This window comes from Burkholderia sp. Bp9031 (assembly GCF_003857965.1).
GTDB lineage: Bacteria > Pseudomonadota > Gammaproteobacteria > Burkholderiales > Burkholderiaceae > Burkholderia > Burkholderia ambifaria_A.
In genome coordinates this window covers 1-57,196 of the sequence record NZ_QTPW01000006.1, presented here as the reverse complement: position 1 = coordinate 57,196, position 57,196 = coordinate 1, and the positions used below count along the sequence as shown (strand labels likewise).

The following is a 57,196-nucleotide window of genomic DNA, read 5'->3' as shown; positions in this document are numbered from 1 at the left end:
TTCAGCAACGCGGCTTCCAGCGTGACTGTGCCGCTCTTCACGAGGATTGCGTCGGCGGCCGTCATCGCGACCTGCGAGCGGCCGTCCGTGATCGTCAGCGCGAGCTGCGGATGCGCGTCGACGAGCGGCTGCAGCAGCTCGCGCAGCGCAGGCGTCGCCGCCGGCATCACGAACCGCACGCCGGGCTCGCGTTGCTGCATCAGCGCCATCGCCGCGAAGAACGTCGGGCCGATCAGCCCGATCTCCGAGCGGCGGCTGCCCGGCAGCACCGCGATCACCGGGCCGTCTGCGGCCAAGCCGAGCGCGATGCGCGCGCCGTGCGTGTCGGGTTCGAGCGGAATCTCGTCGGCCAGCGGATGACCGACATACGTCGATGCGACACCCGCCTTGTCGAGGATCGCCGGTTCGAACGGGAACAGACACAGCATGTGGTCGACGGACTTCGCGATCTTCTTGATCCGCCCGCCGCGCCACGCCCAGATCGACGGACACACGAAATGGATCGACGGGATGCCCGCGTCGCGCGCGGCCTGCTCCACGTTGAAATTGAAGTCGGGCGCGTCGACGCCGATGAACGCGTCGGGCCGCTCCGCGAGCAGCTGGCGCTTCAGCTCGCCGCGAATCCGCAGGATCTCCGGAATCTGGCCCAGCGCCTCGACGTAGCCGCGCACCGTGAGCTTATCCATCTGCCAGTGCGAATCGAAGCCGTGCGCGAGCATCCGCTGTCCGCCGATCCCGTAGTACCGGGTCGACGCGGGCAGCCGCTCTTGAAGTCCGCCGAGCAGCGACGCCGCGAGCAAATCGCCCGACGGCTCGCCGGCCACCATCGCGAGCCGGAGCTGATTGGTCGGGAGCGACATCGCTTAGCGGATGATGCCGCGTTGGGACGCGTCGATGAACTCGACGAGCGCGGTGACCGCTGCATCGCCTTCGCCGCCCGCGGCCGCCAGCTCACGCAACTGCACCTTCGCTTCCTCGAGCGACAGGCCGTTCTTGTACAGCAGGCGGTACGCGCTGCGCAGCGCCGAGATCGCGTCGGGCGAGAAACCGCGCCGGCGCAGGCCTTCGACGTTGACGCCGTGCGGCTCGGCCTTGTTGCCGGCCGCGATCACGAACGGCGGCACGTCCTGCACGAGCGCCGAGGCGCCGCCCAGCATCGAGTGCGCGCCGATGCGCACGAACTGGTGCACACCCGACATCCCGCCGACGATCGCCCAGTCGCCGATCTCGACGTGGCCGGCCATCTGCGCGTTGCTCGACAGGACCACGTTGTTGCCGACGCGGCAGTCATGACCGATATGCACATAGGCCATGATCCAGTTGTCGTCGCCGAGCGTCGTCACGCCGATATCCTGCACGGTACCCGTGTGGATCGTCGTGAATTCGCGGATCGTGTTGCGATTGCCGATCACGAGCTTCGTCGGCTCGTCCTTGTACTTCATGTCCTGCGGACGACCGCCGACCGACGCGTAATGGCCGATGCGGTTGTCCTCGCCGAGCGTCGTGTGACCTTCGATCACGCTGTGCGAGCCGACCGTCGTGCGTGCACCGATCGTGACGTGCGGCCCGACGATCGCATACGGCCCGATCTCGACGGACTCGTCGATCTGCGCGCCCGGTTCGACGATCGCGGTGGGATGAATCCTGGTCATGCGCCGTTGCCTCTCGATGTGATGTGTCGCGTTGCTCGCGTTACGTTGCCCATGCGTGCCGCGTCGCTCAGGGCGCCGCGTCGGCCGTCTTGACCGTGCACATCAGTTCGGCTTCCGCCGCCACCTTGCCGTCCACTTCCGCCACCGCCTTGAACTTCCAGATGCCGCGGATGTAGCGTTCGAACGTCACGTTCAGAATCAGTTGATCGCCCGGTTCGACCACGCGCTTGAAGCGCGCGCCGTCGATGCCGACGAAGTAGTACAGCGTGTTTTCCGGATCCTTCGGCTGCTCTTCCGCGAACGTCAGCAGCGCGGCCGCCTGAGCGAGCGCCTCGAGGATCAGCACGCCCGGCATCACCGGCCGCTTCGGGAAGTGCCCCTGGAAGAACGGCTCGTTGATCGACACGTTCTTCAGCGCTTTGATCCCCTTGTGCGGCTCGAGTTCGAGCACGCGGTCGACGAGCAGAATCGGGTAGCGATGCGGCAGCAGCGTGAGGATCTTGTGGATGTCGAGATTGATTTTTTCAGTGCTCATGATGGTTCGTCTCACGCAGAGGCTGCGCGGTGGTGATGCAAAGGCTGAAGCGGGCCGCCGCGCGGCCCAGTCTGGCAAACCGGGCCGGATGCGCTGGCCGTGCCCGGTTCGTGGTCTCGCATGATGCGCTCAGGCGTCCGTGCCGCCCTGGGCGGCCAGCGCGGTCTCGAGCGCCTTGATGCGCTCGCGCAGCTTATCGAGGTTGCGCACGAGCGCGGCGCTCCGGTTCCATTCGCCGTGATCGACGGCCGGGAATGCGCTCGTGTAGATGCCGGCCTTCGGCAGCGACTTCGACACGCCCGACTTCGCGGTGATGATGACATAGTCGCCGAGCGTCACGTGGCCGGCGATGCCCGCCGCGCCGCCGATCATGCAGTGACGGCCGATCGTCGTGCTGCCCGCGATGCCCGCGCTGCCGGCGATCACCGTGTAGGCGCCGATCCGGCAGTTGTGGCCGATCTGGACCTGGTTGTCGATCTTCACGCATTCCTCGATGACGGTGTCCGCCATCGCGCCGCGATCGATCGTCGTGTTCGCGCCGATCTCGACGTCCGGGCCGACCGATACGCCACCGACCTGCGGGATCTTGACCCAGCTGCCGGTACGCGCATCGCCGTCACCGACGAAATCGGGCGCGAAGCCGAACCCGTCGGAACCGATCACGGCACCCGAATGGATGATCGCGCGCGGGCCGATCTTGCAGCCGTGGTACACCGATGCGTTCGGATAGAGATGCGAACCGGCGCCGATCGTCGTGCCGCGGCCAACGAACACGTTCGCGTCGAGTTGCACGCCGTCCTCGATGACCGCACCGGCCTCGACCGTCACGTGCGGGCCGATCACCGCGCTCGCGGCAACCTGCGCGGCCGGATCGATCGTCGCGCTCGGATGCACGCCGGCCGCGCGCGGCGGCGTGGCGAGATCGATGAACATCTGCGCGACGCGCGCGAAGTACGCGTACGGATTCGGCGTCACGATGAAATTGCGGGGGCCGGCGTCCCGGGGGCCGGCCGGCCGGCCTTCAGCGGCCGCACCCAGCTTTTCGAAATCCTTCGGCGCGATCAGCACCGCGCCGGCGCGGGTCGTCTCGACCTGCGACAGATACTTCGGATTCGCGAGAAACGCGAGTTGCTGAGGGCCTGCCTGGTCGAGCGGCGCGAGGCCGCCCACCTTGCACTGGGCGTCGCCGGCGATCTCGCCGCCGAACCGCTTTACGAGTTCCTCGAGCGTCAATGCCATTCGTCGTCTGCTCCGTTCAGTTCGTCGAGCCGGACGCGAGCGCCTTGAGCACCTTGTCGGTGATGTCGATGCGCGGGCTGACGTACACGGCTTCCTGCACGATCAGGTCGTAATTCTGCTGCTCGGCGATCTGCTTGATGACCTTGTTCGCGCGCTCCAGCACCGCCGCGAGCTCCTCGTTGCGGCGCTGGTTCAGGTCTTCGCGAAACTCGCGCTGCTTGCGCTGGAAGTCGGTGTCGAGCTGCGCGAGATCGCGCTGCTTCTGCGCACGATCGGCCGCCGACATCGACGCGCTGTTCTTGTCCAGCGAGTCGGACATCGACTTCAGACGCGCCGCGAGATCCTGCAGATCCTTGTCGCGCTTCGCGAACTCGGCTTCGAGCTTCGTCTGCGCCGCCTTGGCGGGCGCCGACTCGCGCAGGATCCGATCCGAATTGACCGCCGCGATGCGGGCGACGTCCTGAGCATGTGCCGTCGCCGCGCCCAAGGCCAGCGCAACGGTCAGCGCACACATCACTCGTTTCGAAAACTTACCGGTTGGCAAAATTACCCTCTCGTTACTGTTGTCATGCGTTCGATCAGAACGCCGTCCCGATCTGGAACTGGAATTTCTGGTACTGGTCGCCTTCGTGCTTCTGCAGCGGGAAGCCGAGACTCAGCTTCAGCGGACCGATCGGCGAGATCCACGCAAGACCCACACCGTAGCCGTAACGCAGGCCGTTCGCGCCGGTACTCGTGCCGCCCGGCGCGTTGCCCCACACGTTACCGCCGTCGAGGAACGTGAACACGCGCAGCGTGCGGTCGTAGCCGGTGCCCGGCAGCGGGAACGTCAGCTCGATGTTGCCGACCACCATCTTCGAGCCGCCGATCGGGTCGTTCGTCTTCGTGTCGCGCGGGCCCAGCGAGCTCGGCTCGTAGCCACGCACGGAGCCGATACCGCCCGCGTAGTAGTTCTTGAAGATCGGGTACGGGTTGCCGATGCCGTTACCGTAACCGCCCTGCAGGTTCAGGCCCAGGATGAAGCCGCGCGAGAACGAATAGTAGTACTGCGCCTGCAGGTCGGCCTTGTAGTACTGGATCTTGCCGACCGGCACGCCGTATTCGACGTTCGCCTGCGTGAAGTAGCCGCGGCTCGGGATCAGCGCGCTGTCACGCGCATCGCGCGACCACGCGACGGTCAGCGGCACCGTGTTCGACACGCGGCCGAACTCGTTCACGTAATCCTGGTAGCTCTGTGGCGTGTTCGAGTCGACGTCGAGACGGTTCTGCTCGAAGCCTGCGCCGAAGTACACGGTGTCGACTTCCGAGAACGGGATGCCGAACTTGAGGTTGCCGCCCGCGCTAATGATCCGAAAGCTCGAGCTCGTCGAATAGTAGAGCGGCTGGTACGTGCGGTAGTAGACGTCCGTGATCCGCTTGATGCCGTCGACCGTGAAGTACGGATCGACCTGCGTGACCGTCAGCGTGCGGTAGCTCTTCGCGGTGTTGACGTTCACCGACAGGCTCGTGCCCGAACCGAACACGTTGTCCTGCGACACGCCGGCCGACAGCACCACCTTGTCCGTCGACGAGAAGCCCGCGCCCAGCGTGATCGCGCCGGTCGGCTTTTCATCGACCTTCACGTTCACGTCGACCTGGTCGTTCGTGCCCTCGACCGGCACCGTCGTCACGTCGACGTTGGTGAAGTAGCCGAGACGGTTCACGCGGTCCTTCGACAGCGCAAGGCGGTTCGAATCGAACCACGAGCTTTCGAGCTGGCGCATTTCGCGGCGCACGACTTCGTCGCGCGTGCGCGTGTTGCCGACCACGTTGATGCGGCGCACGTACACGCGGCGGCTCGGATCGACGACAAGGTTCAGGTTCACCTTGTGGTTTGCCTGGTCGATGTCCGGCTGCGCGTTGACGGTCGCGAATGCGTAGCCGTATTCGCCGAGCTTGTCGACGATCGACTTCGTCGTTTGCTGCAGCTTTTCGGCCGAGAAGCGATCGCCCGGCTTGATCTTGATCAGCTTGTTCAGTTCAGCTTGGCGATCGAGCAGGTTGCCCGACAGCTTGATGCCCGACACCGTGTACGGCTCGCCTTCGTGCAGCGTGACCGTCAGGTACATGTCCTTCTTGTCGGGCGAGATCGACACCTGGGTCGACTCGATGTTGAACTCGAGGTAGCCGCGGTTCAGGTAGTACGAGCGCACGGCCTCGAGGTCGCCCGTCAGCTTTTCCTTCGAGTACAGGTCGTTCTTCGTGTACCAGGAGAACCAGTTCGGCGTCGACAGCTGCATTTCGTCGCGCAGCGTGCTGGTGCTGAACGCCTTGTTGCCGATGAAGTTGATCTGGCGGATCTTCGCGCTCGGGCCTTCGGCGACCGCGAACAGGATCGACACGCGGTTCGCGTCGACCGGCGTGACCGTCGTCTTGACCTCGGCTGCGTAGAAGCCGCGCGTGAGGTACTGGCGCTTGAGCTCCTGCTCCGCCTTGTCGACGAGTGCCTTGTCGTAGTAGCGGCCGTCGGCCAGGCCGACCGCGCGCAGCGCCTTCGTCAGGTTGTCCTTGTCGAATTCCTTCGTGCCGGTGAAATCGATCGACGCGATGGCCGGACGCTCCTGCACCTGCACGATCACGACGTTGCCCTGGGTGGCGATGCGCACGTCGTTGAAGAAGCCCGTCGCGTACAGCGCGCGGATTGCTTCGGATGCCTTGTCGTCGGTGAAGGTATCGCCCTGCTTGATCGGCAGGTAGGCGAACACCGAACCCGCTTCGACGCGCTGCAACCCCTCGATCTTGATGTCTTGCACCACGAACGGTGCCGCTGCATGCGCCGCGAGGCCGTGCGCGGCGAGCGCGGCCGCTGCAACTGTCTTAGGTACAAAGCGATGAGGTTTGAACAACGTGCATCCCCAATATTTAGCTGCATCAAATCAGGCGGCGGCCGACTGGCCGCCACCTGACGCTTCAGAAATGGATTAACCGAGCCAGGTCGTTGAACAGCGCGATCGCCGACAACGCGACGATGCAGATCAGCCCGGCTCTTTGCAGAATCAGCTGCCAGCGCTCCGAAACGGCTTTCCCGGTCGCGGCTTCAACCAGATAATATAACAGATGACCCCCGTCCAAAACGGGAATCGGCAGCAAGTTCAGCACCCCGAGGCTAATGCTGACAAGGGCGAGGAACGACAGGAAGGCCGACGGACCGAGCCGCGCGCTCTTGCCCGCGTAGTCGGCAATCGTCACCGGGCCGGACAGATTCTTCAGCGACGCGTTGCCCGTGATCATCCGCCCGAACATCTTCAGCGAATAAACGGAGATGTCCCACGTGCGACGCGCGCCGAGCTGCAGGCTCTCGATCGGCCCGTAGCGCACGTCGACCGACGGCGTGTGCATCGACAACGCCGCGCCGATGCGGCCGACCTGCTGCCCCGTTTCGTCGTCGCGCTGCGCCTGCGGCACGATCGACACCGTCCGTATGGCGCCGCCGCGCTCGACCCGCAGATCGACCGTCTGGCCCGCGTGGTGCTTCACCGCGTCGATGAAGCGCGACGCGCCGCCGATCGGCTTGCCGTCGAGCGCGAGCAGCTTGTCACCGGCCTTCAGGCCCGCCTGCTCGGCGGCGCTGCCGGGCTGTACCGACGCCACCGACAACGTGCCGCCGCCGGCCTCGAAGCCCAGGTGCATCATGAAATCGTCGTCGAGCTCGCTTTCGGGCACGTTGCGCAGGTCGACGCGGAAGTCGAACGTCGACGCGCCGCCGTCGCGCGCGCCGAGCACGACCTCGCGATGATCGAACGCGGCGGCCAGCAGCTTCCAGCGCAGGTCCGACCACGAGCGCACCGGCACGGCCTCGCCGCCCTCGGCGTCGCGGATCGATACGATCGTCTCGCTGCCGTCGAAGCCCGCGCGCGCCGCCGCCGTACCGGCGGCCGGCGGCGCGAGCACTGCGGCCAGCTCGGTCACGCCGGTTGCGAATACGGCGGAAAAGAGGACGATTGCCAACAGGAAGTTCGCGATCGGGCCGGCGGCGACGATCGCGATGCGCTTGAACACCGATTGCCGGTTGAACGCCTGGCCGAGCTCCTCGGGCTTCACGCCCGGCCCCGGCTCGCGCTCGTCGAGCATCTTCACGTAACCGCCGAGCGGCAGCGCGGAGAGCGTCCACTCGGTGCCGGTCCTGCGGCTGACCCAGCGCGCGACGGGTTGGCCGAATCCGATCGAGAAACGCAACACCTTAACGCCGCACCAGCGCGCGACGCGATAGTGTCCGTACTCATGCACGACGACCAGCACCCCGATCGCCACCGCAAACGCGATCAGTTCGACCAGCACGTTCATGAGCACCTCATTCAGACAGTGCGCTCCACGCGTGGCGCAGGCGCTTTCGCAATAATCTCGGCGGCGAGGCGGCGTGCCTCGGCGTCCGCCGCAAGGACGTCGTCGAGCCCGTTCGGGTTGCGGTTCGGCAGTGCGTTGAGCACCGCATCGACCGTCGCCGCGATCGCCATGAAGCCGATCCGACGCTCGAGAAACGCTTCGACCGCGATTTCGTTCGCCGCGTTCAACGCCGCACTCGCGATGCCGCCCTCTTCAAGCGCCTTCAGCGCGAGCGCGAGGCACGGGAAGCGCGTGTAATCGGGTTTCTCGAACGACAACTGCGCGATCTGCGCGAGGTCGAGCTGGTCGACACCCGCGTCGACACGCTCCGGGAATGCCAGCGCGTGCGCGATCGGCGTGCGCATGTCGGGGTTGCCGAGCTGCGCGAGCACCGAGCCGTCGCGATACGACACGAGCGAATGGATCACGCTCTGCGGGTGGATCAGCACGTCGATCCGGTCGCCGGCCAAGCCGAAGATCCAGTGTGCCTCGATCACCTCGAGGCCCTTGTTCATCATCGTCGCGGAATCGACGGAAATCTTGCGGCCCATCACCCAGTTCGGGTGCTTGCAGGCCTCGTCCGGCGTCACGTCGACGAGCGTGGCCGGCTCGCGCGTGCGGAACGGGCCGCCCGATGCGGTCAGGATGATCTTCGAGATCCCGCCGTGCTCGTTCGCGTCACGCGGCATGCACTGGAAGATCGCGTTGTGTTCGCTGTCGACCGGCAGCAGGATCGCGCCATGGTCACGCACGGCGTCCATGAAGATCGCGCCCGACATCACGAGCGATTCCTTGTTCGCGAGCAGGATGCGCTTGCCGGCGCACGCGGCCGCCAGGCTCGGCGCGAGGCCGGCTGCGCCGACGATCGCAGCGACGACCGTGTCGCAGCCGTCGCTCTTCGACACATCGACGAGCGCCTGCGGCCCGTACAGCACCGTGGTCTTGCTGCCCGCTGCGCGCAGCTTTGCCTCGACGTGCGCAGCCGTGTTGGCATCGCCGACCACCGCGACTTCGGGCGCGAAGCGCAGGCACTGCTCGACGAGCTTGTCGCCGTTGCGGTGCGCGGTCAACGCGTAGATCGAGAAACGCTCGGGATGGCGGGCAACCACGTCGAGCGTGCTGTCTCCGATCGAGCCCGTGGAACCGAGCAGTGTCAGACGTTTTTGCATAACAGAAATAGTGGTTTAACCAAGCAGCAGCATTGCGAGCGGCAGCACGGGCAACAGCGCGTCGACGCGGTCGAGCACGCCGCCGTGACCGGGCAGCAGGCCGCTGGAATCCTTCACGCCCGCCTGACGCTTGAGCAGCGACTCGAACAGGTCGCCGATCACGCTGTAGGCGACCAGCAGCGTCAGCGCAGCCCACGCGCCGGGCATCCCGTAGCGCGTCGCGAATGCGGAAAACAGGGTCGGCTCGAACCAGTGCGCGGCCATCGCGACACCCGCGACGACCATCACGGCGAGCCAGCCGCCGATCGCGCCTTCCCAGCTCTTCCCGGGACTGATCGTAATGGCGAGTTTACGCCTTCCGAAGGCCTTGCCCGCGAAGTATGCGCCGATATCGGCCAGCCAGACGACCAGAAGCAGCGACAGCACGAACGGAACGCCCTGCGCACGCGCCGCGACGAGCGCGTGCCAGCAGGCCGCGAACACGACGAGCCCGGCCGCGAGCAGGAACGGCCGCCATACGCCGCCCGCGAGTTCCGGCTTGCGCCGCAGCGAGAACGGGCCGACCAGCAGCCAGAACACGCCGGCTGCCATGAAAAGGGGACGGGATGAAGCGGCATCGATGCCGAGCGGCGCGGTCGCCGCCAGCGCCAGCGCCGCGACAATCGCATAGACGACGGAACCGGCCGCGCCGAGCTTCAGCAAGCGCGCCCATTCCCACGCGGCGAACACGAGCACGACACCGATCAGTGCACCGAACGCTGCGAGCGGCGCGAACAGCGTCACCGGCAGCAGCACCGCCAGCATCACGACCGCCGTGATCACACGGGTCTTCAGCATGAAAGGGAATCGGCGTTCTGCGATTGCGGTTCGAGCTGCGCGCTGGTGCGCCCGAAACGGCGCTCGCGCTCGGTATACGACGCGATCGCGTCGGCCAGCGCCGCACCGTCGAAGTCCGGCCAGTATTTGTCGGTGAAATAGAATTCCGCGTACGCGAGCTGCCACAGCAGGAAATTGCTGACGCGCTGCTCGCCGCCGGTGCGGATGAAGAGATCGGGCTCCGGCGCGTAGGCCATGGCCAGGTGCGGCGCGAACGCATCTTCGGTCACGTCGACCTCGCGGCCCTCGCGCACGGCCTGCTCGACGAGCTTCTTCGTCGCCTGCAGGATGTCCCAGCGGCCGCCGTAGTTCGCGGCGATCGTCAGGGTCAGGCGGGTGTTGCGCGCCGTCTTGGTCTCGGCGCGGCGGATCAGTTCGCGGATGCGCGGCTCGAAGCGATCGAGATCGCCGACCACCCGCAGGCGGATCCCGTTCGCATGCAGCTTGCCGATCTCGCGCTCGAGCGCGGTGATGAACAGCCGCATCAGGAACGACACTTCGTCGTTCGGCCGGCGCCAGTTTTCCGAACTGAACGCGAACAGCGTCAGGTATTCGACGCCGGCGCGCGCGCAGCCTTCGACCACCGCCCGCACGGCATCCACGCCGCGGGTGTGCCCCGCGACACGCGGCAAGCGGCGTTCGGTCGCCCAACGGCCGTTGCCGTCCATGATGATCGCGATATGACGCGGCACGGCGCCGACGTCAGGCACGCGAACGGTAGAGCTGGTATAGGTCATGGCCGTTGAGACAGTAATGCGGGAAGAAGGCGGCGCGCGAGGACGGTCGTCAGACCGTCATGATCTCGGCTTCCTTGGTCTGCACGAGCTTGTCGACTTCGGCAACGTGCTTGTCCGTCAGCTTCTGCACGTCGTCGCTCGCACGGCGCTCGTCGTCTTCCGAGATTTCCTTGTCCTTCACGAGCTTCTTGAGCGCTTCGTTCGCGTCGCGGCGCAGGTTGCGGATCGCGACCTTGGCCGTTTCGCCTTCGCCCTTGACCACCTTGGTCAGCTCGCGGCGGCGCTCTTCCGTCAGCGCCGGCATCGGCACGCGGATCAGGTCGCCGGCCGTCGCCGGGTTCAGGCCGAGATCGGCTTCGCGGATGGCCTTCTCGACCTTCGCGACCATGTTCTTTTCCCACGGCTGCACGCCGATCGTGCGCGCGTCGACGAGCGTCAGGTTCGCAACCTGCGAGATCGGCACCATCGAGCCGTAATAGTCGACCTGCACGTGATCGAGCAGACCGGTATGCGCACGGCCCGTGCGGATCTTCGCCAGATCGTTCTTGAACGCTTCGATCGAGCGCTGCATCTTCTGCTCTACGCCCTTCTTGACATCAGCGACACTCATTTCAACCTCCGAACCTTCAAACCTTCAAAGAACGCGGGCCCCGCCCGGCGCGCCACGCGCCGCGGCCGGCGACCCACGCCGCTTGCCCGCATCCGCGGGAGTTTACACGTGGACGAGCGTACCTTCGTCCTCGCCCAGCACGATACGCTTGAGCGCGCCCGGCTTGTTGATCGAAAACACACGAATCGGCAGCTTCTGGTCGCGGCACAGCGCGAAGGCCGTCGCGTCCATCACCTGCAGATTGCGGCTGATCGCCTCGTCGAAGCTGATCGTCGTGTAGCGCGTGGCCGACGGATCCTTCTTCGGATCGGCAGAATATACGCCATCGACCTTGGTCGCCTTCAGTACGACCTCGGCGCCCACTTCCGAACCGCGCAGCGCGGCGGCCGTGTCCGTCGTGAAGAACGGGTTGCCCGTACCGGCCGCGAAGATCACGACCTTGCCTTCCTCGAGCTGGCGGATCGCGCGGGGCCGGATGTACGGCTCGACGACCTGGTCCATGCGCAGCGCGGACTGCACGCGCGCGACGATGCCGGCGTGGCGCATCGCGTCCTGCAGCGCCAGCGCGTTCATCATCGTCGCCAGCATCCCCATGTAGTCGGCCGTCGCGCGGTCCATGCCGGCCGCGCCGCCCGCTACACCGCGGAAAATGTTACCGCCGCCGATCACGACCGCGAGCTGCGTACCGAGACCCACGACTTCGGCGATATCCGCCACCATCCGTTCGATCGTCGCGCGATTGATGCCGAAGGCATCGTCGCCCATCAGCGCTTCGCCGGAGAGTTTGAGGAGGACGCGTTTATAGGCATTGGACATAGGGGCTTCCGAGCGACGAGAGGATGACAACCACGAACTGTAGGGGCGAAATACTGATTCGGGCAAGCGCCGACGGTCGGGCCGGGGTTCCCGGCCGGCCGGCGGCGCCGCCGGCCGCAGCGGGGCGGACGCCCGCCGCGGATACTGCCTGACTGCTTACTGCTGCTTTGCTGCTGCGACTTGCGCGGCCACTTCGGCGGCGAAGTCGTCCTGGCGCTTCTCGATGCCTTCGCCGACGACGAACAGCGCGAACTTCTGCACTGCCGAATCCGCCGCCTTCAACATCTGCTCGATCGTCTGCTTGTCGTTCTTCACGAACGTCTGGTTCAGCAGCGACACTTCCTTCAGGTACTTCTGGACGCTGCCGTCGACCATCTTCGCGACGATTTCAGCCGGCTTGCCCGATTCGGCAGCCTTCTGCTCGGCCACGCGGCGTTCCGTCTCGATCAGTTCCGCCGGCACGTCGGCCGACGACAGCGCGACCGGCTTCATCGCGGCGATGTGCATCGCGACGTCCTTGCCGACCTGCTCTTCAGCACCCGTGTACTCGACGATCACGCCGATACGCGCGCCGTGCAGGTACGTCGCGATCTTGTTCGCGGTTTCGAAACGGACGAAACGGCGGATCGACACGTTCTCGCCGATCTTGCCGATCAGAGCCAGACGGACTGCGTCGACGGTCGAGCCTTCGAGCGGCAGTGCCGACAGTGCTGCCACGTCAGCCGGGTTTTGCGTCGCGACGAGTTCTGCAACCGTCTTCGAGAACGCGAGGAAGTCGTCGTTCTTCGCGACGAAGTCGGTTTCGCAGTTCAGCTCGACCAGCGCGCCCGCGTTGCCGCCGACGAACGATGCGACGACGCCTTCGGCCGTCACGCGCGATGCCGCCTTGCTCGCCTTGTTGCCGAGCTTGACGCGCAGCAGCTCTTCAGCCTTGGCCAGGTCGCCGTCGGCTTCCGTCAGCGCCTTCTTGCACTCCATCATCGGTGCGTCGGTCTTTGCGCGCAGTTCTGCCACCATGCTTGCGGTAATTGCCGCCATCATTCGCTCCTTGAGTCTGTATTCACAACGCCGCCCGCTTGGACGCGAACGGCCGAAAATCGTTTCCGGACCCGCACCGATTCGGCGCGATCAGGTCCGGCGCACAAGCTTAAAAAAAGGGGGCCTGTTGAGAGCCCCCTTTTTGCGCCGGCTCGGGGCCAGTTACGCGTTTTCCTCGACGTACTCGTCGTCGCCACGCGCTGCCTGGACCACTTCGTTGACCGCGTTCGCACGGCCTTCCAGGATCGCATCGGCCACGCCTTCGGCGTACAGCGCGACTGCCTTGCTCGAGTCGTCGTTACCCGGGATCACGTAGTCCACACCTTCCGGCGAGTGGTTCGTGTCGACCACGGCGATGACCGGCACGCCCAGCTTGTTCGCTTCCGTGACGGCGATCTTGTGGTAGCCGACGTCGACGACGAAGATTGCGTCCGGAATGCCGCCCATGTCCTTCACGCCGCCGATCGACTTCTGCAGCTTGGCGATTTCGCGTTCGAACAGCAGCGCTTCCTTCTTGCTCATCTTCTCGAGCTCGCCTGCCTCGACTGCCGCTTCCATGTCCTTCAGGCGCTTGATCGAAACCTTCAGCGTCTTGAAGTTGGTCATCATGCCGCCGAGCCAGCGTGCGTTGACGAACGGCATGCCCGCGCGCTGCGCTTCCTGGGCGATCGTGTCACGCGACTGGCGCTTCGTGCCGACGAACAGGATCGTGCCGCGGTTCGCTGCCAGCTGGCGCACGTACTTCTGTGCGTCCGTGAACATCGGCAGCGTCTTTTCGAGGTTGATGATGTGAATCTTGTTGCGGTGACCGAAAATGAACGGAGCCATCTTCGGGTTCCAGAAGCGCGTCTGGTGACCGAAGTGGACACCCGCTTCCAGCATTTGGCGCATCGTGACTGCCATGTAAATTCTCCACGAGGGTTGGGTCTTAAGCCGGCTGCCGTACCGCCGCGCGAACGTGCCCGAAGGGCCCTCGTTCCGCGCGGCCGGCACCCTGGTTGCGCCGGCTTGCGATTCGGCACGTGCGGAAATGCCCGTGCCGCAAGCCTTTCATCGCCATGCCGCCCCAAAACGGGGCATGTTCGGCATTTGGATGTCGACTTAGCCAAAGAGTATAGCATGCCGATTTGTCGGCTCTCAAGTCGCCCACCACTTTCGCTTGCCGCGCGGCAGCCGGCCGGACAATCCGCGAAAACCCGCATCGGCACCGCCGGCAGGGGCTGCGAGGCCCGCCATAAGGTGCGATAATCCGTCAATTCACCGCATTCCAGGCATACCTCGATGGCTATTACGCTCAAAAACGAACACGACATCGCCGAGATGCGCGTCGCCTGCCGTCTCGCGAGCGAAGTGCTCGACTTCATCACGCCGCACGTCGTCGCGGGCGTCACGACCGCCGAACTCGACCGGCTCTGTCACGAATTCATGCTCAACGAGCAGGGCACGATCCCCGCGCCGCTGAATTATCAGCCGCCCGGCTATCCGCCGTACCCGAAAGCGACCTGCATCTCGGTCAACGACGTGATCTGCCACGGCATCCCGGGCGAGAAGGTGATCAAGAACGGCGACGCGCTGAACATCGACATCACCGTGATCAAGAACGGCTACTTCGGCGACACCAGCCGGATGTTCATCGTCGGCGAAGGCTCGATCCTCGCGAAACGCCTCGTGCAGACCACCTACGAGTGCATGTGGCTCGGCATTGACCAGGTCAAGCCCGGTGCACACCTCGGCGACATCGGCTACGCGATCCAGAAGCACGCGGAAGCACAGGGCTACAGCGTCGTGCGCGAATACTGCGGCCACGGCATCGGCACGGTGTTCCATGAAGATCCGCAGGTCGTCCACTACGGCCGTCCGGGCACCGGCATCGAGCTGAAGGCCGGGATGATCTTCACGATCGAGCCGATGATCAACGCCGGCAAGCGCGACATCCGCACGATGCCCGACCAGTGGACGGTCAAGACGCGCGACCGCAGCCTGTCCGCGCAATGGGAGCACACGGTACTCGTCACCGAGACGGGCTACGAGGTGCTGACCGTGTCGGCAGGCACGCCGGCACGCCCGGTGTTCGCACAACCGGCCGCCGCGGTTTGAGCGCCGTCGCGCCAGCCCGCCCTGCCCGCCCCCTGACCTGAACCGCCACCCATGAGCGCTCACGCCGCCCCCTCGCCCGACGCGCTGTCGCGGCGCGCCGAATTCAAGGCCGCCAAGGTCGACATGCTCGAGCGCTTTCGCAGCGCGACGAACGTCGCGTCGCTGATGCATGCGTTGTCGAAACTCACCGACGATGCGCTCAAGCGCGTATGGGACGACTGCGGGCTGCCCGCGACGCTCACGCTCGTCGCCGTCGGCGGCTACGGGCGCGGCGAGCTCGCACCCCACTCCGACGTCGACATCCTCGTGCTGCTGCCCGATGCGCACGACCCGGCGCTCGACGCGCGCATCGAGCGCTTCATCGGGATGGCATGGGATCTCGGCCTCGAGATCGGCAGCAGCGTGCGCACGGTCGCGCAATGCATCGAGGAAGCGTCGCAGGACGTCACCGTGCAGACCTCGCTGCTCGAAGCGCGCCGCATCGTCGGCAGCACCGCGCTGTTCGAGCGCTTCACCGTGCGGTATCACGAGGCACTCGACGCGCGCGCGTTCTTCACCGCAAAGGTGCTCGAGATGCGCCAGCGCCACGCGAAGTTCCAGGACACGCCCTACAGCCTCGAGCCGAACGTGAAGGAAAGCCCGGGCGGCCTGCGCGACCTGCAGACGATCCTGTGGATCGCGCGCGCGGCCGGCTTCGGCAGCAGCTGGCGCGAGCTGGACACGCGCGGGCTCATCACCGAGCGCGAGGCGCGCGAGCTGCGCCGCAACGAAGGATTCCTGAAGACGCTGCGCGCGCGGCTGCACGTGATCGCCGGCCGCCGCCAGGACATGCTCGTGTTCGACCTGCAGACGCAGGCCGCCGAGAGTTTCGGCTACCGGCCGACGCAAGCCAAGCGCGCGAGCGAGCAGCTGATGCGCCGCTACTACTGGGCCGCGAAGGCAGTCACGCAGCTCGCGACGATCCTGATCCAGAACATCGAGGCGCAACTGTTCCCCGCGACGAGCGGCATCACGCGCGTGCTGTCGCCCGATCGCTTCGTCGAGAAGCAGGGCATGCTCGAGATCGTCGACGACGGCGTATTCGAACGTCATCCCGATGCGATCCTCGAAGCGTTCCTGCTGTACGAAGCGACCCGCGGCGTGAAGGGCCTGTCCGCCCGTACGCTGCGCGCGCTGTACAACTCGCGCGAGATCATGAACAACACGTGGCGGCGCGATCCGCAGAACCGCCGCACGTTCATGCAGATCCTGCAGCAGCCCGAAGGCATCACGCATGCATTCCGGCTGATGAACCAGACGAGCGTGCTCGGCCGCTACCTGTTGAATTTCCGCCGCATCGTCGGCCAGATGCAGCACGACCTGTATCACGTGTACACGGTCGACCAGCACATCCTGATGGTGCTACGCAACATCCGCCGTTTCGCGGTGGCCGAACATGCGCACGAATACCCGTTCTGCAGCCAGCTGATCGGCAATTTCGAGCGCCCGTGGGTGCTGTACGTCGCGGCGCTGTTCCACGACATCGCGAAAGGCCGCGGCGGCGACCACTCGACGCTCGGGATGGCGGACGCGCGGCGCTTCTGCCGCGAGCACGGGATCGCCGGCGACGACGCGGCGCTGATCGTATGGCTCGTCCAGCATCACCTGACGATGAGCCAGGTCGCACAGAAGCAGGACACGAGCGATCCGGAAGTCATCAAGCGCTTCGCCGATGTCGTCGGCAACGAACGGTACCTCACCGCGCTCTACCTGCTGACCGTAGCCGATATCCGCGGCACGAGCCCGAAGGTATGGAACACGTGGAAGGGCAAGCTGCTGGAGGACCTGTACCGCATCACGCTCGCGGTGCTCGGCGGCGCCAACCCCGACGCGCATTCGGAACTGAAATCGCGGCAGGAGCAGGCGCTTGCGCTGCTGCGCCTCGAAACCGTGCCCGACGACGCACACCGCGCGCTGTGGGATCAGCTCGACGTCGGCTTCTTCCTGCGTCACGATGCAGCCGACATCGCATGGCAGACGCGCGTGCTGTACCGGCACGTGAACGCCGAGACCGCGATCGTGCGCGCGCGGCCGTCGCCGATCGGCGACGCGCTGCAGGTGCTCGTGTACGTGAAGGACCGCCCCGACCTGTTCGCGGGCATCTGCGCGTACTTCGACCGCAACGGCCTGTCGGTGCTCGATGCGCGCGTCAGCACCACGCGGCACGGCTATGCGCTCGACAACTTCATCGTCACGCAGACCGAAAGCGACGTGCGCTACCGCGACATCGCGAATCTCGTCGAACAGCAGCTCGCCACGCGCCTTGCCGATACCGCATCACTGCCCGAGCCGTCCAAGGGTCGCCTGTCGCGGCTGTCCCGGACGTTTCCGATCACGCCGCGCGTCGACCTCCGGGCCGACGAGCGCGGCCAGTACTACATCCTGTCCGTGTCCGCCAACGACCGGCCGGGCCTTCTCTATTCGATCGCGCGCGTACTGGCCGAGCATCAGGTCGGCGTCCACGCGGCGCGGATCAATACGCTCGGCGAACGCGTCGAGGATATCTTCCTGCTCGACGGTGCCGGCCTGTCCGACAACCGCCTGCAGATCCAGCTCGAAACCGAATTGCTGCGCGCGATCGCAGTCTGAATGAATCCCAGCGTTTATGCGCACCAAATTGACCGTCAAGAATCCGCGGCCGGCGTCGCCGACCCGCGCACCCGTCCGCTCCGGCAGCCTCGTCGCCCGCAAGGCGGTGCGCCCCGCCGCGCCGCCCGCAGGGGACAAGCCGGCTCGCCCGAAGAAGGCGTCCCCGGCCGCCGCCGGCGAACGCATGTTCAAGCCCCGCACTGCCGCGGGCGCCGAGCGCCCGGGCGCGGATCGCGCACCGGCCAAGCGTGCGCCGCGTGACGGCGGTGCCGAACGTGGCTATCGCGGCGCTGACGGCAAACCCGATGCGCGACCGCGTCGCGCAGGTTCCAGCGAAGGCGGCGCACGTGCGCCGTATCGAGACAAGGCAGCCGGCGAAGGCGCGAAGCGCAGCTTCGGTGATCGCCGTACGTCGTCGGATCGCCCGCCCCGCCGCAGCGACGACGATGCTCGGCCGCGTCGCGCAGGTTCCAGTGAAGGCGGTGCACGCGCACCGTATCGAGACAACGCAGCCGGCGAAGGCGCGAAGCGCAGCTTCGGTGATCGCCGTACGTCGTCGGATCGCCCGGCACGCCGCGATGACGACGTACGTCCGCGTCGTGCAGGTGCCAGCGAAGGCGGCGCACGCGCACCCTATCGCGACAACGCCGGCGGCGAAGGCGCAAAGCGCAGCTTCGGCGACCGCCGCACGTCGTCGGATCGCCCGGCACGCCGCGATGACGATGCACGTCCGCGTCGCGCAAGTGCCAGCGAAGGTGGCGCACGCGCGCCCTATCGCGACAAGGCAGCCGGGTACGGCGAAAAGCGCAGCTTCGGCGATCGCCCGGCTCGCCCCGCACGCGACGGCGAGCGCAGCAGCACCGAGCGTCGCTCGAGCGGTACCGCGCTGAAAACCGCACAACCGGTCAAACGCCGCGCCGCCGACATCGATCACGGCGATGAAACCGGCCTGATGCGCCTGTCGAAGCGCATGTCGGAACTTGGCCTGTGCTCGCGCCGCGAAGCCGACGAATGGATCGAAAAGGGCTGGGTGCTCGTTGACGGCGAACGCATCGACACGCTCGGCACCAAGGTCCGTCCGGACCAGAAGATCGAGATCGACGAGCGCGCGAGCGCCGCGCAGGCCGCACAAGTGACGATCCTGCTGCACAAGCCGGTCGGCTATGTGTCGGGTCAAGCGGAAGACGGCTACGAGCCCGCGTCGGTGTTGATCACGCGCGCGAACCAGTGGAGCGGCGACCGCTCGCAGGTACGCTTCTCACCGCAACACCTGCACGCGCTCGCGCCGGCCGGCCGGCTCGACATCGATTCGACCGGCCTGCTCGTGCTGACGCAGAACGGCCGGATCGCGAAGCAGCTGATCGGCGAGCAATCGGATATCGACAAGGAGTACCTGGTGCGCGTGCGCTTCGGCGAACGGCTGATCGACATCGACCAGCACTTCCCCGCGGAATCGCTCGCGAAGCTGCGCCACGGCCTCGAACTCGACGGCGTCGCGCTGAAGCCTGCGATGGTGAGCTGGCAAAACGGCGAACAGTTGCGTTTCGTGCTGCGTGAAGGCAAGAAGCGCCAGATCCGCCGGATGTGCGAACTGGTCGGTCTCGAAGTGATCGGCCTGAAGCGCGTGCGGATGGGCCGCGTGATGCTCGGCGCGCTGCCGCAAGGACAATGGCGCTACCTGTCGGCCGACGAGTCGTTCTGACATCGGGCACGCACCGCGTGCCACGCAATGAAAAAGCCCGCGCAAGCGGGCTTTTTCATTTCCGGTACGACGACGGCGCGCAACCTGGCGCAGCGCCGCGTGCCGGTCAGTCGTCGTCGGTCGGATCGAGCCCCGGGAACAGCACCTCGGTGAAGCCGAAGCGCGTGAAGTCGGTGATCCGCATCGGATATAGCTTGCCGATCAGGTGATCGTATTCGTGCTGGACGACCCGCGCATGGAAGCCTTCGGCGACGCGATCGATCTTCGCGCCGAACTGGTCGAAACCGCTGTAGCGCACCTTCGCATAGCGGCTGACGACGCCGCGCATGCCAGGCACCGACAGACAACCTTCCCAGCCCTCTTCCATGTCCGGCGGCATGTACTCGAGCTTCGGGTTGATCAGCACCGTCTCGGGTACGGGCGGTGCGTCCGGATAGCGGTTGTTGCTGCCGAAGCCGAAGATAATGAGCTGCAGCCCGATGCCGATCTGCGGCGCGGCAAGCCCGGCGCCGTTCGCGTGATGCATCGTCTCGAACATGTCCGCGACGATCTCGTGCAGTTCGGGGGTATCGAACCGCTCGACCGGCTTGGCGACTTCGAGCAGGCGCGGATCGCCCATCTTCAGGATCTCGCGAATCATGGCGTGTTGCCCTCCAGGAGTTGGTGCAGTCCGTCTTCGTCCAGTACGGGGATGCCGAGTTCCTCGGCCTTCGCGAGCTTGCTGCCGGCTTCGGCGCCCGCGACCACGTAATCCGTCTTCTTCGATACCGAGCCCGAGACTTTCGCGCCCGCCGCTTCGAGCATCTCCTTCGCCGCGTCACGCGTGAGCGTAGGCAGCGTGCCCGTCAGCACGACCGTCTTGCCGGCCAGCACGCCCTGCGGCGCCTTCGGCGCGGGCGGGCCTTCGGGCCATGTGACCTTGCCGGGCGCGCGCAGCTGCTCGATCACGGTGCGGTTGTGCTCTTCCGCGAAGAACTGGTGAAGCGACTCGGCCACGATCGGCCCGACGTCGTTCACTTCGAGCAGTTCCTCGATCGACGCGTCCATGATTGGGGTCAGCGACCCGAAATGCTTCGCGAGATCCTTCGCGGTCGATTCGCCGACATGGCGGATCCCGAGCCCGTAGATGAAGCGCGCGAGCGTCGTGTGCTTCGCCTTCTCGAGCGAGTCGAGCAGATTCTGCGCGGACTTCTCGGCGAACCGGTCGAGTTCCGCGAGCGTCGCGAAACCAAGATTGAACAGATCGGCCGGCGTGCGCACGAGATTCAATTCGACGAGCTGATCGATGATCTTTTCGCCCAGGCCGTCGATGTCGAGCGCGCGGCGCTGCGCGAAGTGCCACAGCGCCTGCTTGCGCTGCGCCGGGCAGAACAGGCCGCCCGTGCAACGCGCGATCGCCTCGTCCGGCAGCCGCTCGATCTTCGAGCCGCACACCGGGCATTCGGTCGGCATCACGAACTCGGCCGCGCCTTCCGGACGGCGGTCGAGCAACGCACCGACGACTTCGGGGATCACGTCGCCTGCGCGCCGCACGATCACCGTATCGCCGATCCGGATGTCCTTGCGGCGCACTTCGTCCTCGTTGTGCAGCGTCGCGTTGGTCACCGTCGCGCCGCCGACGAACACGGGTTCGAGCCGCGCGACCGGTGTGATCGCACCCGTGCGGCCAACCTGCACGTCGATCGCAACGAGCTTCGTCAGCGCTTCCTGCGCGGGGAACTTGTGCGCGAGCGCAAAGCGTGGCGCGCGCGACACGAAACCGAGGCGGTCCTGCTCGTCGCGCCGGTTCACCTTGTAGACGACGCCGTCGATGTCGTACGGCAGCGACTCGCGCTTCTCGCCGATCTTGCGGAAGAAGCCGAGCAATCCGTCGGCGCCGTACACGACCGCGCGCTCGCGGTTCACCGGCAGGCCGAGCGACTCGTACCAGTCGAGCAGCGCGCTGTGCGTGTCCGGCATCGGCATCCCGTCGAGCACGCCGATCCCGTATGAAAAGAACGACAGCGGACGCTGCGCGGTGATCTTCGGATCGAGCTGGCGCAGGCTGCCGGCCGCCGCGTTGCGCGGGTTCGCGAATTCGCGCTGCTCGGCCGCGCGCTGGCGTTCGTTCAGGCGTGCGAAGTCACGCTTGAACATCAGCACCTCGCCGCGCACGTCGAGCACGGCCGGCACGTGTGCACCCTTCAGCTTCAGCGGGATCGAGCGGATCGTGCGGACGTTCTCCGTCACGTCCTCGCCGGTCGTTCCGTCGCCGCGCGTCGACGCCTGCACGAACACGCCCTGCTCGTAGCGCAGCGAGATCGCGAGCCCGTCGAACTTCAGCTCACATGCGTATTCGACGGGGTCCGTCACCGAGCCGGCAAGATCGGTCGTCTTGTCGAGCGCATCGGCGACCCGCTTGTCGAACGCGGCGATGTCCTCGTCGGCGAAGCCGTTGTTCAGCGACAGCATCGGCGCGTCATGAACGACCGGTGTGAAACCGTTCGCCACTTCGCCGCCGACGCGCTGCGTCGGCGAATCGGGCGTCACGAGGTCGGGATGAGCGGTTTCGAGTTGCTGCAGCTCGCCAAACAATCGATCGTATTCGGCGTCGGGCAGATCCGGCTGGTCGAGCACGTAATAGGCGTAATTCGCGCGCTCGAGTTGGTCGCGCAGCCACGCGGCACGCGCGTCGGGCTGGCTGGCTGGCGGTTCGGCTTGGGTTCGGGCCATGCTGGCGGCAGTTTCGTTCTGAAAAATCGGATGTTCGATTATCTCAGTTTGACGCCGCAACGGCGACTCGCAATGCGTGCCGCACGGCCCCTCGCGGCACACACAGGGGGCGTGTGTGCGGCACTGCAGCGACGGGCGGCGGCACCGCATGCCGCCGCCCGCAACACGCGTTACTGGCTGAAGAGGCGGCGCGTGACCGGCGAGCCGGCCGGGATGCCGGCCTCCTCGAGCTTCGCGTACAGCTTCATCAACTGCTGATCGATCGCGACCAACGTCGATTCCGGCAGCGGCCGGCGCGAATCGTCGACGACCCGCGCACCGATCCGCTCGGACAGCGACTTCGCGTAGTCGCACATCAGCCGGAACGGCAGGATATCCTCTTCGGCGACCGGCACGTCGAGCACCAGCGTGATCATGTTGCCGCCCTTGTACGTCAGGTCGTCGCGCAGGAAGTTCGTGTCGCCGAACTGCAGCATGAACACGGGGTTCTGCTTCGCGTCGAGCTTCACGAAACGCGTGCCGTCGCGCGACAGCAGCAGCCCGTCCTGGGAAGCGACGGCCTGCACGTAGTTCGCCGACCACGGCGCGCCGTCCGACATCACGTTGATCGACAGCTGCGCGTCGCACTGCGCGGCAAAGCCGTCGAGCTCGCGCGCCATCGAGACCGTCTCCATCATGTCCGGGAATTCGGGTGCGCCGTCGATTGCATCGGCGAACTGCTGGACGCCGGTCACGAATTCGGAGAATTCAAGCTCGTTGAGCGCGCCGCTGCGGTTCGCTAGCTGGGCGGCCGCGCGCAGCTCTTCATAGCGCACGCCGTTCTGCAGCAGCTCCCACTGGCCGCCTTCCGGCTTGCCTTCGATATGCACGGGCTTGCTGCCCGCTCGGCGCAGCCGCTGCGCGGCCGGCAGGATCTTGTCGCCCGGCAGCGACCCGCCGAGGCGAATCGGCACGATGCAGTCGATCCGGCGGTCGACGATTGCGGGCGGCGCCGACGAAATCGTCGTCGCGGCCGGCAGCACGGGTTCGGGCGTTTCGTTCGATGCGTCGGCGGCCGGCGCGTCCTGTGCGGCGGCGACCGCCCCTTCGTCGACGGACTGCTCGGCCGCCTCGGTCGATTCCGGCTGTATGTCGACCCCGGTGGCCTCGGCCTGCAGATCGGCCGGCATGTCGGCAGGCGCCGCACCGCCGAAGGTCGGCTCGACGCGCGCGGCTTCGGCCGGCGCGCTCGCGGCGGCGGCGGGTGCCGGCGCCGCGGGTTCGCGGCGCACGGGCTGGCGCACCGGCTCGATGAACGGCTGCTCATCGTCGCGCTCGGGGCGATTCATCGCCTCGGCCGTCTCTTCCGGCATCGGGCGCGGCATCCTGCGCCGCACCTTCGCACCCTGCCACGCGTTGTAGACCACGACGCCGCCCACCACGACGGCGCCCGCGCCGATCAAACCGAGTGTCAACTCGTCCATGCACGCTCCATCAGCAATTCTTTTTCGTCGGACTCGCGAACGGGCGCCCATGCGCCGCGCGAACGCGGTCCGGTTTCTTCAAACGTCAATTCTGGGCAAAACCCGCGGCGGTTTCCATGTCCACCGCCACGATCCGCGACACGCCCTGCTCCTGCATCGTCACGCCGATCAGTTGCTGCGCCATCTCCATCGCGATCTTGTTGTGCGAGATGAAGAGGAACTGCGTCTTGTCGGACATCGCGCGCACGAGATTCGCGAAACGCTCGGTGTTCGCGTCGTCGAGCGGCGCGTCGACCTCGTCGAGCAGACAGAACGGTGCCGGATTCAGCTGGAACATCGCGAACACCAGTGCGGTGGCGGTCAGTGCCTTCTCGCCACCCGACAACAGGTGGATGGTCGCGTTCTTCTTGCCCGGCGGCTGCGCCATCACCTGCACGCCCGCATCGAGGATCTCGTCGCCCGTCATGATCAGCTTCGCCTGACCGCCGCCGAACAGGCGCGGGAACAGATCGCTGAAGTGACGGTTGACCTCGTCGAAGGTGCCCTGCAGCAACGTGCGGGTTTCCTGATCGATCTTGTGGATCGCGTCCTCGAGCGTCGTGATCGCGTCGGTCAGGTCGGCCGACTGCGCATCGAGGAACACCTTGCGCTCGCTCGCGGCCTTCAGCTCGTCGAGCGCGGCCATGTTCACCGGGCCCAGCGCGTTGATCGCGTTGTTCAGGCGCGTGACCTCGCCCTGCAGGTACGACGGTTTCAGGTCCGGCGTCAGCTTCTCGCGCAGCGCTTCCTCGTCGACCTCGGCCGCCGTGAGCTGCTCGGCAAACTGCTCGACGGACAGGCGCGCGGCCTGCTCCTTCAGCTGCAGCTCGGTGATGCGGTCGCGCAGCGGCTGCAGCGAACGCTCGGCGACGAGACGCTGCTCGTCCGATGCGCGCAGCTTCGCGGTCAGGTCGTCGAGTTCGATCCGTGCGGCCTGCAGCGCCTCTTCCTTCACCGCGCGGATTTCGAGCGCATCCTGCAGGCCCGTGTGCGCGGTCTGCTCGTTGATCGTTTCGAGTTCGGCACGCGCGTCTTCCAGCGACGCGGCGACGCGCTCGCTCTGCTCGTGCGCGACCTGGATGCTGCGCTTGAGCTCATCGATCCGCGTGACCGCGTTGCGCGCGGCGAAGCGCGCGTCGTTCGCGCCACGCTCGAGGTCGCGCGCTTCCTGGCGCGCCTGCGTCAGCGATTCGTCGAGCGCTTCGAACGCGAGCTGGTTGTCCTCGAAGCGCGCCTGCAGTTCCGCGAGTTCGCCGTCGAAGCGCTCGAAGTTCGCTTCCGACTCCGCACGCAGTGCACGCTGCTCGTCGATCTGCGCACCGATTTCCTCGAGTTCCTCGCGGATCTGCGTGCTGCGCTGCGTGTAGCGTTCATGTGCCTGCGCGAGCTTCAGCACGTCCATCTGCAGCGCGTGCACGCGCTGCGTCGCGCGTTCGGCCTGCGCGCGCACGTCGCCGAGCGCCTGCGCGGCCTGCGTGTGGGCGGCTTCCGCCCGCACCGCGGCCGTGCGGGCCTCGTCGGCGAGCAGCGCCTGCGCACGCACCTGGCGCGTCAGGTTCTCGATCTCCTGCTGGCGGGCCAGCATCCCGGCCTGCTCCGAGTCGGCCGCGTACAGTTGCACGCCGACACGCGTAACGATGTGGCCGGCCTTCACGACGAACGCACCGCCTGCCGGCAGCTGCGCGCGCATCGCGAGCGCCTGCGCGATGTCGTCGGCGACGTACACGTTGCCGAGCCAGTCGTTCAGCACCGCACGGATGCCCGCATCGTCGATGCGCACGAGCGACAGCACCGGGCGCAGCCCGGCCACGGCGGCAGGCGGCTCACCGGCCGCGGGCGGCGCATAGAACGCGAGCTTCGCGGGCGGCGCATCGGTCGCGAACGCCTTCACCCAGTCGAGATTCGACACTTCGAGTGCGGCGAGCCGCTCGCGCAGCACGGCCTCGAGCGCCGCTTCCCAGCCCGCTTCGACATGCAGCTTCTTCCACAGGCGCGGCAGCGCGCCGAGCTCGTGCTTGTCGAGCCACGGCTGGATCTTGCCTTCGGTCTGCACGTTCTCCTGCAGCTGCTTGAGTGCGGCGAGCCGTGCCTCGAGCTGGTGGATCTGCGCGCTTTCGGCCTGCACGCGCTCCTGCGCGGCACGGCGTTCGCCATCGAGGCGCGGCAGCGCTTCCTGCGCATCGGCAAGGCGTGCCTGTGCTTCGGCGAGAATCTCTTCCTGCTCGGCGAGCTGCATGCGCAACTCTTCGAGCTGCGCTTCATCTGGTGCGTCGAGCCCGCCCGCCTCGGACTTCAGGCGCTCATGACGCTGCTGGAGCTGCTGGAGCTGCTGGTCGGCATTGCGCTGGTGCGCGGCCTCGAGCTTCAGCGACTGTTCGGTCTGCGCGATCCGCGCGCGCTCATCGTTGAGCTGCGCCTGCGCATCGCGCCATTTCGCCTCGAGCGCCGGCAGCGCGTCGTGCTTCGCGGCTGCGTTGTCTTCCGCGAGCGCGGCCTTCTCGTCGGCCATCGCGCGCGTCTCTTCGGCTTCCTCGAGCTCGTCCTGCGCCTTCTCGGCCTGCGCGCGCCATTGCTCGCGCTGTGCGTTCAACGCGGCGATCTGCGCCTGCACGCGGTTGCGCGATTCGACGATGAACTTGATCTCGGCCTCGAGGCGGCTCACTTCGGCGTTCGCTTCATAGAGCGCGCCCTGCGCGCCCTGCATCGCGTCGCTCGCCGAGTAATGCGCGACCCGCAGCGTCTCGAGCTGCGACTCGACCTCACGCAGCTTCGCCGTCTGCGCCTCGAGGTCGATCTGCGCCTGCTCGATCGCGCGCTGCTGCTTCTGCTGCTCGCCCGCGGCCTCGTTCTTGCGCAGCAGCCACAACAGGCGCTGCTTCTCCTCGCCGTCGGCGACGAGTTCCTTGTACTTGGTGGCCACGACGGCCTGCGCCTCGAGCTTCTCGAGGTTCGCGCCGAGCTCGCGGACGATGTCCTCGACGCGCGTCAGGTTCTCGCGCGTATCGTGCAGGCGGTTCTCGGTCTCGCGACGGCGTTCCTTGTACTTCGACACGCCCGCGGCTTCTTCGAGGAACACGCGCAGCTCTTCCGGCTTCGCCTCGATGATCCGCGCGATCATGCCCTGCCCGATGATCGCGTACGCACGCGGCCCGAGGCCCGTGCCGAGGAAGATGTCCTGGATGTCGCGGCGGCGTGCCGGCAGGTTGTTGATGTAGTAGCTCGACGTGCCGTCGCGCGTCAGCACGCGCTTCACGGCGATCTCGCCGTACTGGCCCCACTGCCCGGCCGCGCGGCCGTCGGAGTTGTCGAAGATCAGTTCCACGCTGGCCCGGCTGCCGGGCTTGCGGGCGGTCGAGCCGTTGAAGATCACGTCCTGCATCGACTCGCCGCGCAGCTCGGACGCGCGCGACTCGCCGAGCACCCAGCGCACGGCATCGATGATGTTGGACTTGCCGCACCCGTTCGGGCCCACCACGCCGACAAGCTGGCCCGGAACCTGGAAATGCGTGGGATCGACAAAGGATTTGAAGCCAGCGAGTTTGATCGAGCTCAGACGCACGGCGGTATCGGATGTGAAGAAGGTGTGAAACGGACGGGGCCGCGACGCGCGAGGCCGGACGGCCCATGCGCGCGATGCGCCCCGGAATTCAAAAGCGGGGCCGTGCGCATACAGCGTTGGGCCCCGCAAACGGCTTCCATCATACCATCGCGCGTGCGCCGTCCCGCCCGCCGCCGGGTTTGCCCGGTGCCGGCGCGGCACGATGGACCCGGCTCGACAGCAGCGTCGCCAGCACGATGCACGCGCCGCCCGCCCACTCGCGCGCGCTCGGCAACTCGTTCGCGAACACCCACGCCGACAGCGCGGTGATCACGATCTCGAACAGCATGATGATCGACGCGCGGTTCGCCGGCACGCGCGCAAGCCCGTATTGCACGAGCAGGTTGTTCGCGGCCATCGTCACGCCGATCGCCACGATGATCAGTGCGGCCATGCCAAGCTGCCCGCCCGCCGGCGCGACCGGCCACCCTTCGAACAGCGACGCGATCGCGCCGAACACGGCCGCGCCGCCGAACAGCGTCGCCGTGCGCATCTCGGCGCGCATCTCAGGCAACTCGCGGCTCGCCTTGATCACGAGCACATTGCTCATCGCGAAACTCAGGCCGGCAGCGAGCCCCGCCCATTCGGCCGGATTGGCCGGCAGCGGCACGCCGAGCTTCGGCGACCACAGCATCAGCATCGCGCCGCCGATCGACAGCGCAGCCAGCCCCGCGCCGGCCCAGGTCAGCCGCTCGCGCAGCAGGAAATGCGCGTAGATCGCGGTCCATGCCGGGGTCAGGTAGAACAGCAGCATCACGCGCAGCACCTCGCCGTGGATCGTGCCCCACACGAAGCCGAGGTTGGTCACGCCCGCCGTGATCGCGATGCCCGGCAGCACCCAGTGCCAGCGCAGCGTCGCGATCGTGCGATGCCGCACGACGATCACGAACAGGAACGCGACCGTGCTCGTCAGCGCGCTCGCCAGCGTACCGGTGAGACCGAGCGATGCAAGAATCCGCAGCGGATACCAGATCAGGCCCCATACCGAAGCGCCGATCAGGATGGCCAGCGTCGGCAGGCTGCCGCGTACCGCGTTATTCATTTGGTTCGATACCCTTTATTCGACCGGCCCGGCCGCCGTTCCGGCGGGCCGTGACCGCATTGCGTCACGCTATAATCGTCCGCTGCGAGCCGCGCGCCGTCGGCGCCCGCTCGCAGCCGTGCGGCACCTGCGCCGCCCCTTTCGCTCCAACCGGCCGCGATGGCCGCTTCGCCCGTGAACCCTCGACTCGACTCGCTCCAGCCCTATCCCTTCGAAAAGCTGCGCGCCCTGTTCAAGGACGTGACGCCCGCTTCCGGCCTGAAACCGATCAGCTTCGGCATCGGCGAGCCCAAGCACCCGACGCCGGCGCTGATCCGCGACGCCGTGGTGGCCGCGCTCGACGGCCTCGCGTCGTACCCGGCCACGGCCGGCTCGGACGCGCTGCGCACGTCGATCGCGCACTGGCTCGAACGCCGCTACGGGCTGCCGGCGATCGATCCGGCCACCCAGGTGCTGCCCGTGTCGGGGTCGCGCGAGGCGCTGTTCTCGCTCGCGCAGACGGTGATCGACGCGCGCGAACGCGCGGACGGCAAGAAAGCGATCGTACTCTGTCCGAATCCTTTCTATCAAATTTACGAAGGCGCGGCGCTGCTGGCCGGTGCCGAACCCTATTTCGCGAACAGCGACCCGGCGCGCAACTTCGCGTGCGACTATGCGGCCGTGCCCGATGAAGTCTGGGCGCGCACCCAGCTGCTGTACGTGTGCTCGCCGGGCAACCCGACAGGCGCCGTGCTGACGCTCGACGACTGGCGCGAACTGTTCGCACTGTCCGACCGCCACGGTTTCGTGATCGCATCCGACGAGTGCTACTCCGAAATCTATTTCGACGAAGTAGCGCCGCCGCTCGGTGGCCTCGAGGCCGCGCACCGCCTCGGCCGCGGCTTCGAGCGCCTCGTGATGCTGTCGAGCCTGTCGAAGCGCTCGAACGTGCCGGGCATGCGCTCGGGTTTCGTCGCCGGCGACGCCGCGCTGCTGAAGAAATTCCTGCTGTACCGCACGTACCACGGCGCCGCGCTGTCGCCGGTTTGGCAGCACGCGAGCATCGCCGCGTGGAACGACGAGGCACACGTGCGCGAGAACCGCGCGCTGTATCTGCAGAAGTTCAACACGGTCACGCCGATGCTAGCCGACGTGATCGACGTGAAGCTGCCCGACGCCGCGTTCTACCTGTGGGCCAACGTCGCGCGCACCGGCCTGTCGGACACCGAGTTCGCCCGCCGCCTGTACGCCGACTATAATGTGACGGTTCTGCCCGGCTCGTACCTCGCGCGCGACGCGCACGGCACGAACCCGGGCCGCGATTTCATCCGGATCGCGCTCGTCGCGGGCACCCCCGAATGCGTCGAGGGCGCGCAACGCATCGTCGATTTCTGCCGGTCTCTCGCGCGGTAATCGTCCATCCGATCAATTCCATCCATCTCCTGCGAAAACGAACATGTCGCAACAACTTCAGCAAATCATCGATACCGCCTGGGAAAACCGCGCCGAGCTGTCGCCGAAGGCCGCACCGGCCGACGTCCGCGAAGCCGTCGCGCACGCGATCGAGCAACTCGACAAAGGCGCGCTGCGCGTTGCCGAGAAGATCGACGGCAACTGGACCGTGCACCAGTGGCTGAAGAAGGCCGTGCTGCTGTCGTTCCGCCTGGAGGACAACGCGCCGATGCCGGCCGGCGGCTACTCCCAGTTCTACGACAAGGTGCCGTCGAAGTTCGCGAACTACACGGCTGAAGACTTCGCCGCGGGCGGCTTCCGCGTCGTGCCGCCGGCCATCGCGCGCCGCGGCTCCTTCATCGCGAAGAACGTCGTGCTGATGCCGTCGTACACCAACATCGGCGCATACGTCGACGAAGGCACGATGGTCGACACGTGGGCTACGGTCGGTTCGTGCGCGCAGATCGGCAAGAACGTGCACCTGTCGGGCGGCGTCGGCATCGGCGGCGTGCTCGAGCCGCTGCAGGCAAACCCCGTCATCATCGAAGACAACTGCTTCATCGGCGCGCGCTCGGAAGTCGTCGAAGGCGTGATCGTCGAGGAAAACTCGGTGATCTCGATGGGCGTGTACCTCGGCCAGAGCACGAAGATCTACGATCGCGAGACGGGCGAAGTCAGCTACGGCCGCATCCCGGCCGGCTCGGTCGTCGTCGCTGGCAACCTGCCGTCGAAGGACGGCTCGCACAGCCTGTACTGCGCCGTGATCGTGAAGAAGGTCGACGCGAAGACCCGCGCGAAGGTCGGCCTGAACGAGCTGCTGCGAGGCGACTGATGGCCAAGCCGCGCACCGTGGTCGTCTACGGCATTCCGAACTGCGACACCGTGAAGAAGGCCCGCGTGTGGCTCGACGATCATGGCATCGAGTTCGAGTTCCACGACTTCAAGAAGCTCGGCGTCAGCGCCCCGCTCGTCGAAGACTGGCTGAAGGACGTGTCGCTCGATGCGCTCGTGAACAAGCGCGGCACGACGTGGCGCGGCCTGGACGACGCCATGAAGGCGGCCGCGGAAACGAAATCCGGCGCGGTCGCGCTGATGATCCACAAGCCGTCGGTCATCAAGCGTCCCGTGCTCGTCGTCAACGGCCGCGTGAAATCGCTCGGCTTCGTGGCCGATCAGTACGCGGCGCTGTTTGCCGCCTAGGGCCGCCTGCGCTGCGCCCGTGGGCGCAACCCGACGTCTCATCGCTGCCGGCCACCGCGCCGGCATTTTTTATCGAAAGTGGTCCGAACCATGTCCGCCACCCTAGCCCTTACCGAACAGCTGATCACCCGCGCGTCCGTCACGCCCGACGATCAGCATTGCCAGCAGATCATGACCGAGCGCCTCGCCGCGCTCGGCTTCGAATGCGAGACCATCGCGTCGCACGGCGTGACCAACCTGTGGGCCGTCAAGCGCGGCACCGACGGCCGCGACGGCAAGCTGCTCGCATTCGCGGGCCACACCGACGTCGTACCGACCGGCCCGCTCGAGCAGTGGACCTCGCCGCCGTTCATCCCCGCGCATCGCGACGGCAAGCTGTACGGCCGCGGCGCGGCCGACATGAAGACGTCGCTCGCGGCATTCGTCGTCGCCTCCGAGGAATTCGTCGCGGCCCACCCCGGCCACCGCGGCGCGATCGCGTTCCTGATCACGAGCGACGAGGAAGGCCCGGCCACCGATGGCACCGTGAAGGTCGTCGACCTGCTCGAAGCGCGCGGCGAACGCCTCGACTACTGCATCGTCGGCGAGCCGACCTCGACCACGGAACTCGGCGACGTCGTAAAGAACGGCCGCCGCGGTTCGATGTCGGGCGAGCTGATCGTCAAGGGCGTGCAGGGCCACATCGCGTACCCGCACCTCGCGAAGAACCCGATTCACCTGCTCGCGCCGGCACTTGCCGAGCTCGCCGCCGAACAGTGGGACGAAGGCAACGAATACTTCCCGCCGACCACCTGGCAGGTGTCGAACCTGCACGCGGGCACCGGCGCGACCAACGTGATCCCCGGCCACGCGGACCTGATGTTCAACTTCCGCTTCTCGACGGCGAGCACCGTCGAGGGCCTGCAGGCGCGCGTGCATGCGATCCTCGACAAGCACGGCCTCGAATACACGCTGAAGTGGTCGGTGAGCGGCCTGCCGTTCCTCACGCCGCGCGGCGACCTGTCGAACGCGCTCGAGAACGCGATCCGCGCCGAGACCGGCCTCACGACCGAGCTGTCGACGACGGGCGGCACGTCCGACGGACGCTTCATCGCGCGTATCTGCCCGCAGGTGATCGAGTTCGGCCCGCCGAACGGCAGCATCCACAAGATCGACGAGCACATCGACGTGCGCTTCGTCGACCCGCTGAAGAACGTGTACCGCCGCGTGCTCGAACAACTGATCGCCTGACGGAGCCCTCGCATGACGACACCTTTTGCAACTGTTCGCGACCTGCTGCGCTATGCGGTCACGCGCTTCTCGAAGGCGAAGCTCGCGTTCGGCCACGGCTCGGACAACGCGTACGACGAAGCCGCCTACCTCGTGCTGCACACGCTCGATCTGCCGCTCGACACGCTCGAGCCGTTCCTCGACGCCCGCCTGCTGCCCGATGAAATCGCAGCCGTGCTCGCGGTGATCGAACGACGCGCGACGGAACGCGTGCCGGCCGCCTACCTCACGCACGAAGCGTGGATGCACGGGCACCGCTTCTACGTCGACGAACGCGTGATCGTGCCGCGCTCGTTCATCGGCGAGCTGCTCGACGACGGGCTGCAGCCGTATGTCGCCGACCCCGAGCAGGTCGGCGCGGTGCTCGAGCTGTGCACCGGCTCGGGCTGCCTCGCGATCCTCGCGGCCAGCGCGTTCCCGAATGCCGAGATCGATGCGGTCGACCTGTCCGACAAGGCACTCGAAGTCGCCGAGATCAACGTGCGCGACTACGGCCTCGACGATCGGATCACGCTGCATCGCGGTGACCTCTACGCGCCGCTGCCCGAGTTCCGCACGCAACCCGACGCGCGCTACGACGTGATCCTGACGAACCCGCCGTACGTGAACGCAACGTCGATGGCGGCCCTCCCGCCCGAGTACCGGCACGAGCCGGAGATGGCGCTCGCGGGCGGCGACGACGGGATGGATATCGTGCGGCGAATCATCGAGCAAGCGCACAAGTGGCTGCATGACGACGGCGTGCTCGTCGTCGAGATCGGCAACGAGCGCGAGCACGTCGAAGCCGCGTTCGGCGGCCTCGAACTCACGTGGCTGCCCACCAGCGCGGGCGACGACACCGTGTTCCTGATCCAGGCGTCGGACCTGCCGCGCAAGGCCTGACGGCGCGCCGCGACCGAACCGTGCGGTACGGCACACCGCTGTCCCGCACGGTTCGGTAAGATGCGCGTAGGCGGCCGTCGCGCCGCACGACTTCAGGAGTCCGTCACGCGCCTATGACCCTCGACTGGCTACATCTCGGCACCCTGATCCTGGCCATCCATGTGCTCGGGATCATCGCGGCGTGTCACGCGATCATGAACACGCGCACGTCGCAAGGCGCGATCGCGTGGGCCGTGTCGCTCGCCGCGATGCCGTACCTGACGCTCATCCCCTACCTGTTCCTCGGTCGCAGCAAGTTTTCCGGCTACGTCGACGCGCGACGCCACGAGATGGAAGCGTTGCGCACGCACACGCCGCGCGCGCGGTGGCTCGATGCGGACGCAAGCGACGGTCCGGCCGCCGACGCGCTCGGCCGGACCGCCGTGCTCGCGCTCACGCGGCTCGGCGGGATGCCGTTCGTCGGCGGCAATGCCGTGCGCACGCTGGTAAACGGCGATGCGACCTTCTCGGCGATCCTGTCGGCGATCGACGCCGCGCGCGATTATGTGGTCGTCCAGTTCTTCATCGTGCGCGACGACGCGCTCGGCCAGATGCTGCGCGATGCGCTCCTCGCGCGCGCGGCAGCCGGCGTGCGCTGCTACCTGCTGTACGACAGCATCGGCAGCTTCGACCTGCCGCACAGCTACGTCGACACGCTGCGCCGCGGCGGCGTCGAGGTCCATCCGTTCGCGACCCACCGCAAGTTCGTCAATCGCTTCCAGCTCAACTTCCGCAACCATCGCAAGATCGTCGTCGTCGACGGCAATCGCGCGTTCGTCGGCGGACACAACGTCGGCGTCGAGTACCTCGGCGCGAACCGGCGCCTGTCGCCGTGGCGCGACACCCATATCGAGATCCGCGGCCCGGTGGTCGCGAGCATTCAGTACGTGTTCGCCGAAGACTGGCACTGGGCCACGCAGACGCTGCCGCCGCTCGCCGCGCCGCCGGAGGCACTGCCCGACGACGCGATGCATTGCCTCGCCGTGCCGATGGGGCCGGCCGACAAGCAGGAAACCGGCTCGCTGTTCTTCGTCGAAGCGATCAACGCCGCGCGGGAACGGGTGTGGATCACGACGCCGTATCTCGTGCCCGACGAAGCGGTGATCGCCGCGCTGAAGCTCGCGGTGATGCGCGGCGTCGACGTGCGCATCCTGATCCCGAGCCGGCGCGATCACTACGTCGTGTTCGAGGCGTCCAAACTCTATGCGCGCGATCTCGTCGACGCAGGCGTCAAGGTGTACCGCTACCGGCCCGGCTTCCTGCACCAGAAAGTCGTGCTGATCGACCGCATCGCGGCCGCGATCGGCAGCGCAAATCTCGACAACCGCTCGTTCCGGCTGAACTTCGAAATCATGGTGCTGACCGTCGATCGCACGTTCGCCGGCGAGGTCGAGGCGATGCTCGACGCCGATTTCGCGCAGGCCTACGAGGTCGATGCGAACGAGTATCGACACTCGCCCGCGTGGCGGCGCATCGCGATGCACGTCGCGCGGCTGTTCGCACCGATCCTTTAGCGCTCACGCGAGCACCGGCCGCGCACCGCCAGCCGGCATGCCGGCGCACGCTTTCGCACCGTTCGGCCCGGCGCCGCGGTCACGACCGGTTCGATCCGGACGACCCGCCCGCCGCTTCACGGCGTTACAGCAACTTGTCGATATCCGCGGCGATTTCCTCGGGCTTCGTCGACGGCGCATAGCGCTTGACGATCCGCCCGTCGCGGTCGACCAGGAATTTCGTGAAATTCCACTTGATTGCCTTGAGGCCCAGGATGCCGGGCGCCTCGTCGGTCAGGTAGCGGTACAGCGGATGCGCGTGGTCGCCCTTCACGTCGATCTTCGCGAACATCGGGAACGTGACGCCGTAATTGCGCTCGCAGAACGCGCCGATCTGCGTTGCGTCGCCCGGCTCCTGCTTGCCGAACTGGTTGCACGGAAAGCCGAGCACGACGAAACCGCGCGCCGCGTACTGGTCGTACAGCTTCTGCAAACCCGCATACTGCGGCGTGAAACCGCACTCGCTCGCGGTATTGACGATCAGCAGCACCTGGCCGCGATACGCATCGAGCGACGCCGGCTCACCGGCGAGCGTCTCCGCGCTGAACGAATACAGGGTGGACATCGGGCACTCCTTTTACGAAACCGGATCGACGTCGAGTCTAGGCGAAATCGCGCCGTTGCGGCACCGGCCGTTCGGCCGAATATCCGGGGCGACGCGCGCGCAGTCTAGAATAGCGGTTTTGGTCAGTCATTCCCGCCGTGATCCGTTTCAATCAGTTCAGCCTTGCGCGCGGCACCAAGCCGCTATTCGAGTCGGCCTCGTTCGTGCTCAATCCCGGCGAGAAGGCCGGCCTGATCGGCGCGAACGGCGCCGGCAAATCGACGCTGTTCTCGGTTCTGCGCGGCGAGCTGCATTCCGACGCCGGCGATTTCTCGATGCCGCCGTCGTGGCGGATCGCCCACGTGTCGCAGGAAACACCCGCCGTCGATCGCTCGGCGCTCGACTACACGCTCGACGGCGACACCGCGCTGCGCGAGATCGAAGCGCGCATCGCCGCCGCATCGGCCGCGCATGACGGCGCGGCCGAAGCCGACGCGCACGCGGCTTTTGCCGACGCCGACGGCTATACTGCACCGGCGCGCGCCGAAGCGCTGCTGCTCGGCCTAGGCTTCACGCTCGCGCAGACGCGTGAGTCGGTCGCCAGCTTCTCCGGCGGCTGGCGCATGCGCCTGAACCTCGCGCAGGCGCTGATGTGCCGCTCCGACCTGCTGCTGCTCGACGAACCGACCAACCACCTCGACCTCGACGCGATCGTCTGGCTCGAGGACTGGCTGCACCGCTACGCCGGCACGCTCGTCGTGATCTCGCACGACCGCGAATTTCTCGATTCGATCTGCAACGTCACGCTGCACCTGGAAAATCGTCAGGTGAAGCGCTACGGCGGCAATTACTCGCAGTTCGAAGTGCTGCGTGCGCAGCAACTGGCGCTGCAGCAAAGCGCATACGAAAAGCAGCAGAAGACGATCGAGCACCTGCAGAGCTTCGTCGACCGCTTCAAGGCCAAGGCGACCAAGGCCAAGCAAGCGCAAAGCCGGATGAAGGCGCTCGAGAAGATGGAGCTGATCGCGCCCGCGCACATCGCGTCGCCGTTCACGTTCGAGTTCCGCACGCCCGACGCCGCGCCGAACCCGATGATGGTGATGGAAGACGTCCGCTGCGGCTACCATGCCGACGACGGCACGGAGATCCCGATCGTCGAACGTGTCGCACTATCGATCCAGAACGGCCAGCGCATCGGCCTGCTCGGCGCGAACGGCCAGGGCAAGTCGACGCTGATCAAGACGCTGGCCGGCACGCTCGCGCCGCTGTCGGGCCACGTGCGCGACGGCAAGGGCCTCACGATCGGCTATTTCGCGCAGCACCAGCTCGAAACGCTGCGCGAGGACGATTCGCCGCTCGCGCATCTCGCGCGGCTCGCACCCGACACGCGCGAGCAGGAACTGCGCGACTTCCTCGGCGGCTTCAATTTCTCCGGCGACATGGCGACAAGCCCGGTCGGCCCGTTCTCGGGCGGCGAGAAGGCGCGGCTCGCGCTCGCGCTGATCATCTGGCAGAAGCCGAACCTGCTGCTGCTCGACGAACCGACCAACCACCTCGACCTCGAAACGCGTCACGCGCTGACGATGGCGCTCGCGCAGTTCGAAGGCACGCTGATCCTCGTCTCGCACGATCGCCACCTGCTGCGCGCGACCACCGACCAGTTCATGCTCGTTGCGAAGCACCGTCTGCAGCCGTTCGACGGCGACCTCGACGATTACCGCGACTGGCTGCTGCAGCACGCCGCCGAGCAGCGCGCGGCCGCGAAGGCAGACAGCGCGGCGGCCGAGGGCGCGGATCCAGGCGTCAACCGCAAGGACCAGAAGCGCCAGGCGGCCGAGGAGCGCCAGCGCCTGTCGCAGCTGAAGAAGCCGCTGCAGAACCGCATCACGAAGCTCGAAAAGGAAATGGATACGCTGCACGCGGAGAAGGCCCGCCTCGACGCGTTCGTCGCCGATCCGGCGAGCTACGAGGCCGCGCGCAAGACGGAACTGACCGAAGCGATCCGCAAGCTCGGCGAGGTCAATACCCGGCTCGAGACGGTCGAGGCCGACTGGCTCTCCGTGCAGGAAGAACTCGAGCAGATCGGCTGAACGCGGCCCGGGCGCCGCCGGTCGATCGCTTCATCGGTGGCGCGACGTTCCGGGCGTCAACGCCCCACCAACCCACTCGGCCGCGCCGGGCCCGAAAACGACGAGGCCGGGCGCCCCGGCCCGGCCTCTTTGTCCATCGTTGCGTCGGCCGTACGTCGGCCGCATCCTCCGCTCAACGCCGCGGTAACGTGTCGCGCGGCATCTGTTCGTCATCGCCCATCAGGTGACGCCGCCCTTCGGTCGGCCGGCTGATCGCCGCGGCAACTTCCGCTTCCGTCACATCCTCCGACACGACCCGGCGCGCGAGGCGCCCTTCGTCGTCGATCCACTCGACGATCCGGCATCCCCCGCCCCACGGCTGAACGATCGGCTCCGATACGCGGCAGCCGCGCAGGTTGTAAACGCGTCCGCTCGGCGCTTCCCCATACTGTTTCAACATAGGTTCCCTTCGCATTGCGCGGTTCGACAATCCGGCAAAGGATAGGGAAAAGCGATGTCCGGCGGGTTACAGAAGCCTACATATTCTTTACAGAGAATTACGCGACAGATCGCGGCCGGCACGCGTGGGGCCGGCCGCACCCGGTTATTCAAGATCGCGCACGCGGTCGATCGCCTGTTCGATCCGCTCGACGGCCATCACGTTCAGCCCTTCGATCGGCTGCTTCGGCGCATTCGCCTTCGGGATCAACGCGGCGGTGAACCCGAGCTTGGCCGCCTCGCGTAGCCGTTCCTGGCCGCGCGGCGACGGCCGGATCTCGCCCGCCAGCCCCACTTCGCCGAACACGATCAGGCCCTTCGGCAGCGCCTTGTTGCGCATCGACGAATGGATCGCGAGCAACACCGCGAGGTCGGCGGCCGGCTCGGTGATCTTCACGCCGCCCACCGCGTTCAGGAACACGTCCTGGTCGAAACACGCGATGCCCGCATGCCGGTGCAGCACCGCGAGCAGCATCGCGAGCCGGTTCTGCTCGAGGCCGACCGCGAGCCGGCGCGGGTTCGGCACGTGCGCCGTATCAACGAGCGCCTGGATTTCGACGAGCAGCGGACGCGTGCCCTCCTGCGTGACGAGCACGCAGGAACCGGGCACGACCTGCTCGTGCTGCGACAGGAACAGCGCGGACGGGTTCGCGACGCCGCGCAGCCCGCGCTCGGTCATCGCGAACACGCCGAGTTCGTTGACGGCACCAAAGCGGTTCTTGAACGCCCGCACGAGCCGGAACGACGAATGGGTGTCGCCCTCGAAGTACAGCACCGTGTCGACGATGTGCTCGAGCACGCGCGGGCCGGCCAGGTTACCCTCCTTCGTCACGTGCCCGACCATGATGATCGCGGTGCCGGACTGCTTCGCGATGCGCGTGAGCTGCGCCGCGCACTCGCGCACCTGCGCGACCGAGCCGGGCGCCGACGTCAGCGCTTCCGAATAGACGGTCTGGATCGAGTCGATGACGGCAACGTCCGGCCGTTCCGCGTCGATCGCGGCCTGGATCTTCTCGAGCTGAATCTCGGCGAGCAGCTTCAGCTCGGCCGCCGGCGCGCCACCGTCGAGCAGCGCGAGCCGTTGCGCGCGCAACGCGATCTGCGCGGCGGATTCCTCGCCGCTGATATAGAGGGCGCGCCGCTCGCTCGCGATGTCCGCGAGCGACTGCAGCAGCAGCGTCGACTTGCCGATGCCCGGATCGCCACCGATCAGCACGACGCCGCCCGGCACCAGCCCGCCGCCCAGCACGCGATCGAATTCGCCGATGCCGGTCGAGAAGCGCGGCACGTCGGCCGCCTCGATGTCGACGAGGCGCTGCACCGGCGCCCGCTTCGCGAGCGACTGGAAGCGATGGGCGGCCGGCGACTCGGCAATCGATTCGACGAGGGTGTTCCAGGCCTGGCACGACGGGCATTGCCCCTGCCACTTCGGGGTTTGTCCGCCGCACTCGCTGCAGACGTAGACGGTTTTCTGTTTGGCCACGCGTGCTGCCCTTATTCCGCGCGCACCGGGACGCGGCCGGCGACCGCGCACATCAGTTCATAGCCGATGGTCCCGCAATGGCGCGCGACGTCGTCGATCGGCAGCGTGTTGCCCCACAGCTCGACCCGCGCACCGACGCCGGCTTGCGGGCACGGAGTCAGGTCGACGGTAATCATGTCCATCGACACGCGGCCGACGATCCGCGTGCGGATGCCGTCGACGATCACCGGCGTGCCCTCGGGCGCGACGCGCGGATAGCCGTCCGCATAGCCGCACGCAACGACGCCGACGCGCATCTGGGCCGGCGCGGAGAACGTCGAGCCATAGCCGATCGCCTGGCCCTTCGCGATCGTCTGCACGGCGATCAGCTCGGACGCGAGCGTCATCGCGGGCTTCAGCCCCGTGTCCGCGATATCGGCCGACAGCCCCGACGGCGACGCGCCGTACAGCACGATCCCCGGCCTCACCCAGTCGAAGTGCGTATCCGGATGCCACAGCACGGCCGCCGAATTCGCAAGGCTGCGCGCCCCGGCGATGTTTTCCGCGCCGCGCTCGAACGTCGCGAGTTGCTCGGCAACACCGCGCTCGTTGTCGGCGTCCGAAAAATGGGTCATCAACGTGATCTGGCCGATGCCGGGGCACGCGCGCGCACGCTCCCACGCAGCGCGGTATTTCTCCGGCACGTAACCGAGCCGGTTCATCCCGCTGTTCATCTTGAGCTGCACATTGACGGGCTTCGACAGCCGCGCCGTCTCCAGCATCCGCATCTGCTCGTCGTTGTGGACGGTGGTCGTCAGGCTGTAGCGGTCGATCACGTCGATGTCGGTCGAGCGGAAGAACCCTTCGAGCAGCAGGATCGGGCCGGCCCAGCCGAGCTCGCGCAGCTTCACGGCCTCGTCGAGATCGAGCAGGCCGAAGCCGTCGGTGCCGCGCAGGCCCGGAAACGCACGCGCGAGACCGTGGCCATACGCGTTGGCCTTGACGACCGCCCAGACCTTGGATGGGCCGGCAAATCGGCGGACGACGGAGAAATTGTTCGCGAGAGCGGCGGTGTGGATAGTGGCGGAGATCGGGCGCGGCATGGGAAATTTACGTAAAGACGCTTGCGAATCATCAGCTTACTGCGCCTTTTGAGCACCGAAGCCGACAATTTGCGGAACGATCGGGGAATCTTGCTAGTCCGAATTGCCGTATTTTCGTGTTATAAAGCCGTGCGCACAACCCATTTCGAACGGAATAAGCCGATCGCATACCAGGCGGCCTACGCGGCCTTGCCGCAGCGACGAAAGCATCGCATCAGATGAAAAAAGGTTTTTACACCATCATGGCCGCGCAGTTTTTCTCGTCGTTGGCCGACAATGCGCTTCTCATCGCCGCCATCGCTCTGCTGAAAGACCTCCACGCCCCCAACTGGATGACACCGCTGCTCAAGCTGTTCTTCGTGTTGTCCTATGTGGTGCTGGCGGCTTATGTGGGTGCGTTCGCCGATTCGCGTCCGAAGGGGCGCGTGATGTTCATCACCAATTCGATCAAGGTGGTCGGCTGCCTGATCATGCTGTTCGGCGCGCATCCGCTGATCGCGTACGGGATCGTCGGGTTCGGCGCCGCGGCCTACTCGCCCGCGAAATACGGCATTCTGACCGAGCTGCTGCCGGCCGACCGGCTCGTCGCGGCGAACGGCTGGATCGAAGGCACGACCGTCAGTTCGATTATCCTCGGCACCGTGCTAGGCGGTGCGCTGATCAGCCCGCACATCGCGTCGCACGTGATCGCGCACACGCCCGCCTGGATCAGCACGCCCGCCGAAGCGGCGATGGCGATCATCATGGCGATCTACGTGGTCGCCGCCATCTTCAACCTGCGGATTCCCGATACAGGCGCGCGCTACCCGAAGCAGGAGCGCGGCCCGATCAAGCTTCTCACCGATTTCGCCGACTGTTTCACGGTGCTCTGGCGCGACAAGCTCGGCCAGATCTCGCTCGCGGTCACGACGCTGTTCTGGGGCGCGGGCGCGACGCTGCAGTTCATCGTGCTGAAGTGGGCCGAAGTCTCGCTCAACATGTCGCTGTCCGAAGGCGCGATCCTGCAGGCCGTGGTCGCGGTCGGCGTCGCGGGCGGCGCGATCGCCGCCGCCGCGCGAATCCCGCTGAAGAAGTCGCTCACCGTGCTGCCCGTCGGCATCATCATGGGCATCGCAGTCATGCTGATGGCGTTCTACACGCGCGACCTGTTCCCACCGCACTGGGCCGTGCACTTCGGCCACCTGCGCCTGCCGGCGTACCTGATCGTCGCGTACATCTTCCTGATCTGCGTCGGCGCGCTGTCCGGCTATTTCGTGGTTCCGATGAATGCGCTGCTGCAGCACCGCGGTCACGTGCTGCTGTCGGCCGGCCACTCGATCGCGGTGCAGAACTTCAACGAGAACCTGTCGGTGCTCGTGATGCTGTGCCTGTATGCGGTGCTGGTCTGGCTCGACGTGCCGGTCGGCGTCGTGATCGTGCTGTTCGGCACGTTCGTCTGCCTGACCATGTGGCTCGTGATGCGCCGTCACCAGGCGAACCAGCGGCAGTTCGACTCGGTCGCGCTGATCGGCGAATCGCGGCACTGACGCTACACTTCCCGTTTCCGTACGTCGGCGCCGGTCTTCGCACCGGCGCCTTGCCATCATGACGCACCCGATACCCAACGTCCTGACGATCGCCGGCTCCGACTCGGGCGGCGGCGCAGGCATCCAGGCCGACCTCAAGACCTTCTCCGCGCTCGGCGCGTACGGCGCGAGCGTGATCACCGCGCTGACCGCGCAGAATACGCGCGGCGTAACCGGCGTGCACGCGCCGGACGCCGCGTTCGTGACGGCGCAGCTCGACGCGGTGTTCGACGACATCCGCATCGACGCAGTCAAGATCGGCATGCTCGCGAATGCGGCGATCGTGCACGCCGTGGCCGACGCGCTGCGGCGTTACGCGCCGCGCTTCGTCGTGCTCGATACGGTGATGATTTCGAAGAGTTCGCACGCGCTGCTCGCGCCCGACGCGGTCGATGCGTTGCGCGACACGCTGCTGCCGCTTGCGACCGTCGTCACGCCGAACCTGCCCGAAGCGGCCGCCCTGCTTGGCGACACGCCCGCGACGACCGAAGACGACATGGTCCGGCAGGGTCACGCGCTGCTGAAGACCGGCGCGCACGCCGTGCTGATGAAGGGCGGCCACCTGCCCGACGCGGCCGCGAGCCCCGACTGGCTCGTCAATGCGACGCATACGGTGCGGTTCGACGGCACCCGCGTGCCGGTCAGCAACACGCACGGCACGGGCTGCACGCTATCGTCGGCGATCGCCGCGCTGCTGCCGCAGCAGCCCGATCTCGACAGCGCGGCACGCGAAGCGAAGGTCTACCTGACCGGCGCGATCGCCGCGAGCGGCCGGCTCGACGTCGGCCGCGGCGTCGGCCCGGTCCATCACTTCCATCGCTGGTGGTAGGCGCCAGCTGACGCGGCGTCAGTGGTCTTGCGCGGCGAATGCCCGCGCGCGCGCCGACCAATCATCCGGCACGATGAAACCGCGCGCCGTTTCCCGCCATACGCCGTCGGCGTCCTGTCTGTGAACGCCGATCAGCGCGGGCGCCTGGCGCGCCGTCAATACGGACGGCAGCACCAGCGAATTCGCCAGCGATTCGGGCGCGGCATCGGCCGCCAGCCGCCGCGGCGCGAGCCATGCCAGCCGCGCCAGCACGTTCCACGCCACACCGTCGGGTTGAGCCGCCGCCCAGGCCGGCCACTGCGCGTGCGTGAGCCAGAAGCCGCGCGGATGATCCGCCGCGATTTCCGCGGCCACCGGCGGCAGCGGCACGCCGTGCGGATAGAACAGCCAGCCCTTGATGAACATCTGCGCATCGGACGGCGCGCCGTAGCCGAGCAGCGCGAACCCGTGGCGATCGCTCAGCCGCAACTGATGCTCGAGCAGGCGGCTGCGCTTGCGGTCGAGGCGGTCGACGAGATTCGGGCCGACAAAGTCCGCGAGCGATGCGTCGCCGTCCACCGGCGCGCATAGATAGCACTTCACCGCGAGTTCCCAGTGCAGGCGCTGCCCGCCCGGCGCATCGACGAGGAAATCGACCTCGCCGAGTGTCTTGCCGTTGCTGCGCAGCGGCAGGTTGGCCGCGACGAGCCGCAGCGACGGCCCGTGCATGAGGAAATATTCGAGCAGGCATTCGGCATAGCGGCCGAGCCGCACGGGCCGCAACCCGTCGAGCGCGCGGTGCAGCGGCTCGGGCGCGGCGTCGAGCGCGACGAGCCACGCTTCGACGGCCACCCGCTCGACCGCATCCGACCACGGATGCGCGAGCGGTGCGCCGGGCGCCGCGGTGAGCAGGCTCGGGCTCGCGAGGAGCCAGCCCAGATCGCGAACCGCGGCATCGTGCAGCGTATCGACGAACGCGAGCGCCGCGCCGCGCGTCATTGTCCGGCCGGCCCGTTCGCGTCGGCGCCCCCTGCCCGCTGGAACGTATCGCGCGCAAGGCACAGGTCGGCCCACGCCTTCGACTTGTCCTGCAGGCTGCGCAAGAGGTACGCAGGGTGGTAAGTGACGATCACCGGCACGCCTTCGTACGTGTGCACGCGGCCGCGCAGCGATGCGATGCTCGCATCCGTCTTCAGCAGCGTCTGCGCGGCGAAGCGGCCGAGCGCGACAATGAGCTTCGGCTTCACCAGCGCGACCTGGCGCTGCAGGTACGGCTCGCAGCGCGCGACCTCGTCGGGTTCCGGATTGCGGTTGCCGGGCGGCCGGCACTTGATCACGTTCGCGATGTAGACGTTATCGCCACGTTTGAGCGCCAGCGACTGCAGCATGTTGTCGAGCAGCTTGCCCGCCTGGCCGACGAACGGCTCGCCCTGCTTGTCCTCGTTCTCGCCCGGCGCTTCGCCGATCAGCATCCAGTCCGCTTCACGATCGCCGACACCGAACACGGTATTGGTGCGCTTCTCGCACAGGCGGCAGCTCGTGCAGTCGGCCACGCTTGCGGCGAGCGCATCCCAGTCGAGCATCGCCACCGGCGTCGCGGCAGGACGCGACTCGGCCGACGGCAGCGGATCGCCGGGCGGCGCCGCGTCGAACCAGGCGAAGTCGTCTTCGGTGATCGGCGGCATGTCGTCCGCCGCGGCGGCCGGCATCTGCTTGAAGGACGCACGATCGTCGTCGATCGCGGCACGCGGAGCCCCGCCCGCTTCGCAGGCCTGAGCCGCATCGCGTGCGGCTCCGCCAACCGGCGGCGTATCGTCACGCGCGAGCGCGCGCGTCGCGGACGGCTGCGCGTCACGAAGCGGCGCCGCCGCCGGCCGCGGCGCTGCCGCGACGGTTGCGGCCGCAACGGCGGATGCGTCATCCGCCGCGCCGGTTGCAGCAACCGGCGCTTCACCGCCTTCCGCGCGCTGCCCGCGCCGCACCCAGATCTGCGCGAGACCCATTTCCTCGAGCGCTGCTTCAGCCCACGCCATGCGCGTCCCCTTCGTCCTTGTTCAGCGTCAGACGCATCACGATCGCGTCCTCCCGGCTGCGATGCCGCGCCGGATAGTAGTTCTTGCGCCGGCCGATCGTCAGAAAGCCGAAGCGCTCGTACAGATGGATCGCGCGCGGATTGGACGGCCGCACCTCGAGCAGCACGCCGTCGAGCCGCTCCGCGCGCGAGATGCGCACGGCTTCGCGCAGCAGCGCGAGGCCCGCGCCAGACTGCTGGGCGGCCGGGGCGACACACAGGTTCAGCAGGTGCATCTCGTCGATCACCGGCATCAGCACGCAATAGCCGACGAGCGCGCCCGTCACGTGCCGCAGGCACACGCCGAAATAGCCGTTGCGCAGCGAATCCTCGAAGTTGCCGCGGCTCCACGGGAATTCGTACGCAACCTGCTCGATCGCGACCACCTCGTCGAGATCGGTGTCGGTCATCGGCGACAAATAGCGGTCGCTCAACAGTACGCCCGTCATCCTTTCGCTCCGCCCGTCTGCGCAGCGCGCGCCGCGATGCGCTCGGCGGTAGTCTGCGCGACCTTGTCGCGCACGTATTCCGGGGCGGCCTGGTCGGCCGGCACCGTACGGCCGGCGCGGAACGCCCGCAGCGCGGCATGCGCGACCGCCAGCGCATGCGGCAGCGCGTCGCCGTCGATCACGGCTGCTGCTGCGGCTGCCGGCAACTGCGCGCCGAACGCGGCAGCCGCGTTGCCCGCGAGCGTGAACGGCGCATCGGGCACGCCGACGGCGCCCGGCGCATCGAGCGACGCCGGATGCAGCGTGCGCCAGTCGCCGGCCTCGCCGTCCCAGGCAAAGTCGGCCCAGTACGCTTCATCCATCCGCGCATCGAGCGCGGCCAGCACGCGCATCGTGCCGGGCGCGCGCAGCCGCGCGTGCTCGGCGCACGCGAGCAGCGTGCTGACCGGCACGACCGGCAGCCCGCGCCCGAACGCGAGCCCCTGGGTAATGCCGGTCGCGGTACGCAGCCCGGTGAACGAGCCTGGGCCCGCGCCGAACGCGATCGCATCGCAGTCGGCGAACGTGAGGCCCGATTCGGCAAAGAGTTCCTGGATGGCCGGCAGCACGCGCGTGCTCGACACGGCGCCCGTCAGTTCGTGGCGGACCCAGGTTTGCGGGGGGGAAACGGCGTCATCGGCTTGAGCCGAGCGCAGCAGCGCGACCGAGCAGTATTCGGTCGACGTATCGATGGCGAGGAGCACTGTTTGCGTCATGGCCGACATTGTAATGCGGCGCCCCGCTCCCACGGGCGTTCAGACCCGATCGCAATGCGTACACCGCGCGGGCGGCGGTTTGGAAGGATCGCTCGACCCCGCGCGGCGCGGCGCTTGTTAAGATCGGCCGACTTGAAACCCTTACGGAGACACACGATGAGCGAACTCACCGCCCAATTCGACCAGGCCCAGATCGACGTCAAGCAACTGACCGAGCGACCGGGCAACCTGACGCTGCTGCGCCTGTACGCGCTCTTCAAGCAGGCGACCGACGGCGACGCGCACGGCGACAAGCCGGGCTTCACCGACATCGTCGGCAAGTACAAGTACGACGCATGGGAAGCGCTGAAAGGCACGTCGCAGGATGCAGCAAAGCAGCAATACATCGAACTCGTCGAATCGCTGAAGAACGGCACGGCGTCCTGACCTGTCCCTCCCGCCGCAATAGGCAGTCCGCAATAGGCAATCAAATCAGTGGCGCAGCGCAGCAAATTTCTTTATAATGCGGCCTGCGTCACCTCCCGCGCTCGGCTCGCAAGCCGTTCCGGCCCGACGCCTCGTAGCGTTAAGCTCCAATCCGGTTTAGAACCTGTCCCCTCCTGCTTCGACCCTTGCGGTCGTCAACTAGGCTGGCGGCCCCGCTCCTGAAGCGCGCCGCACCCAAAACAGCTTCTAATGCCTCATCCGCCGACGGTTCGGCGGATTGCACCCGTTTCCCGATTTGCTCGCTGAATCCGACGACTTGGGTATGCGCGATTGGCGCCGACGTTTCACCCACTGTGTTTCAAGGATTGTTATGACTTCGAGCATCAACACCAGCCCGCTCAACGCGATCGCCGACCAGGCGCTCGGTCTCGACGCCGCCGCACCGGCCGCAGTCGAACCGGCGTCGGACGAGCCGACTTTCGCGTCGCTCGGGCTGTCGCCGGAGATCGTCTCCGCGCTGCAGGCCGCCGGCTACGCCAAGCCGACGCCGGTCCAGCAGCGCGCGATTCCGGCCGGCATCGCCGGTCGGGATCTGCTGGTCTCGAGCCCGACTGGTTCGGGCAAGACCGCCGCATTCATGCTGCCCGCGATCGAACGTTTCGCGCAGCTCCAGAAGACGCAGGCGCAGCAACCGCGCGCGCCGCGTGACCCGAACCAGGGCGACCGCCGTGCGCGCCGCCCGCAGCCCGTCGCCCGCCCGGGCCTGCTCGTGCTGACGCCGACCCGTGAACTCGCGATGCAGGTCACCACGGCCGCGTCGACCTACGGCAAGCACCTGAAGCGCCTGCGCACCGTCAGCATCCTCGGCGGCGTCGCCTACGGCCAGCAGCTGATGCTGCTCGCGAAAAACCCCGAGATCCTGGTCGCCACGCCGGGCCGTCTGCTCGACCACCTCGAGCGCGGCCGCATCGACCTGTCCGAGCTGAAGATGCTCGTGCTCGACGAAGCCGACCGCATGCTCGACATGGGCTTCATCGATGACATCGAGACGATCGTCGCCGCCACGCCCGAGTCGCGCCAGACGATGCTGTTCTCGGCCACCCTCGACGGCAAGATCGGCTCGCTGACGAGCCGCCTGCTGAAGGATCCGGAACGCATCGAAATCCAGCAGCGTCTCGAATCGCGCGCGAACATCGCGCAGACCGTCCATTACGTCGACGACCGCGACCACAAGGATCGCCTGCTCGATCACCTGCTGCGCGACGACGCGCTCGACCAGGCGATCATCTTCACGGCGACCAAGATCGATGCCGACCAGCTCGCCGGCCGTCTCGCCGACGCCGGCTTCGAATCGGCCGCGCTGCACGGTGACCTGCCGCAGGGCGCACGTAACCGCACGATCCGCGCGCTGCGCGAGCGTCGCGTGCGCGTGCTGGTCGCGACCGACGTCGCGGCCCGCGGCATCGACATCCCGGGCATCACGCACGTGTTCAACTACGACCTGCCGAAGTTCGCAGAAGACTACGTGCACCGTATCGGCCGTACGGGCCGTGCCGGCCGCTCGGGCACCGCGGTGAGCCTCGTGCACCACGCCGAGCAAGGCGCGCTCAAGCGCATCGAGCGCTTCGTGCGCTCGCCGCTGCCGGTCAACGTGATCGAAGGCTTCGAGCCGCGCAAGGCACCCCCGCGCAATGATCGCGGCACCGGCGGCCGCGGCCGTCCGGGCGGCGGTAACGGTGGTCGTCGTTTCGGCGGCAAGCCGGGCGGCGGTTACAGCGGCAACGGTGGCAACGGCCGCAGCTACGGCGGCGGCAATGGCGGCGGCTGGAGCGGCAAGCCGGGCGGCAGCCGTGACGGCGGCCCGCGTCGCGATGGCCAGCGCAGCGGCGGCCCGCGTCGCAGCAACTCGGCGTCGTAAGCACGCCCGGGCGGCCGTCCAGCCGCGCCGCCCATCCGGCAGACCGGCGCACCCGCGCCGGTTTTTTTTCGTCCCGTGCCGCATTTCACGATGCGGAAAATTTTTTTGTGTCGTAAAAAATCATGCTGCGCGGCACAACCTTACGATTGCGAGATGGGAAAAATCGTTTCTTATTGCGAAACACATGACTCAACCAATTGATTAATAAAGATTAAAAAGTTTCAAACTTCCTTGGATAGCCCCTGTTTCACTCCGATCGGTTTGCCTAGACTCTTATACAAGACTTCGCGAAACGGCACGTACCCGCCCCGCTTCGAGAACAGCATCACGATCGTCCGATTCGACTCATCAGGCAACACACCGCATCAAGGAGCTCATCATGTCGCGACAGCAACAGGCACAGGAACTGCAAACGCAATGGGAAACCGACCCGCGCTGGAAGGGCATCAAGCGCAACTACACGGCTGAGGACGTGGTTCGCCTGCGCGGCTCGATCGCCGTCGAGCACACGCTGGCCAAGCGCGGTGCGGAAAAGCTGTGGAGCCTCATCAACGAAGAGCCGTTCGTCAACGCGCTCGGCGCGCTGACCGGCAATCAGGCGATGCAGCAGGTGAAGGCAGGTCTGAAGGCAATCTACCTGTCGGGCTGGCAAGTCGCCGGCGACGCGAACGTCGCGGGCGAAATGTATCCGGACCAGTCGCTGTACCCGGCGAACTCGGTGCCGCTCGTCGTCAAGCGCATCAACAACACGCTGACGCGTGCGGACCAGATCCAGTGGTCCGAAGGCAAGAACCCGGGAGACGAAGGCTATGTCGACTTCTTCGCGCCGATCGTTGCGGATGCGGAAGCTGGCTTCGGCGGCGTGCTGAACGCGTTCGAGCTGATGAAGGCGATGATCGAGGCAGGCGCATCGGGCGTCCACTTCGAGGACCAGCTCGCGTCGGTGAAAAAGTGCGGCCACATGGGCGGCAAGGTGCTCGTGCCGACGCGCGAAGCCGTCGCGAAGCTGTCGGCGGCGCGTCTCGCGGCCGACGTGATGGGCACGCCGACCGTGCTGGTCGCGCGGACCGACGCGGAAGCAGCCGACCTGATCACGTCCGACATCGACGACAACGACAAGCCGTTCCTGACGGGCGAGCGTACGGTCGAAGGCTTCTTCCGCACGAAGCCGGGCATCGAGCAGGCGATCTCGCGCGGCCTTGCGTATGCGCCGTACGCCGACCTGGTCTGGTGCGAAACGGGCAAGCCTGATCTGGAGTACGCGAAGAAGTTCGCGGAAGCGATCCACAAGCAGTTCCCGGGCAAGATGCTGTCGTACAACTGCTCGCCGTCGTTCAACTGGAAGAAGAACCTCGACGACGCGACGATCGCGAAGTTCCAGAAGGAACTCGGCGCGATGGGCTACAAGTTCCAGTTCATCACGCTGGCCGGCTTCCATGCGCTGAACTACTCAATGTTCAACCTCGCGCACGGCTATGCCCGCACGCAGATGAGCGCGTTCGTCGAACTGCAGCAGGCCGAGTTCGCGGCGGCCGACAAGGGCTTCACCGCCGTCAAGCACCAGCGCGAAGTCGGCACCGGCTACTTCGACGCGGTGACGCAGACGGTCGAGCGGGAAGCATCGACGACCGCACTGCACGGCTCGACCGAAGACGAACAGTTCTTCGACGGCAAGAAGGTCGCATAACGCGCGAAAGCATCGCGCCGATACCCGCCCGTCACACGACGGCGCGGCATCGGCTGCACCGAATAAAAATCAGGGAGGAGACGGCAGGCGCGCGGTGATCCGCGCGACCCGCCGCGCGGCCTGCGGCCGCCAGCAACGACGCGCGCCGGCTTCGTCCGGCGCGCCCTTTTTCAGCGGCGCTGCCGTGCCGCGCCCGCGCGGCCACACACGACACCGCATCTACCGATAGACGATCACCGGAATTTTCGTATGGGTCAGCACGCGCTGCGTTTCGCTGCCGATCAGCAGGCTGCCGAGCCCGCGGCGTCCGTGGGACGCCATGAAGATCACGTCGCAGCCGCCGCGTTCCGCCGCCTCGATGATGCCGAGGTACGGCGACGGGTGCACGCTCGTCCAGCTGTCGCAGACGACGCCGGCCGCCTTCGCGGCCGCCTGCACGTCGTCGAGGTGCGCGCGCGCCTCGCGCTCGCTGCGCGCCCGGAAATCGGCGGGCGGCTCGATGATCACTTCGGAAAACGGCGAGTACGGATACTGCGGCAGGCATGCATAGGCCGTGACCTGCGCGCCGACCGCACGCGCCAGGTCGATCGCGCCGTCGATCGCCTTCTGCGACAGTTCGGAACCGTCGGTTGGAACGAGGATGTGCCGGAACATCGCGCCCTCCTGCGTCAAACGCACGGCGCGCGCCGCGAACCCATGCGAGATGGCCCCGGCGCGTCGCGCATGCCAGTTTCGATTGTAGTGCGCGAAACCGGACGCCCGGCGCCGGCAGCGGGTTCGCCCTCATATCGGAAACGCGTGGGCAGGCACGCCCTACTCCCCCCAATACCCGGGCCGCTCGTACGTATGTTTCAGGTAATCGAGAAACAGGCGCACGCGCAACGGCAGGTGGCGGCGCTGCGGAAACACCGCATGGATGCCGATCGGCGGTGCCGCGAATGCATCGAGCACGCTGACAAGCCGGCCGGCCGCGATATCGTCGCCGACCTCCCACCACGAGCGCCATGCCAGGCCGTAGCCGGCGAGGCACCACTCGTGCAGCACCGCGCCGTCCGAGCATTCCATCGTGCCGTTCACGCGGATCGACACGACCTTGTCGTCCTCCTGGAACGCCCAGCCGCGCTGCTGGTTCGCGTTCGCGGCAAGAGCGAGGCAGTTGTGGCGCGCGAGTTCGGCGAGCGTGGCGGGCGTGCCGCGCCGCTCGAGATAGGCTGGCGACGCAACGCACACGCGCCTGTTCTCGCCGAGTTTCAGCGACACCAGCGACGAATCGGGCAGCTCGCCAAGCCGCACCGCGCAATCGAACCCTTCGTTGACGAGGTCGACCATCCGGTCGGACAGGTCGAGCGTGACCGACACGTCCGGATGCGCGCCGCTGAATTCGGGCACGAGCGGCGCGACATGGCGCCGCCCGAAACCGGCCGGCGCGGAAATGCGCAGGTGGCCGCTCGCCTTCACGCCGCCTGCGGACACGCTCGCCTCGGCGTTTTGCATGTCGTTGATGATCCGCTGGCAATCCTCGAGGAAGGCCGAACCCTCGAAGGTCAGCGTGAGCTTGCGCGTCGTGCGCACCAGCAGCTTGACGCCGAGCCGCTCCTCGAGCGCGTCGAGGCGGCGGCCGATGATCGCCGGCGCGACGCCCTCCGCATGCGCAGCCGCCGACAGGCTGCCCTTCGCCGCGACCGCGGCGAACGTTTCGATCTGTTTGAACCGGTCCATGACTCGAAAGGGCGGCCATCCCGCCCTTCAAATAGCTTGAGCCGCTCAAGATTAGGTATATGAAAGTAAAAGATCAAGTGATGATTAGCGTCTTTTTTAGTACATGTGATCACGAATAGAATCGACCTGACCTCTGAAACTGGAGCGCAAGGCTATGTCGGCCACAACGACACTCTCCTCTCCCGACGCAATCCTCTTCGACGCATTCGGCACGTTGTTCGACGTGCATGCGGTCGTGGCCGCGGCAGAGCAGATGTTTCCCGGTCACGGGGACAGGTTGTCGCAGCTGTGGCGACGCAAGCAAATCGAATACTCGCAGTTGCGCACGCTCGCCGACCCGGCTGGCGCCCGTTATCGCCCGTTTCGCGACATCACGCTCGACGCACTGCGGTTCGCCGCGCGCCTGCTCGGCCTCGCACTGAACAGTGCGGCCGAGAAGCGGCTGATGGACGAATACGCGTGCCTGTCCACCTATCCCGACACGGTGCCAGCGCTGCGCAAGCTGCGCGCGCTCCAACCACGGCCTCCGCTCGCGATCCTGTCGAACGGCAACCCGGAAATGCTCGACATCGCAATCAAGAGCGCCGGCATGACCGGCCTGTTCGATCGCGTGCTGTCGGCCGATGCAGTGCGTGCGTACAAGCCGAGCCCGGCCGCATACGCACTCGGCACCGCCGCGTTCGGCGCGAACCCGCGCGACATCGTGTTCGTGTCGTCGAACGCCTGGGACGTCGCGGGGGCCGCCTGGTTCGGCTACACGACGTTCTGGCTCAACCGCACGGGCGCGCCCGCCGAGGAACTCGGCGTGCCACCCGACGGCACCGGCAGCGGCATGGCCGATCTGCTCGCATTCCTCGCCACCCCGGCTCCGTCCGGCAGACCCGCAAACCGCGCGCGCCCCGGCCCGGGCGCATGACGTTCGCAGCGCTGCCGCCTTTCCCCTTCACCGAAACCGCAACTGACCGACCAAGGAGATGAGACTCATGAGCACCCCGATCACGCTGCCGCAAGGCATGGCGATCACCGGCGAAATCAAGCCGGGTTACGAAGCGATCCTGACGCCTGACGCACTCGCACTCGTCGCGGCACTGCACCGCACGTTCGAGCCGCGCCGCCAGGCGCTGCTGCAAGCCCGTGTCGAGCGCACCAAGCGCCTCGATGCCGGCGAACGCCCCGATTTCCTGGCCGAAACGAAGGCGATCCGCGAAGGCGACTGGAAGGTCGCACCGCTGCCGGCGGACCTCCAATGCCGCCGTGTCGAAATCACCGGCCCCGTCGAGCGCAAGATGATCATCAACGCGCTGAACTCCGGCGCCGACTCGTACATGACGGACTTCGAGGATTCGAATGCGCCGAGCTGGACGAACCAGATCGACGGACAGATCAACCTGAAGGACGCGGTACGCCGCACGATCTCGCTCGAGCAGAACGGCAAGTCGTACCAGCTGAACGACAAGGTCGCGACGCTGATCGTGCGTCCGCGCGGCTGGCACCTCGACGAGAAGCACGTGACGGTCGATGGCCAGCGCGTATCCGGCGGTATCTTCGATTTCGCGCTGTTCCTGTTCCACAACGCGAAGGAACTGATCGCGCGCGGCTCGGGCCCGTACTTCTACCTGCCGAAGATGGAAAGCCATCTCGAGGCGCGCCTGTGGAACGACATCTTCGTCGCGGCACAGGAAGCGGTCGGCGTGCCGCGCGGCACGATCCGCGCGACGGTGCTGATCGAGACGATCCTCGCCGCATTCGAGATGGACGAGATCCTGTACGAACTGCGCGAACACAGCTCGGGCCTGAACGCCGGCCGCTGGGACTACATCTTCTCGGCAATCAAGAAGTTCAAGAACGACCGCGACTTCTGCCTGGCCGACCGTTCGAAGATCACGATGACGGTGCCGTTCATGCGCGCCTATGCGCTGCTGCTGCTGAAAACCTGTCACAAGCGCAACGCGCCGGCGATTGGCGGGATGAGCGCGCTGATTCCGATCAAGAACGATCCGGAAGCGAACGACAAGGCGATGGGCGGCGTGCGCTCGGACAAGCAGCGCGACGCGACCGACGGCTACGACGGCGGCTGGGTCGCGCACCCGGGCCTCGTGCCGATCGCGATGGAAGAGTTCGTCAAGGTGCTCGGCGACAAGCCGAACCAGATCGCGAAGCAGCGCGACGACGTGCAGATCGAAGGCAAGAACCTGCTCGACTTCCAGCCTGAAGCACCGATCACCGAAGCCGGCCTGCGCAATAACATCAACGTCGGCATCCACTATCTCGGCGCCTGGCTCGACGGCAACGGCTGCGTGCCGATCCACAACCTGATGGAAGACGCGGCCACCGCCGAAATCTCCCGCTCGCAGGTGTGGCAGTGGATCCGCTCGCCGAAGGGCGTGCTGGACGACGGCCGCAAGGTCACGGCGGAACTCGTGCGCGAATTCGCGAAGGCCGAGCTCGACAACGTGAAGCGTTCGGTCGGCGGCAACACGCAGCCGTACGAGCGTGCCGCGGCGATCTTCGAACAGATGTCGACGTCGGAAGGCTTCACCGAATTCCTGACGCTGCCGCTGTACGAGGAAATCTGACGGCGCGGACGGGTCCTGCCGGACCTGGTTCGCCCCCTCCCGCTCGCCGCCGGTCGCACGACACGGCGGCATGAAAAAAGCGCCCCGCAGGGCGCTTTTTCTTTTGCGGCGCGGGCGATATGCCGCGCCGCACTCAGGCGGCTTCTCGCTCGCGCCGGTGCTGAACCCAGTCGCCCGATGCGATGCGCGGACGGTCGGCCGCCGCATGCGCGGCGACCGGATAGTAGACGCACGCATACGTACGGCCGCCGAGCTCGATGGTCACCGGCTCCTGCCGGAACAGCGTATCGACGCCCGGGTAGACGCGCTCGATCTCGTCGAGCACCGGTACCAGCTGATCATCGATCTCGTAGACATCGCCCCACACAATCGACTGGCCGGTCGCCCCGGCGATCATGCCCGGATACGTGCCGAAATCATACAGTTCGCCCGGCAGCGCGGCCGCGCCGAGCAGCGTCGGTGCCGCGATCCCGTACCGCGCAGCCGCATGGCCGATGTCGTTGGCCTCCCCCGCTCTCAACGTGCCGTAGACGAATACGTAGCGCATTGTGGTTCTCCTCTTCGATTCAGGTGTTGCCGTGCCGGGCCGTCGCGGTCGCGGTCGCCGGCGTCGTCGGGGCGCCGTTCGCGCGATAAAAAGCGCCCGCATCGATAGACCGCGCTGGCCGCCCGATGGTTCTTTTCCACACGACGCGTCGGGCAGACCGACGCCGAGGCTCATTCCGGCCGAAGCGCGTGCGGCTCCATACAAAGTTCATTTGAACGGTGCATTATCGGCCGAAAACCGCCGCATGCGCCTGCGCGGCACCTTCTAGAATAACGGCATCGCCGCCGCGCCGACCAAATCGTCCATGAATCCGCCCGCCCAAGCCGACGCATCGAACCCCTACGACGTCATCGACATCCCGCCCGAGTTCGCACCGACCCGCGTTCACCCGATGCGCGTCCGGGCGCGGCAGGTGGACGCCGGCCGCCGGATCCCGCTGCATACGCACGCGTGGGCACAGCTCGCGTATGCGTCGCGCGGCGTGCTGCGCGTTGCAACGACCGGGACGACGTGGATGGTGCCGCCGTCCCGCGCGATCTGGGTGCCGCCGCACGTCACACACGAAGTCGTGATCGTCGAGGAGGCGTACTTGCGGACGCTGTATATCGACGAGTCGATCGTGCCGGACGGACTGGACGCATGCCGGGTGGTTGAAGTGACGGGCTTGCTGCGCGAGCTGATCGTCGCGCTCGACGCACGCAACCTGAGCGATGCGCGCGAACGGCTGCTGTGCGGGCTCGTCCTCGACGAGCTGAGCCACGCCGAACCGCTGCCGCTCGCGGTGCCGATGCCCGACGAGAAACGGCTGCGCATGCTGTGCGAGTCGGTGCTCGCGCAACCGGCGCATGCGGAATCGCTCGAACACTGGGCGAGCGAGGTCGGCGCGAGCACGCGCACGATTTCGCGACTCTTCAAGCAGGAACTGGGCGTAAGTTTTTCGCAGTGGCGACAGCAGGCGCTGCTCGCGCGCGCGATCCCGCTGTTGAACCAGGGGCGTCCGCTGTCGCATATCGCGCGCGAACTCGGCTACCAGAGCCAGAGCGCGTTTTCGGCGATGTTCCGGCGCGCGTTCGGCGAAAGCCCCCGCGCGTTCATGCTACGCGGCTACGAGCACCGCAGCACCGAAGACGGCATCGCGGTGGACGATGGCCTCGACGACGACGTGATCGGCACCGCCCGCTGACCGTCGCCGTGCCGCACCGTTACGCGCTCAGACCGGGCGCACCATGTGGCGAATCGAACCGAGTTGCGCCAGCCTCGACCCGGTGACACGGTAACCCATGCGCTGGTAGAGCCGTGCGGCCGGATTGTCGACGAACACGCGCAACTGCAGTTCGTGCAGCCCGCGGGCGCGCGCCCAGCGATGCGACATGTCGAGCATGTAGGTGCCGGCTCCCTGCCCGCGATGACCGGCTGCGATCTGCACGTCGCGGATATGCAGCGAATCGCCCTCTTCGGTCACGCGCAGCACGCCGATGCGTTCACCGTCGGCTTCCAGGATGAAGTTTTCGGATTCGCGCCAGCTCGCATAGAACAGGTCGCTGCGCCAGACGAGTCCATGGCGCTTGTAATAGCCGCCCATGTTGCCGTGCGTCAGCGCCTCGGCAAACGGAAAATCGCCAGGCTCCGCAGGCCGGAGCTGATACAGCAATCGCAGGTCGGTCGGATCGAGCATCGCGCGGGGGTCAAGAACGCTTTCCGCCACGATAGCGCAGTCGCGGGAGGATGCAATCGCGAATTTCTCGTAGCGACGCGACTGCGGGAGCGTAACCCGACGATGCAAATGAAGAAGCCCGCACAAGGTGGGCTTCTTCATTTTTTGGCGGAGCGGACGGGACTCGCCTACATCCCGCAGGCCGCGGCTGAGCGTGCACGCGCAGCCCTTCGAGTCCCGCCGGAAGCCGCGCAGGCGGCTTCCTCCACTCGGCAGTCACGCGCCCGCAAACTGGCACGAACGGAAATACAAATGAAAAAGCCCGCACAAGGCGGGCTTCTTCATTTTCTGGCGGAGCGGACGGGACTCGAACCCGCGACCCCCGGCGTGACAGGCCGGTATTCTAACCGACTGAACTACCGCTCCAGTCTTGCTTCTTGCCTGGCAGGCGTCGGTTACTTCCTGCCGGCGCATCGTTTGTTCGAACGACGCCGAAATCTGGCGTCCCCTAGGGGATTCGAACCCCTGTACTCACCGTGAAAGGGTGATGTCCTAGGCCTCTAGACGAAGGGGACAACGCACTGCTTACATCTTTAATACAAAAGCCCGCTCAAAGCGTTCATTTGAACGGGCTTCGTTCTGGCGGAGCGGACGGG

49 protein-coding genes and 2 tRNA genes (1 of these 51 cut by a window edge) are annotated in these 57,196 nt (G+C 66.9%); 18 read left to right on the top strand and 33 right to left on the bottom strand.

What is annotated here, in order from left to right; translation table 11 throughout:
* The 14 genes from lpxB to rpsB form a co-directional block, all read right to left on the bottom strand.
* Positions 1-860 carry the 5' portion of a lipid-A-disaccharide synthase gene (gene lpxB, locus DIE15_RS10035; protein WP_124833115.1) on the bottom strand. The gene continues 310 nt to the left of window position 1, outside the view, so 860 of the gene's 1,170 nt are visible here — the first part of the coding sequence; it begins with the start codon at positions 858-860; its stop codon lies beyond the left edge, outside the window.
* A gap of 3 nt (positions 861-863) precedes the next feature.
* Positions 864-1,652, bottom strand: a complete 789-nt coding sequence (lpxA, locus tag DIE15_RS10030) for an acyl-ACP--UDP-N-acetylglucosamine O-acyltransferase (RefSeq protein ID WP_057925418.1) — start codon at positions 1,650-1,652, stop codon at positions 864-866.
* A 67-nt stretch (positions 1,653-1,719) separates the two neighbouring features.
* Positions 1,720-2,187 (bottom strand): 3-hydroxyacyl-ACP dehydratase FabZ, encoded by a 468-nt coding sequence (fabZ, locus tag DIE15_RS10025; protein ID WP_006495559.1) that lies wholly within the window; start codon positions 2,185-2,187, stop codon positions 1,720-1,722.
* A 129-nt stretch (positions 2,188-2,316) separates the two neighbouring features.
* On the bottom strand, positions 2,317-3,426 hold the full coding sequence (gene lpxD, locus DIE15_RS10020; protein WP_057925419.1) for a UDP-3-O-(3-hydroxymyristoyl)glucosamine N-acyltransferase: 1,110 nt from the start codon (positions 3,424-3,426) through the stop codon (positions 2,317-2,319).
* Positions 3,427-3,442: 16 nt separating this feature from the next.
* The gene (locus DIE15_RS10015) at positions 3,443-3,940 is read right to left on the bottom strand and encodes an OmpH family outer membrane protein (RefSeq protein ID WP_175824955.1); all 498 of its coding nucleotides are present in this window, start codon (positions 3,938-3,940) and stop codon (positions 3,443-3,445) included.
* Positions 3,941-4,004: 64 nt separating this feature from the next.
* Complete coding sequence (bamA, locus tag DIE15_RS10010) at positions 4,005-6,311, bottom strand: outer membrane protein assembly factor BamA (RefSeq protein ID WP_057925421.1); 2,307 nt, start codon at positions 6,309-6,311, stop codon at positions 4,005-4,007.
* 64 nt (positions 6,312-6,375) lie between these two features.
* Positions 6,376-7,749: an RIP metalloprotease RseP gene (rseP, locus tag DIE15_RS10005; protein ID WP_057925422.1), complete on the bottom strand. Its 1,374-nt coding sequence runs from the start codon at positions 7,747-7,749 to the stop codon at positions 6,376-6,378.
* Between the two features lie 11 nt (positions 7,750-7,760).
* Entirely contained in the window at positions 7,761-8,957 is a 1,197-nt protein-coding gene (locus DIE15_RS10000; RefSeq protein WP_124833113.1) for a 1-deoxy-D-xylulose-5-phosphate reductoisomerase, read from the bottom strand.
* Between the two features lie 15 nt (positions 8,958-8,972).
* Positions 8,973-9,794 carry a phosphatidate cytidylyltransferase gene (locus DIE15_RS09995; RefSeq protein ID WP_124833112.1) on the bottom strand — a complete coding sequence of 274 codons (822 nt, stop codon included), beginning with the start codon at positions 9,792-9,794 and terminating at the stop codon, positions 8,973-8,975.
* Positions 9,788-10,570: a polyprenyl diphosphate synthase gene (gene uppS, locus DIE15_RS09990; RefSeq protein ID WP_057925425.1), complete on the bottom strand. Its 783-nt coding sequence runs from the start codon at positions 10,568-10,570 to the stop codon at positions 9,788-9,790. Before uppS ends, DIE15_RS09995 begins: the two co-directional genes overlap by 7 nt.
* A 49-nt stretch (positions 10,571-10,619) precedes the next feature.
* Positions 10,620-11,180, bottom strand: coding sequence for a ribosome recycling factor (frr, locus tag DIE15_RS09985; protein ID WP_057925426.1), 561 nt, complete (start codon positions 11,178-11,180; stop codon positions 10,620-10,622).
* Positions 11,181-11,282: 102 nt separating this feature from the next.
* The gene (gene pyrH, locus DIE15_RS09980; RefSeq protein ID WP_011885142.1) at positions 11,283-11,996 is read right to left on the bottom strand and encodes a UMP kinase; all 714 of its coding nucleotides are present in this window, start codon (positions 11,994-11,996) and stop codon (positions 11,283-11,285) included.
* A gap of 156 nt (positions 11,997-12,152) precedes the next feature.
* Entirely contained in the window at positions 12,153-13,034 is an 882-nt protein-coding gene (tsf, locus tag DIE15_RS09975; RefSeq protein WP_034184758.1) for a translation elongation factor Ts, read from the bottom strand.
* 162 nt (positions 13,035-13,196) lie between these two features.
* On the bottom strand, positions 13,197-13,937 hold the full coding sequence (gene rpsB, locus DIE15_RS09970; protein WP_006752149.1) for a 30S ribosomal protein S2: 741 nt from the start codon (positions 13,935-13,937) through the stop codon (positions 13,197-13,199).
* Positions 13,938-14,315: 378 nt separating this feature from the next.
* Between rpsB and map the strand changes: the two genes are divergently transcribed.
* From map to DIE15_RS09950, 3 genes are read left to right on the top strand one after another with little or no spacing between them, the layout of a single operon-like run.
* Positions 14,316-15,131, top strand: a complete 816-nt coding sequence (map, locus tag DIE15_RS09960; protein WP_012328760.1) for a type I methionyl aminopeptidase — start codon at positions 14,316-14,318, stop codon at positions 15,129-15,131.
* A gap of 51 nt (positions 15,132-15,182) precedes the next feature.
* Positions 15,183-17,759, top strand: coding sequence for a [protein-PII] uridylyltransferase (locus DIE15_RS09955; protein WP_124833111.1), 2,577 nt, complete (start codon positions 15,183-15,185; stop codon positions 17,757-17,759).
* 16 nt (positions 17,760-17,775) lie between these two features.
* On the top strand, positions 17,776-19,461 hold the full coding sequence (locus DIE15_RS09950) for a pseudouridine synthase (protein WP_124833110.1): 1,686 nt from the start codon (positions 17,776-17,778) through the stop codon (positions 19,459-19,461).
* Between the two features lie 106 nt (positions 19,462-19,567).
* Here the strand turns inward: DIE15_RS09950 and def are convergent, their stop codons facing one another.
* The 5 genes from def to DIE15_RS09925 form a co-directional block, all read right to left on the bottom strand.
* Positions 19,568-20,101, bottom strand: a complete 534-nt coding sequence (def, locus tag DIE15_RS09945; RefSeq protein ID WP_057929783.1) for a peptide deformylase — start codon at positions 20,099-20,101, stop codon at positions 19,568-19,570.
* Positions 20,098-22,173, bottom strand: a complete 2,076-nt coding sequence (gene ligA, locus DIE15_RS09940; protein ID WP_057929782.1) for an NAD-dependent DNA ligase LigA — start codon at positions 22,171-22,173, stop codon at positions 20,098-20,100. Before ligA ends, def begins: the two co-directional genes overlap by 4 nt.
* A gap of 170 nt (positions 22,174-22,343) precedes the next feature.
* A complete protein-coding gene (locus DIE15_RS09935) occupies positions 22,344-23,636 on the bottom strand; it encodes a cell division protein ZipA C-terminal FtsZ-binding domain-containing protein (RefSeq protein ID WP_124833109.1) in 1,293 nt (430 codons plus the stop codon).
* Between the two features lie 85 nt (positions 23,637-23,721).
* Positions 23,722-27,234 (bottom strand): chromosome segregation protein SMC, encoded by a 3,513-nt coding sequence (gene smc / locus DIE15_RS09930; RefSeq protein WP_124833108.1) that lies wholly within the window; start codon positions 27,232-27,234, stop codon positions 23,722-23,724.
* Positions 27,235-27,373: 139 nt separating this feature from the next.
* Entirely contained in the window at positions 27,374-28,315 is a 942-nt protein-coding gene (locus DIE15_RS09925) for a DMT family transporter (protein ID WP_057929779.1), read from the bottom strand.
* 159 nt (positions 28,316-28,474) lie between these two features.
* Here DIE15_RS09925 and dapC point away from each other — a divergent pair, with 159 nt between their 5' ends.
* The 6 genes from dapC (at position 28,475) to cls (ending at position 34,650) form a co-directional block, all read left to right on the top strand.
* Positions 28,475-29,707, top strand: a complete 1,233-nt coding sequence (gene dapC, locus DIE15_RS09920) for a succinyldiaminopimelate transaminase (protein WP_057929778.1) — start codon at positions 28,475-28,477, stop codon at positions 29,705-29,707.
* A gap of 43 nt (positions 29,708-29,750) precedes the next feature.
* Complete coding sequence (gene dapD, locus DIE15_RS09915) at positions 29,751-30,578, top strand: 2,3,4,5-tetrahydropyridine-2,6-dicarboxylate N-succinyltransferase (protein WP_006478479.1); 828 nt, start codon at positions 29,751-29,753, stop codon at positions 30,576-30,578.
* Positions 30,578-30,946, top strand: coding sequence for an ArsC family reductase (locus DIE15_RS09910; protein WP_057929777.1), 369 nt, complete (start codon positions 30,578-30,580; stop codon positions 30,944-30,946). The genes dapD and DIE15_RS09910 overlap by 1 nt, the downstream gene beginning before the upstream one ends.
* Positions 30,947-31,036: 90 nt before the next feature.
* On the top strand, positions 31,037-32,176 hold the full coding sequence (dapE, locus tag DIE15_RS09905; RefSeq protein ID WP_057929776.1) for a succinyl-diaminopimelate desuccinylase: 1,140 nt from the start codon (positions 31,037-31,039) through the stop codon (positions 32,174-32,176).
* 12 nt (positions 32,177-32,188) lie between these two features.
* Positions 32,189-33,097, top strand: a complete 909-nt coding sequence (gene prmB, locus DIE15_RS09900) for a 50S ribosomal protein L3 N(5)-glutamine methyltransferase (RefSeq protein ID WP_057929775.1) — start codon at positions 32,189-32,191, stop codon at positions 33,095-33,097.
* A gap of 113 nt (positions 33,098-33,210) precedes the next feature.
* Positions 33,211-34,650, top strand: coding sequence for a cardiolipin synthase (gene cls, locus DIE15_RS09895; RefSeq protein WP_057929774.1), 1,440 nt, complete (start codon positions 33,211-33,213; stop codon positions 34,648-34,650).
* Positions 34,651-34,774: 124 nt separating this feature from the next.
* Here cls and DIE15_RS09890 read toward each other — a convergent pair whose 3' ends face one another.
* Positions 34,775-35,254, bottom strand: a complete 480-nt coding sequence (locus DIE15_RS09890) for a glutathione peroxidase (RefSeq protein WP_057929773.1) — start codon at positions 35,252-35,254, stop codon at positions 34,775-34,777.
* A gap of 137 nt (positions 35,255-35,391) precedes the next feature.
* Here DIE15_RS09890 and DIE15_RS09885 point away from each other — a divergent pair, with 137 nt between their 5' ends.
* Positions 35,392-37,323 (top strand): ATP-binding cassette domain-containing protein, encoded by a 1,932-nt coding sequence (locus tag DIE15_RS09885; protein WP_057929772.1) that lies wholly within the window; start codon positions 35,392-35,394, stop codon positions 37,321-37,323.
* Positions 37,324-37,495: 172 nt separating this feature from the next.
* On the opposite strand, the gene DIE15_RS09880 is transcribed toward DIE15_RS09885, so the two are convergent.
* From DIE15_RS09880 to alr, 3 genes are all read right to left on the bottom strand, one after another.
* Positions 37,496-37,762, bottom strand: coding sequence for a DUF2866 domain-containing protein (locus tag DIE15_RS09880; RefSeq protein ID WP_057929771.1), 267 nt, complete (start codon positions 37,760-37,762; stop codon positions 37,496-37,498).
* A 144-nt stretch (positions 37,763-37,906) separates the two neighbouring features.
* Entirely contained in the window at positions 37,907-39,283 is a 1,377-nt protein-coding gene (radA, locus tag DIE15_RS09875) for a DNA repair protein RadA (protein WP_057929770.1), read from the bottom strand.
* Positions 39,284-39,294: 11 nt separating this feature from the next.
* Positions 39,295-40,365, bottom strand: coding sequence for an alanine racemase (gene alr, locus DIE15_RS09870; RefSeq protein ID WP_124833107.1), 1,071 nt, complete (start codon positions 40,363-40,365; stop codon positions 39,295-39,297).
* Between the two features lie 218 nt (positions 40,366-40,583).
* Here alr and lplT point away from each other — a divergent pair, with 218 nt between their 5' ends.
* The gene (gene lplT, locus DIE15_RS09865) at positions 40,584-41,891 is read left to right on the top strand and encodes a lysophospholipid transporter LplT (protein WP_057929768.1); all 1,308 of its coding nucleotides are present in this window, start codon (positions 40,584-40,586) and stop codon (positions 41,889-41,891) included.
* A gap of 58 nt (positions 41,892-41,949) precedes the next feature.
* On the top strand, positions 41,950-42,759 hold the full coding sequence (gene thiD / locus DIE15_RS09860; RefSeq protein WP_124833106.1) for a bifunctional hydroxymethylpyrimidine kinase/phosphomethylpyrimidine kinase: 810 nt from the start codon (positions 41,950-41,952) through the stop codon (positions 42,757-42,759).
* 18 nt (positions 42,760-42,777) lie between these two features.
* On the opposite strand, the gene DIE15_RS09855 is transcribed toward thiD, so the two are convergent.
* The 4 genes from DIE15_RS09855 to tsaB are packed head-to-tail and all read right to left on the bottom strand — an operon-like array spanning position 42,778 to position 46,022.
* Positions 42,778-43,737, bottom strand: coding sequence for a DUF1853 family protein (locus DIE15_RS09855; protein ID WP_124833105.1), 960 nt, complete (start codon positions 43,735-43,737; stop codon positions 42,778-42,780).
* Positions 43,734-44,771, bottom strand: a complete 1,038-nt coding sequence (locus DIE15_RS09850) for a uracil-DNA glycosylase (protein WP_124833104.1) — start codon at positions 44,769-44,771, stop codon at positions 43,734-43,736. Before DIE15_RS09850 ends, DIE15_RS09855 begins: the two co-directional genes overlap by 4 nt.
* Entirely contained in the window at positions 44,758-45,258 is a 501-nt protein-coding gene (gene rimI, locus DIE15_RS09845; protein ID WP_057929764.1) for a ribosomal protein S18-alanine N-acetyltransferase, read from the bottom strand. Before rimI ends, DIE15_RS09850 begins: the two co-directional genes overlap by 14 nt.
* The gene (gene tsaB, locus DIE15_RS09840; protein ID WP_124833103.1) at positions 45,255-46,022 is read right to left on the bottom strand and encodes a tRNA (adenosine(37)-N6)-threonylcarbamoyltransferase complex dimerization subunit type 1 TsaB; all 768 of its coding nucleotides are present in this window, start codon (positions 46,020-46,022) and stop codon (positions 45,255-45,257) included. Before tsaB ends, rimI begins: the two co-directional genes overlap by 4 nt.
* A 147-nt stretch (positions 46,023-46,169) precedes the next feature.
* On the opposite strand from tsaB, the gene DIE15_RS09835 reads away from it, so the two are divergent.
* The 3 genes from DIE15_RS09835 (at position 46,170) to aceA (ending at position 50,044) form a co-directional block, all read left to right on the top strand.
* Entirely contained in the window at positions 46,170-46,439 is a 270-nt protein-coding gene (locus DIE15_RS09835; protein ID WP_006478462.1) for an acyl-CoA-binding protein, read from the top strand.
* A 370-nt stretch (positions 46,440-46,809) separates the two neighbouring features.
* Entirely contained in the window at positions 46,810-48,357 is a 1,548-nt protein-coding gene (locus tag DIE15_RS09830; protein ID WP_057929762.1) for a DEAD/DEAH box helicase, read from the top strand.
* A gap of 379 nt (positions 48,358-48,736) precedes the next feature.
* Complete coding sequence (aceA, locus tag DIE15_RS09825) at positions 48,737-50,044, top strand: isocitrate lyase (protein ID WP_057929761.1); 1,308 nt, start codon at positions 48,737-48,739, stop codon at positions 50,042-50,044.
* Positions 50,045-50,263: 219 nt separating this feature from the next.
* Here the strand turns inward: aceA and DIE15_RS09820 are convergent, their stop codons facing one another.
* Entirely contained in the window at positions 50,264-50,698 is a 435-nt protein-coding gene (locus DIE15_RS09820; RefSeq protein WP_057929788.1) for a universal stress protein, read from the bottom strand.
* A gap of 159 nt (positions 50,699-50,857) precedes the next feature.
* Positions 50,858-51,763, bottom strand: a complete 906-nt coding sequence (locus DIE15_RS09815) for a LysR family transcriptional regulator (RefSeq protein WP_057929760.1) — start codon at positions 51,761-51,763, stop codon at positions 50,858-50,860.
* 154 nt (positions 51,764-51,917) lie between these two features.
* Between DIE15_RS09815 and DIE15_RS09810 the strand changes: the two genes are divergently transcribed.
* The gene (locus DIE15_RS09810) at positions 51,918-52,679 is read left to right on the top strand and encodes a haloacid dehalogenase type II (protein WP_057929759.1); all 762 of its coding nucleotides are present in this window, start codon (positions 51,918-51,920) and stop codon (positions 52,677-52,679) included.
* A gap of 67 nt (positions 52,680-52,746) precedes the next feature.
* Complete coding sequence (gene aceB, locus DIE15_RS09805) at positions 52,747-54,339, top strand: malate synthase A (protein WP_057929787.1); 1,593 nt, start codon at positions 52,747-52,749, stop codon at positions 54,337-54,339.
* A 133-nt stretch (positions 54,340-54,472) separates the two neighbouring features.
* Here the strand turns inward: aceB and DIE15_RS09800 are convergent, their stop codons facing one another.
* The gene (locus tag DIE15_RS09800; RefSeq protein ID WP_057929758.1) at positions 54,473-54,886 is read right to left on the bottom strand and encodes a gamma-glutamylcyclotransferase; all 414 of its coding nucleotides are present in this window, start codon (positions 54,884-54,886) and stop codon (positions 54,473-54,475) included.
* Positions 54,887-55,190: 304 nt separating this feature from the next.
* On the opposite strand from DIE15_RS09800, the gene DIE15_RS09795 reads away from it, so the two are divergent.
* Complete coding sequence (locus DIE15_RS09795) at positions 55,191-56,069, top strand: helix-turn-helix domain-containing protein (protein WP_057929757.1); 879 nt, start codon at positions 55,191-55,193, stop codon at positions 56,067-56,069.
* Between the two features lie 27 nt (positions 56,070-56,096).
* Here the strand turns inward: DIE15_RS09795 and DIE15_RS09790 are convergent, their stop codons facing one another.
* The 3 genes from DIE15_RS09790 to DIE15_RS09780 form a co-directional block, all read right to left on the bottom strand.
* Positions 56,097-56,561, bottom strand: coding sequence for a GNAT family N-acetyltransferase (locus tag DIE15_RS09790; protein ID WP_057929756.1), 465 nt, complete (start codon positions 56,559-56,561; stop codon positions 56,097-56,099).
* Positions 56,562-56,889: 328 nt separating this feature from the next.
* Positions 56,890-56,966, bottom strand: a tRNA-Asp gene (locus tag DIE15_RS09785).
* 73 nt (positions 56,967-57,039) lie between these two features.
* Positions 57,040-57,115 (bottom strand) — tRNA-Glu (locus DIE15_RS09780).
* Positions 57,116-57,196: the final 81 nt, after the last annotated feature.

What these genes read in the sequence shown, in the direction of transcription:
- dapC (WP_057929778.1), top strand. Translation starts at nt 28,475, where the DNA reads ATGGCCGCTTCGCCCGTGAACCCTCGACTCGACTCGCTCCAGCCCTAT.
- DIE15_RS09835 (WP_006478462.1), top strand. Translation starts at nt 46,170, where the DNA reads ATGAGCGAACTCACCGCCCAATTCGACCAGGCCCAGATCGACGTCAAG.
- ligA (WP_057929782.1), bottom strand. Translation starts at nt 22,173, where the DNA reads ATGGCCCGAACCCAAGCCGAACCGCCAGCCAGCCAGCCCGACGCGCGT.
- lpxD (WP_057925419.1), bottom strand. Translation starts at nt 3,426, where the DNA reads ATGGCATTGACGCTCGAGGAACTCGTAAAGCGGTTCGGCGGCGAGATC.
- DIE15_RS09995 (WP_124833112.1), bottom strand. Translation starts at nt 9,794, where the DNA reads ATGCTGAAGACCCGTGTGATCACGGCGGTCGTGATGCTGGCGGTGCTG.
- DIE15_RS09910 (WP_057929777.1), top strand. Translation starts at nt 30,578, where the DNA reads ATGGCCAAGCCGCGCACCGTGGTCGTCTACGGCATTCCGAACTGCGAC.
- tsaB (WP_124833103.1), bottom strand. Translation starts at nt 46,022, where the DNA reads ATGTCGGCCATGACGCAAACAGTGCTCCTCGCCATCGATACGTCGACC.
- thiD (WP_124833106.1), top strand. Translation starts at nt 41,950, where the DNA reads ATGACGCACCCGATACCCAACGTCCTGACGATCGCCGGCTCCGACTCG.
- DIE15_RS09830 (WP_057929762.1), top strand. Translation starts at nt 46,810, where the DNA reads ATGACTTCGAGCATCAACACCAGCCCGCTCAACGCGATCGCCGACCAG.
- DIE15_RS09810 (WP_057929759.1), top strand. Translation starts at nt 51,918, where the DNA reads ATGTCGGCCACAACGACACTCTCCTCTCCCGACGCAATCCTCTTCGAC.
- DIE15_RS10000 (WP_124833113.1), bottom strand. Translation starts at nt 8,957, where the DNA reads ATGCAAAAACGTCTGACACTGCTCGGTTCCACGGGCTCGATCGGAGAC.
- map (WP_012328760.1), top strand. Translation starts at nt 14,316, where the DNA reads ATGGCTATTACGCTCAAAAACGAACACGACATCGCCGAGATGCGCGTC.
- lpxA (WP_057925418.1), bottom strand. Translation starts at nt 1,652, where the DNA reads ATGACCAGGATTCATCCCACCGCGATCGTCGAACCGGGCGCGCAGATC.
- DIE15_RS09935 (WP_124833109.1), bottom strand. Translation starts at nt 23,636, where the DNA reads ATGGACGAGTTGACACTCGGTTTGATCGGCGCGGGCGCCGTCGTGGTG.
- aceA (WP_057929761.1), top strand. Translation starts at nt 48,737, where the DNA reads ATGTCGCGACAGCAACAGGCACAGGAACTGCAAACGCAATGGGAAACC.
- DIE15_RS09890 (WP_057929773.1), bottom strand. Translation starts at nt 35,254, where the DNA reads ATGTCCACCCTGTATTCGTTCAGCGCGGAGACGCTCGCCGGTGAGCCG.
- pyrH (WP_011885142.1), bottom strand. Translation starts at nt 11,996, where the DNA reads ATGTCCAATGCCTATAAACGCGTCCTCCTCAAACTCTCCGGCGAAGCG.
- DIE15_RS09815 (WP_057929760.1), bottom strand. Translation starts at nt 51,763, where the DNA reads ATGGACCGGTTCAAACAGATCGAAACGTTCGCCGCGGTCGCGGCGAAG.
- DIE15_RS09800 (WP_057929758.1), bottom strand. Translation starts at nt 54,886, where the DNA reads ATGCGCTACGTATTCGTCTACGGCACGTTGAGAGCGGGGGAGGCCAAC.
- tsf (WP_034184758.1), bottom strand. Translation starts at nt 13,034, where the DNA reads ATGGCGGCAATTACCGCAAGCATGGTGGCAGAACTGCGCGCAAAGACC.
- DIE15_RS09790 (WP_057929756.1), bottom strand. Translation starts at nt 56,561, where the DNA reads ATGCTCGATCCGACCGACCTGCGATTGCTGTATCAGCTCCGGCCTGCG.
- dapE (WP_057929776.1), top strand. Translation starts at nt 31,037, where the DNA reads ATGTCCGCCACCCTAGCCCTTACCGAACAGCTGATCACCCGCGCGTCC.
- def (WP_057929783.1), bottom strand. Translation starts at nt 20,101, where the DNA reads ATGATTCGCGAGATCCTGAAGATGGGCGATCCGCGCCTGCTCGAAGTC.
- DIE15_RS09850 (WP_124833104.1), bottom strand. Translation starts at nt 44,771, where the DNA reads ATGGCGTGGGCTGAAGCAGCGCTCGAGGAAATGGGTCTCGCGCAGATC.
- frr (WP_057925426.1), bottom strand. Translation starts at nt 11,180, where the DNA reads ATGAGTGTCGCTGATGTCAAGAAGGGCGTAGAGCAGAAGATGCAGCGC.
- aceB (WP_057929787.1), top strand. Translation starts at nt 52,747, where the DNA reads ATGAGCACCCCGATCACGCTGCCGCAAGGCATGGCGATCACCGGCGAA.
- cls (WP_057929774.1), top strand. Translation starts at nt 33,211, where the DNA reads ATGACCCTCGACTGGCTACATCTCGGCACCCTGATCCTGGCCATCCAT.
- prmB (WP_057929775.1), top strand. Translation starts at nt 32,189, where the DNA reads ATGACGACACCTTTTGCAACTGTTCGCGACCTGCTGCGCTATGCGGTC.
- uppS (WP_057925425.1), bottom strand. Translation starts at nt 10,570, where the DNA reads ATGACCTATACCAGCTCTACCGTTCGCGTGCCTGACGTCGGCGCCGTG.
- DIE15_RS09880 (WP_057929771.1), bottom strand. Translation starts at nt 37,762, where the DNA reads ATGTTGAAACAGTATGGGGAAGCGCCGAGCGGACGCGTTTACAACCTG.
- DIE15_RS09925 (WP_057929779.1), bottom strand. Translation starts at nt 28,315, where the DNA reads ATGAATAACGCGGTACGCGGCAGCCTGCCGACGCTGGCCATCCTGATC.
- alr (WP_124833107.1), bottom strand. Translation starts at nt 40,365, where the DNA reads ATGCCGCGCCCGATCTCCGCCACTATCCACACCGCCGCTCTCGCGAAC.
- rimI (WP_057929764.1), bottom strand. Translation starts at nt 45,258, where the DNA reads ATGACGGGCGTACTGTTGAGCGACCGCTATTTGTCGCCGATGACCGAC.
- DIE15_RS09855 (WP_124833105.1), bottom strand. Translation starts at nt 43,737, where the DNA reads ATGACGCGCGGCGCGGCGCTCGCGTTCGTCGATACGCTGCACGATGCC.
- fabZ (WP_006495559.1), bottom strand. Translation starts at nt 2,187, where the DNA reads ATGAGCACTGAAAAAATCAATCTCGACATCCACAAGATCCTCACGCTG.
- DIE15_RS09820 (WP_057929788.1), bottom strand. Translation starts at nt 50,698, where the DNA reads ATGTTCCGGCACATCCTCGTTCCAACCGACGGTTCCGAACTGTCGCAG.
- DIE15_RS09795 (WP_057929757.1), top strand. Translation starts at nt 55,191, where the DNA reads ATGAATCCGCCCGCCCAAGCCGACGCATCGAACCCCTACGACGTCATC.
- DIE15_RS10015 (WP_175824955.1), bottom strand. Translation starts at nt 3,940, where the DNA reads ATGTGTGCGCTGACCGTTGCGCTGGCCTTGGGCGCGGCGACGGCACAT.
- dapD (WP_006478479.1), top strand. Translation starts at nt 29,751, where the DNA reads ATGTCGCAACAACTTCAGCAAATCATCGATACCGCCTGGGAAAACCGC.
- DIE15_RS09950 (WP_124833110.1), top strand. Translation starts at nt 17,776, where the DNA reads ATGCGCACCAAATTGACCGTCAAGAATCCGCGGCCGGCGTCGCCGACC.
- DIE15_RS09955 (WP_124833111.1), top strand. Translation starts at nt 15,183, where the DNA reads ATGAGCGCTCACGCCGCCCCCTCGCCCGACGCGCTGTCGCGGCGCGCC.
- rpsB (WP_006752149.1), bottom strand. Translation starts at nt 13,937, where the DNA reads ATGGCAGTCACGATGCGCCAAATGCTGGAAGCGGGTGTCCACTTCGGT.
- lplT (WP_057929768.1), top strand. Translation starts at nt 40,584, where the DNA reads ATGAAAAAAGGTTTTTACACCATCATGGCCGCGCAGTTTTTCTCGTCG.
- rseP (WP_057925422.1), bottom strand. Translation starts at nt 7,749, where the DNA reads ATGAACGTGCTGGTCGAACTGATCGCGTTTGCGGTGGCGATCGGGGTG.